The sequence below is a fragment of the Cutibacterium sp. KBN10P07758 genome, assembly GCF_050286205.1.
In the GTDB taxonomy this organism is placed as follows: Bacteria; Actinomycetota; Actinomycetes; order Propionibacteriales; family Propionibacteriaceae; genus Cutibacterium; species Cutibacterium acnes.
This window is the reverse complement of sequence record NZ_JBNNQV010000001.1, coordinates 2,065,697-2,120,306: the sequence shown is the minus strand read 5'-3', so window position 1 is coordinate 2,120,306 and position 54,610 is coordinate 2,065,697. Positions and strand designations below refer to the sequence as shown.

General features: G+C 60.3%; 59 protein-coding genes and 4 pseudogenes (2 of these 63 cut by a window edge). 36 read left to right on the top strand and 27 right to left on the bottom strand.

The genetic code is table 11. From position 1 onward, the window contains the following. Both ptsP and ACOYO3_RS10480 read right to left on the bottom strand, forming a co-directional pair. Positions 1-996 carry the 5' portion of a phosphoenolpyruvate--protein phosphotransferase gene (gene ptsP / locus ACOYO3_RS10485; RefSeq protein WP_002517095.1) on the bottom strand. The gene continues 678 nt to the left of window position 1, outside the view, so the window shows 996 of its 1,674 coding nt (coding positions 1-996); its start codon is at positions 994-996; the stop codon falls past the left edge of the window. Positions 997-1,000: 4 nt separating this feature from the next. Then, positions 1,001-1,267, bottom strand: a complete 267-nt coding sequence (locus ACOYO3_RS10480) for an HPr family phosphocarrier protein (RefSeq protein WP_002513080.1) — start codon at positions 1,265-1,267, stop codon at positions 1,001-1,003. A 95-nt stretch (positions 1,268-1,362) separates the two neighbouring features. On the opposite strand from ACOYO3_RS10480, the gene ispD reads away from it, so the two are divergent. Then, entirely contained in the window at positions 1,363-2,166 is an 804-nt protein-coding gene (gene ispD, locus ACOYO3_RS10475) for a 2-C-methyl-D-erythritol 4-phosphate cytidylyltransferase (RefSeq protein ID WP_002517178.1), read from the top strand. Further along, a complete protein-coding gene (ispF, locus tag ACOYO3_RS10470; RefSeq protein ID WP_002518734.1) occupies positions 2,166-2,669 on the top strand; it encodes a 2-C-methyl-D-erythritol 2,4-cyclodiphosphate synthase in 504 nt (167 codons plus the stop codon). Before ispD ends, ispF begins: the two co-directional genes overlap by 1 nt. Here ispF and ACOYO3_RS10465 read toward each other — a convergent pair. Then, the gene (locus ACOYO3_RS10465) at positions 2,616-3,020 is read right to left on the bottom strand and encodes a PTS glucitol/sorbitol transporter subunit IIA (protein ID WP_002522238.1); all 405 of its coding nucleotides are present in this window, start codon (positions 3,018-3,020) and stop codon (positions 2,616-2,618) included. The genes ispF and ACOYO3_RS10465 overlap by 54 nt on opposite strands. 185 nt (positions 3,021-3,205) lie before the next feature. Here ACOYO3_RS10465 and ACOYO3_RS10460 point away from each other — a divergent pair. Beyond that, positions 3,206-3,500: pseudogene (locus tag ACOYO3_RS10460) on the top strand (PTS sugar transporter subunit IIB). 83 nt (positions 3,501-3,583) lie between these two features. Here the strand turns inward: ACOYO3_RS10460 and ACOYO3_RS10455 are convergent. After that, entirely contained in the window at positions 3,584-4,069 is a 486-nt protein-coding gene (locus ACOYO3_RS10455; RefSeq protein ID WP_002517055.1) for a CarD family transcriptional regulator, read from the bottom strand. A gap of 139 nt (positions 4,070-4,208) precedes the next feature. On the opposite strand from ACOYO3_RS10455, the gene ACOYO3_RS10450 reads away from it, so the two are divergent. After that, the gene (locus tag ACOYO3_RS10450; RefSeq protein ID WP_002523052.1) at positions 4,209-4,814 is read left to right on the top strand and encodes a hypothetical protein; all 606 of its coding nucleotides are present in this window, start codon (positions 4,209-4,211) and stop codon (positions 4,812-4,814) included. Between the two features lie 52 nt (positions 4,815-4,866). Here ACOYO3_RS10450 and ACOYO3_RS10445 read toward each other — a convergent pair whose 3' ends face one another. Both ACOYO3_RS10445 and ACOYO3_RS10440 read right to left on the bottom strand, forming a co-directional pair. Beyond that, entirely contained in the window at positions 4,867-5,547 is a 681-nt protein-coding gene (locus ACOYO3_RS10445) for a response regulator transcription factor (protein ID WP_002517140.1), read from the bottom strand. Beyond that, positions 5,544-6,725: a sensor histidine kinase gene (locus tag ACOYO3_RS10440; protein WP_002517494.1), complete on the bottom strand. Its 1,182-nt coding sequence runs from the start codon at positions 6,723-6,725 to the stop codon at positions 5,544-5,546. Before ACOYO3_RS10440 ends, ACOYO3_RS10445 begins: the two co-directional genes overlap by 4 nt. A 160-nt stretch (positions 6,726-6,885) precedes the next feature. Here ACOYO3_RS10440 and phoU point away from each other — a divergent pair, with 160 nt between their 5' ends. Further along, positions 6,886-7,554 (top strand): phosphate signaling complex protein PhoU, encoded by a 669-nt coding sequence (phoU, locus tag ACOYO3_RS10435; protein ID WP_002513088.1) that lies wholly within the window; start codon positions 6,886-6,888, stop codon positions 7,552-7,554. A gap of 141 nt (positions 7,555-7,695) precedes the next feature. Here the strand turns inward: phoU and ACOYO3_RS10430 are convergent, their stop codons facing one another. Continuing rightward, entirely contained in the window at positions 7,696-7,890 is a 195-nt protein-coding gene (locus tag ACOYO3_RS10430) for a hypothetical protein (RefSeq protein ID WP_002517137.1), read from the bottom strand. 43 nt (positions 7,891-7,933) lie between these two features. Here ACOYO3_RS10430 and ACOYO3_RS10425 point away from each other — a divergent pair, with 43 nt between their 5' ends. Further along, complete coding sequence (locus ACOYO3_RS10425; RefSeq protein ID WP_002517112.1) at positions 7,934-8,770, top strand: polysaccharide deacetylase family protein; 837 nt, start codon at positions 7,934-7,936, stop codon at positions 8,768-8,770. Between the two features lie 91 nt (positions 8,771-8,861). Here the strand turns inward: ACOYO3_RS10425 and ACOYO3_RS10420 are convergent, their stop codons facing one another. The 8 genes from ACOYO3_RS10420 to eda all read right to left on the bottom strand — a co-directional run bounded on the left by ACOYO3_RS10420 (position 8,862) and on the right by eda (position 17,098). Continuing rightward, positions 8,862-9,611 carry a phosphoglyceromutase gene (locus tag ACOYO3_RS10420; protein ID WP_002517074.1) on the bottom strand — a complete coding sequence of 250 codons (750 nt, stop codon included), beginning with the start codon at positions 9,609-9,611 and terminating at the stop codon, positions 8,862-8,864. 124 nt (positions 9,612-9,735) lie between these two features. Next, positions 9,736-10,194 (bottom strand): PTS sugar transporter subunit IIA, encoded by a 459-nt coding sequence (locus ACOYO3_RS10415; RefSeq protein ID WP_427305881.1) that lies wholly within the window; start codon positions 10,192-10,194, stop codon positions 9,736-9,738. 244 nt (positions 10,195-10,438) lie between these two features. Continuing rightward, positions 10,439-10,732, bottom strand: a complete 294-nt coding sequence (locus tag ACOYO3_RS10410; RefSeq protein WP_002517063.1) for a PTS sugar transporter subunit IIB — start codon at positions 10,730-10,732, stop codon at positions 10,439-10,441. Positions 10,733-10,938: 206 nt separating this feature from the next. After that, positions 10,939-11,934 carry an asparaginase gene (locus ACOYO3_RS10405; RefSeq protein ID WP_002517044.1) on the bottom strand — a complete coding sequence of 332 codons (996 nt, stop codon included), beginning with the start codon at positions 11,932-11,934 and terminating at the stop codon, positions 10,939-10,941. Further along, positions 11,935-13,383 (bottom strand): amino acid permease, encoded by a 1,449-nt coding sequence (locus ACOYO3_RS10400; RefSeq protein WP_002517164.1) that lies wholly within the window; start codon positions 13,381-13,383, stop codon positions 11,935-11,937. A gap of 375 nt (positions 13,384-13,758) precedes the next feature. Beyond that, the gene (locus ACOYO3_RS10395) at positions 13,759-15,234 is read right to left on the bottom strand and encodes a glycine hydroxymethyltransferase (protein WP_002517066.1); all 1,476 of its coding nucleotides are present in this window, start codon (positions 15,232-15,234) and stop codon (positions 13,759-13,761) included. Between the two features lie 113 nt (positions 15,235-15,347). Next, complete coding sequence (locus ACOYO3_RS10390; protein WP_002524696.1) at positions 15,348-16,454, bottom strand: sugar kinase; 1,107 nt, start codon at positions 16,452-16,454, stop codon at positions 15,348-15,350. Next, on the bottom strand, positions 16,451-17,098 hold the full coding sequence (eda, locus tag ACOYO3_RS10385; protein ID WP_002517175.1) for a bifunctional 4-hydroxy-2-oxoglutarate aldolase/2-dehydro-3-deoxy-phosphogluconate aldolase: 648 nt from the start codon (positions 17,096-17,098) through the stop codon (positions 16,451-16,453). Before eda ends, ACOYO3_RS10390 begins: the two co-directional genes overlap by 4 nt. 412 nt (positions 17,099-17,510) lie before the next feature. On the opposite strand from eda, the gene ACOYO3_RS10380 reads away from it, so the two are divergent. Together ACOYO3_RS10380 and ACOYO3_RS10375 are read left to right on the top strand one after the other, a co-directional pair. Beyond that, positions 17,511-17,648: a hypothetical protein gene (locus tag ACOYO3_RS10380; protein ID WP_002518738.1), complete on the top strand. Its 138-nt coding sequence runs from the start codon at positions 17,511-17,513 to the stop codon at positions 17,646-17,648. Positions 17,649-18,126: 478 nt separating this feature from the next. After that, entirely contained in the window at positions 18,127-18,315 is a 189-nt protein-coding gene (locus tag ACOYO3_RS10375) for an NAD(P)-dependent oxidoreductase (protein WP_427305880.1), read from the top strand. A gap of 227 nt (positions 18,316-18,542) precedes the next feature. Here the strand turns inward: ACOYO3_RS10375 and ACOYO3_RS10370 are convergent, their stop codons facing one another. Further along, positions 18,543-21,023 carry a polysaccharide lyase 8 family protein gene (locus ACOYO3_RS10370; RefSeq protein ID WP_002517162.1) on the bottom strand — a complete coding sequence of 827 codons (2,481 nt, stop codon included), beginning with the start codon at positions 21,021-21,023 and terminating at the stop codon, positions 18,543-18,545. A 203-nt stretch (positions 21,024-21,226) separates the two neighbouring features. Between ACOYO3_RS10370 and ACOYO3_RS10365 the strand changes: the two are divergent. The 3 genes and pseudogenes from ACOYO3_RS10365 to ACOYO3_RS10355 form a co-directional block, all read left to right on the top strand. Then, positions 21,227-21,499 (top strand): annotated as a pseudogene (locus ACOYO3_RS10365) (DUF2264 domain-containing protein); the annotation flags it as partial. Continuing rightward, positions 21,402-22,005 (top strand): annotated as a pseudogene (locus ACOYO3_RS10360) (DUF2264 domain-containing protein). The pseudogenes ACOYO3_RS10365 and ACOYO3_RS10360, both read left to right, overlap by 98 nt. After that, a complete protein-coding gene (locus tag ACOYO3_RS10355; protein WP_002518743.1) occupies positions 22,002-22,955 on the top strand; it encodes a DUF2264 domain-containing protein in 954 nt (317 codons plus the stop codon). The pseudogene ACOYO3_RS10360 and the gene ACOYO3_RS10355 overlap by 4 nt, the downstream one beginning before the upstream one ends. 515 nt (positions 22,956-23,470) lie before the next feature. Here ACOYO3_RS10355 and rlmB read toward each other — a convergent pair. Beyond that, a complete protein-coding gene (rlmB, locus tag ACOYO3_RS10350) occupies positions 23,471-24,427 on the bottom strand; it encodes a 23S rRNA (guanosine(2251)-2'-O)-methyltransferase RlmB (protein ID WP_002517352.1) in 957 nt (318 codons plus the stop codon). Positions 24,428-24,440: 13 nt separating this feature from the next. Next, positions 24,441-25,871, bottom strand: coding sequence for a cysteine--tRNA ligase (cysS, locus tag ACOYO3_RS10345; RefSeq protein WP_002550607.1), 1,431 nt, complete (start codon positions 25,869-25,871; stop codon positions 24,441-24,443). 48 nt (positions 25,872-25,919) lie between these two features. On the opposite strand from cysS, the gene ACOYO3_RS10340 reads away from it, so the two are divergent. After that, entirely contained in the window at positions 25,920-26,138 is a 219-nt protein-coding gene (locus tag ACOYO3_RS10340) for a hypothetical protein (RefSeq protein ID WP_002517304.1), read from the top strand. Between the two features lie 10 nt (positions 26,139-26,148). Here ACOYO3_RS10340 and ACOYO3_RS10335 read toward each other — a convergent pair whose 3' ends face one another. Beyond that, positions 26,149-27,567 carry a DUF4032 domain-containing protein gene (locus ACOYO3_RS10335; protein ID WP_002517506.1) on the bottom strand — a complete coding sequence of 473 codons (1,419 nt, stop codon included), beginning with the start codon at positions 27,565-27,567 and terminating at the stop codon, positions 26,149-26,151. 251 nt (positions 27,568-27,818) lie between these two features. On the opposite strand from ACOYO3_RS10335, the gene ACOYO3_RS10330 reads away from it, so the two are divergent. Genes ACOYO3_RS10330 through ACOYO3_RS10295 form a run of 8 tightly spaced genes read left to right on the top strand, consistent with a single transcriptional unit; the run spans position 27,819 to position 31,709 of the window. Continuing rightward, positions 27,819-28,337, top strand: coding sequence for an Asp23/Gls24 family envelope stress response protein (locus ACOYO3_RS10330; RefSeq protein ID WP_002515072.1), 519 nt, complete (start codon positions 27,819-27,821; stop codon positions 28,335-28,337). A gap of 11 nt (positions 28,338-28,348) precedes the next feature. Continuing rightward, positions 28,349-28,534, top strand: a complete 186-nt coding sequence (locus tag ACOYO3_RS10325) for a DUF2273 domain-containing protein (RefSeq protein WP_002515062.1) — start codon at positions 28,349-28,351, stop codon at positions 28,532-28,534. After that, entirely contained in the window at positions 28,534-28,947 is a 414-nt protein-coding gene (locus tag ACOYO3_RS10320) for an Asp23/Gls24 family envelope stress response protein (RefSeq protein ID WP_002515081.1), read from the top strand. The genes ACOYO3_RS10325 and ACOYO3_RS10320 overlap by 1 nt, the downstream gene beginning before the upstream one ends. A gap of 1 nt (position 28,948) precedes the next feature. Then, complete coding sequence (locus tag ACOYO3_RS10315) at positions 28,949-29,503, top strand: DUF6286 domain-containing protein (protein WP_002515082.1); 555 nt, start codon at positions 28,949-28,951, stop codon at positions 29,501-29,503. Next, complete coding sequence (amaP, locus tag ACOYO3_RS10310; RefSeq protein WP_002515053.1) at positions 29,500-30,216, top strand: alkaline shock response membrane anchor protein AmaP; 717 nt, start codon at positions 29,500-29,502, stop codon at positions 30,214-30,216. Before ACOYO3_RS10315 ends, amaP begins: the two co-directional genes overlap by 4 nt. A 56-nt stretch (positions 30,217-30,272) precedes the next feature. Next, the gene (locus tag ACOYO3_RS10305) at positions 30,273-30,848 is read left to right on the top strand and encodes an RNA polymerase sigma factor (protein ID WP_002515077.1); all 576 of its coding nucleotides are present in this window, start codon (positions 30,273-30,275) and stop codon (positions 30,846-30,848) included. Next, on the top strand, positions 30,839-31,363 hold the full coding sequence (locus tag ACOYO3_RS10300) for a hypothetical protein (RefSeq protein ID WP_002515097.1): 525 nt from the start codon (positions 30,839-30,841) through the stop codon (positions 31,361-31,363). Before ACOYO3_RS10305 ends, ACOYO3_RS10300 begins: the two co-directional genes overlap by 10 nt. Further along, positions 31,356-31,709, top strand: coding sequence for a hypothetical protein (locus tag ACOYO3_RS10295; protein ID WP_002515092.1), 354 nt, complete (start codon positions 31,356-31,358; stop codon positions 31,707-31,709). Before ACOYO3_RS10300 ends, ACOYO3_RS10295 begins: the two co-directional genes overlap by 8 nt. Positions 31,710-31,774: 65 nt before the next feature. Here the strand turns inward: ACOYO3_RS10295 and ACOYO3_RS10290 are convergent, their stop codons facing one another. Together ACOYO3_RS10290 and ACOYO3_RS10285 are read right to left on the bottom strand one after the other, a co-directional pair. Further along, positions 31,775-32,875: an ABC transporter ATP-binding protein gene (locus tag ACOYO3_RS10290; protein WP_002515080.1), complete on the bottom strand. Its 1,101-nt coding sequence runs from the start codon at positions 32,873-32,875 to the stop codon at positions 31,775-31,777. Between the two features lie 721 nt (positions 32,876-33,596). Next, entirely contained in the window at positions 33,597-35,033 is a 1,437-nt protein-coding gene (locus ACOYO3_RS10285) for an L-serine ammonia-lyase (protein ID WP_002515101.1), read from the bottom strand. Positions 35,034-35,057: 24 nt separating this feature from the next. Between ACOYO3_RS10285 and ACOYO3_RS10280 the strand changes: the two genes are divergently transcribed. From ACOYO3_RS10280 to ACOYO3_RS10250, 7 genes are all read left to right on the top strand, one after another. Next, positions 35,058-35,288 (top strand): hypothetical protein, encoded by a 231-nt coding sequence (locus tag ACOYO3_RS10280; protein ID WP_002515089.1) that lies wholly within the window; start codon positions 35,058-35,060, stop codon positions 35,286-35,288. 35 nt (positions 35,289-35,323) lie between these two features. Next, positions 35,324-37,684, top strand: a complete 2,361-nt coding sequence (locus ACOYO3_RS10275; RefSeq protein ID WP_427305879.1) for an ROK family protein — start codon at positions 35,324-35,326, stop codon at positions 37,682-37,684. A gap of 22 nt (positions 37,685-37,706) precedes the next feature. Then, the gene (locus ACOYO3_RS10270) at positions 37,707-38,999 is read left to right on the top strand and encodes an ABC transporter substrate-binding protein (protein ID WP_002520024.1); all 1,293 of its coding nucleotides are present in this window, start codon (positions 37,707-37,709) and stop codon (positions 38,997-38,999) included. Further along, positions 38,996-39,952 (top strand): carbohydrate ABC transporter permease, encoded by a 957-nt coding sequence (locus ACOYO3_RS10265; protein WP_002515059.1) that lies wholly within the window; start codon positions 38,996-38,998, stop codon positions 39,950-39,952. Before ACOYO3_RS10270 ends, ACOYO3_RS10265 begins: the two co-directional genes overlap by 4 nt. Beyond that, positions 39,945-40,835 carry a carbohydrate ABC transporter permease gene (locus ACOYO3_RS10260; RefSeq protein WP_002524700.1) on the top strand — a complete coding sequence of 297 codons (891 nt, stop codon included), beginning with the start codon at positions 39,945-39,947 and terminating at the stop codon, positions 40,833-40,835. The genes ACOYO3_RS10265 and ACOYO3_RS10260 overlap by 8 nt, the downstream gene beginning before the upstream one ends. Before the next feature lie 353 nt (positions 40,836-41,188). Further along, complete coding sequence (gene tdh / locus ACOYO3_RS10255) at positions 41,189-42,226, top strand: L-threonine 3-dehydrogenase (RefSeq protein ID WP_002515111.1); 1,038 nt, start codon at positions 41,189-41,191, stop codon at positions 42,224-42,226. Positions 42,227-42,263: 37 nt separating this feature from the next. Further along, the gene (locus tag ACOYO3_RS10250; RefSeq protein WP_002524701.1) at positions 42,264-43,448 is read left to right on the top strand and encodes a glycine C-acetyltransferase; all 1,185 of its coding nucleotides are present in this window, start codon (positions 42,264-42,266) and stop codon (positions 43,446-43,448) included. Positions 43,449-43,464: 16 nt separating this feature from the next. Here the strand turns inward: ACOYO3_RS10250 and ACOYO3_RS10245 are convergent, their stop codons facing one another. Genes ACOYO3_RS10245 through ACOYO3_RS10230 form a run of 4 tightly spaced genes read right to left on the bottom strand, consistent with a single transcriptional unit; the run spans position 43,465 to position 46,582 of the window. Then, complete coding sequence (locus ACOYO3_RS10245; protein WP_002518750.1) at positions 43,465-44,400, bottom strand: ABC transporter substrate-binding protein; 936 nt, start codon at positions 44,398-44,400, stop codon at positions 43,465-43,467. 9 nt (positions 44,401-44,409) lie between these two features. Beyond that, complete coding sequence (locus ACOYO3_RS10240) at positions 44,410-45,105, bottom strand: ABC transporter permease (RefSeq protein WP_002515074.1); 696 nt, start codon at positions 45,103-45,105, stop codon at positions 44,410-44,412. Next, complete coding sequence (locus tag ACOYO3_RS10235) at positions 45,102-45,749, bottom strand: ABC transporter permease (RefSeq protein ID WP_002515068.1); 648 nt, start codon at positions 45,747-45,749, stop codon at positions 45,102-45,104. Before ACOYO3_RS10235 ends, ACOYO3_RS10240 begins: the two co-directional genes overlap by 4 nt. Continuing rightward, positions 45,746-46,582 (bottom strand): ABC transporter ATP-binding protein, encoded by an 837-nt coding sequence (locus ACOYO3_RS10230; RefSeq protein ID WP_002515103.1) that lies wholly within the window; start codon positions 46,580-46,582, stop codon positions 45,746-45,748. Before ACOYO3_RS10230 ends, ACOYO3_RS10235 begins: the two co-directional genes overlap by 4 nt. A gap of 119 nt (positions 46,583-46,701) precedes the next feature. Here ACOYO3_RS10230 and ACOYO3_RS10225 point away from each other — a divergent pair, with 119 nt between their 5' ends. Both ACOYO3_RS10225 and ACOYO3_RS10220 read left to right on the top strand, forming a co-directional pair. Beyond that, complete coding sequence (locus tag ACOYO3_RS10225; protein ID WP_002517377.1) at positions 46,702-47,532, top strand: DedA family protein; 831 nt, start codon at positions 46,702-46,704, stop codon at positions 47,530-47,532. 24 nt (positions 47,533-47,556) lie between these two features. Then, complete coding sequence (locus ACOYO3_RS10220; RefSeq protein ID WP_002517429.1) at positions 47,557-47,919, top strand: DUF488 domain-containing protein; 363 nt, start codon at positions 47,557-47,559, stop codon at positions 47,917-47,919. A 30-nt stretch (positions 47,920-47,949) separates the two neighbouring features. Here the strand turns inward: ACOYO3_RS10220 and ACOYO3_RS10215 are convergent, their stop codons facing one another. Beyond that, complete coding sequence (locus ACOYO3_RS10215) at positions 47,950-48,465, bottom strand: O-acetyl-ADP-ribose deacetylase (protein ID WP_002524702.1); 516 nt, start codon at positions 48,463-48,465, stop codon at positions 47,950-47,952. 117 nt (positions 48,466-48,582) lie between these two features. Between ACOYO3_RS10215 and ACOYO3_RS10210 the strand changes: the two genes are divergently transcribed. The 6 genes and pseudogenes from ACOYO3_RS10210 to ACOYO3_RS10185 all read left to right on the top strand — a co-directional run bounded on the left by ACOYO3_RS10210 (position 48,583) and on the right by ACOYO3_RS10185 (position 53,473). Beyond that, positions 48,583-49,599, top strand: coding sequence for an NADP-dependent oxidoreductase (locus ACOYO3_RS10210; protein WP_002515058.1), 1,017 nt, complete (start codon positions 48,583-48,585; stop codon positions 49,597-49,599). A 131-nt stretch (positions 49,600-49,730) separates the two neighbouring features. Further along, a complete protein-coding gene (locus tag ACOYO3_RS10205; protein WP_002524703.1) occupies positions 49,731-50,678 on the top strand; it encodes an ABC transporter ATP-binding protein in 948 nt (315 codons plus the stop codon). Then, a pseudogene (locus ACOYO3_RS10200) lies at positions 50,675-51,423 on the top strand (ABC transporter permease). Before ACOYO3_RS10205 ends, ACOYO3_RS10200 begins: the two are co-directional and overlap by 4 nt. Before the next feature lie 63 nt (positions 51,424-51,486). Continuing rightward, positions 51,487-52,653 (top strand): sensor histidine kinase, encoded by a 1,167-nt coding sequence (locus ACOYO3_RS10195; RefSeq protein WP_002524704.1) that lies wholly within the window; start codon positions 51,487-51,489, stop codon positions 52,651-52,653. Between the two features lie 4 nt (positions 52,654-52,657). After that, the gene (locus ACOYO3_RS10190; RefSeq protein WP_002515079.1) at positions 52,658-53,278 is read left to right on the top strand and encodes a response regulator; all 621 of its coding nucleotides are present in this window, start codon (positions 52,658-52,660) and stop codon (positions 53,276-53,278) included. 15 nt (positions 53,279-53,293) lie between these two features. Continuing rightward, entirely contained in the window at positions 53,294-53,473 is a 180-nt protein-coding gene (locus tag ACOYO3_RS10185) for a hypothetical protein (protein ID WP_002523078.1), read from the top strand. A gap of 77 nt (positions 53,474-53,550) precedes the next feature. On the opposite strand, the gene ACOYO3_RS10180 is transcribed toward ACOYO3_RS10185, so the two are convergent. Further along, positions 53,551-54,105: a histidine phosphatase family protein gene (locus tag ACOYO3_RS10180; RefSeq protein WP_306387886.1), complete on the bottom strand. Its 555-nt coding sequence runs from the start codon at positions 54,103-54,105 to the stop codon at positions 53,551-53,553. Positions 54,106-54,288: 183 nt separating this feature from the next. Between ACOYO3_RS10180 and cbiB the strand changes: the two genes are divergently transcribed. Next, on the top strand, positions 54,289-54,610 hold the start of the coding sequence (gene cbiB / locus ACOYO3_RS10175; RefSeq protein WP_002518755.1) for an adenosylcobinamide-phosphate synthase CbiB. Its footprint extends 593 nt past the window's final position; 322 of the gene's 915 nt are visible here — the first part of the coding sequence; it begins with the start codon at positions 54,289-54,291; its stop codon lies off the right edge, out of view.

Genomic DNA, 54,610 nt, shown 5'->3' with positions numbered 1-54,610 from the left:
CGGCTTGTCGGCTCCGGCGTCTAGAGTGCGAAAGACAACCTTGGCGCCCTCATCAAAGGTCTTAAGTACGGTGGCGTACGCCTCAGTTTGCTCGTCAATAGTGGGGGCGTCTTGCCGGTCCAAGAAGAGGAACTCGGTGCGGAACAGGCCGACTCCCTCGGCACCTTTCTTCTTCGCCGTGGGGGCGTCGGAAGGATTGCCGATGTTGGCGAGTACGAGGATGCGTTCACCGTCAGTCAGTGTGGCGTCGCCGTCAGGGGCTGATGCCAACACCTCGGCGCGGCGATTGGCACGCTCGGTGAGCTCGGAGACGGATGCCTCGTCGGGCTCGACAAGGACCGTGCCGGTGACACCGTCAAGGGCTAGCGGAGTGCCATCTTCAATGTCACGAGCCTCGCTACACCTCACCACAGCGGGAATACCGATCTGGGAGGCCAGGATCGCGGTATGGCTTGTCGGGCCGCCAGCCGCAGTGATGAGACCACGGACCAGCTCTGGGTTGAGGGTCGCAGTGTCAGCCGGGGCGAGATCTTCCGCGACGAGAATCACTGGTGAATCAAAGGAGGGAACACCAGGCTCAGGCAGTCCTTGCATGACGGCGACCGCGCGATCGCGGACGTTGCGCAAGTCAGTGACGCGTTCGGCGAGATAGCCGCCAGCTGCGCTGAGCTGAGCGCAGAAATCGTCGAAGGCTGCCCACAACGCGTGGGCCGGACCATGCCCGTCGGATAGGTGGGACTTGACGCTGGTAAGCAGCCCGGGATCGCGAGCCATCATGGCAGTGGCCTGCAGTACTGCAAGGGCCGACGGATCGGCGTGAAGGGAGCGCTCATCGAGACGATCAGCAACCTTGCCGAGGGCGGCCTCAACCTTGGCCAGGTCTGCCTCTGCGCCTCGGCTGGGATCTGAAGCGGGCAGTCCGGGGGCGGGGGAGACGACAAGCGCGTGGGCCTGTCCGACTCCTGCCGAGACCCCGAGCCCCGAGAGGGTCCGCATGGGATCAGGCCTCCGGGTCGGTTTGCAGGTTCGCAACGAGGGCATCAAGCACCTCGTCGGCGTTATCACCCTCCGCGGTCAATTCGACGGTCTCGCCGTGCTTGGCGCCAAGCCCCATCACCGACAAAATCGAGCGGGCATCCACCGGCTCTTCGCCAGGGCGTCCGATTTTGACGGCCAGGCCGGACTTCGACGCCGCCTGAACGAACATAGCTGCGGGACGGGCGTGCAGGCCGCTCTCGGCTGCAATAGTGGTGGTGCGGCTCGGCATGATTGCCTCCTTGGTGGGCTGAAAATGTCAGGGACGACGATAGCCGACTGCGCGATGATACGACGTGGTGGGTCGGGGCCGATAGAGTGCCAACCATGGTTGATGAGCACACCCCGCCGGTCGTCGCGGTTGTCGTCGCAGCCGGTATGGGGACACGGTTCGGCGGTTCCGTTCCCAAGCAAGTTACCTCGCTGACCGGAAAGGCCGTCGTCGCTGTTGCCGTGGAATCCCTAGCCGCAGGCGGTTGTGATGAGGCCGTCGTCGTCGTGAAGGAGGGTATGCACAACCACTTACAGCTAGCCCTAGCTGCATCTCCGATACCGGTTCACTTCGTTACTGGGGGCAATACGCGCCAGGAATCGGTACGCAACGGGCTGAGGTTTATCGCTCAACATCATCGGTTGAGCGACGCTACAACGGTGCTCATTCACGATGCAGTGCGTCCGCTGGTTCCGGCATACGTCGTCGAGAATGTTATCGCGGCCGTGGAGAATGGTGCTGTTGCCGTGACTCCGGTGGTCGATGTGGTCGACACCATACGTCAGGTTGACGGAGACACGTCATCGGTCGTTGACCGCTCGACCCTGCGTGCTGTTCAGACCCCCCAGGGATTTAAACGGGCCATCATCACTGAATGTCATGAGCAGCTATCTATCGAGGGCGGTTCGGTGACTGACGACATTTCGTGTTGTGAGCGATACGGCCACCATGCCACCCTCGTCGAAGGCTCCAGGATGTCCCTCAAGATCACTGAGCCGGTCGATCTCGACATCGCAGAGGTGTTTGCGAAAGCGGCTGCCGGTGCCGGGCATCATTCGGGACGTCGTATTGGCAGGATGCTGCGTGCTGCTAAGCCGTCTACCGTTGTTAGAAAATTGGGTCACGGGAGTCGGCGGTGATGGAAATTCGGACGGGGATCGGGACGGATGTCCACCAGTTAAGCGCGGGCGTGCCGATGCATGTTGCCGGGCTTTCTTTCCCTGACGAGAGGGTTGGGCTGGTCGGTCATTCTGACGGTGACGTTGCCTGCCACGCCATATGCGACGCGCTGTTATCGGCGACCGGACTGGGCGATATCGGCTCAGTATTTGGCACCGCAGATCCGCAGTGGGCTGGGGCGGCTGGTGCCGACTTAGTTGGTCATGTGGTAGCTCTCATCGCCGGGAAAGGATGGACAGTCCAGAACGTCGCGGTGCAGGTTATTGGTCAGAGACCGCGTATGGCCGCTCGCAGGGCCGAGGCGGAGACCGCCCTGGCACAAACCGTCGGGGCTCCGGTTTCCGTGTCGGCGACGACGACCGATCACTTGGGGTTTACCGGACGTGGTGAGGGAGTAGCAGCGGTTGCGTCAGCCCTTGTCACTCGAGGGCTCAAAAGTGAGGATAACTCCCTGATCCGGTAGCTGTGGTGGTGGCCCGGACACCTTGATAGCTCCAGCAAGTAGAGATTGGTCGGGGGAATTGAAATACAACGCGACGTGGCCGAGATCGCTGAGATTTGAGGTTGCGGCTTCTCCGACCTCATCGATGGTGTAGCGAGTGCCAGCGAAGTTGAGGACATCTCCGGGTAGTAGTTCGCGCTGAGGAGTCAGCGGGGAACGACCACCGCGATTGTGAACTACGCAAATATCAGACAAGGCATCGGGCACGGGCTCTCCGAACAGCACGATGACTCCGGTATCCAACATGTCCTGGGCGCCTTTGCCGATGCGGAGCACTACGGCGTTCCACAATGTGCTAGACGTAGTCGCCATGGCTGACCCCCTTGAGTATGGACTCTGTGCCCTTCACGGCACGGTATCATTACCATCAGTCTTCTAAGGTGTCATGATCGTAGCGGACTAACTCCCTAAAAGGGGCGCGTTTAACATCGTGAAAGAAGCCCTTGGTAGACCACATCCAAGGGACGATGAGGTTTCCCAGAGGAGGAGTGGTCACCATGATCGAGAAGAAGATTCTTTGTTTGCTGTGGCACTGGTACTGCGACGTCAGTGCAGGTTGCCAACAAACTTCAGCGGTTGCTGCGTGAGCGCGGGATCAACGCCCGGATGGAGCACTGCCATGTCGCGGAAGTTCCGCGGGTGGCTGAGAGGTTTAGCCCTGATGTGATTGTCTCAACGACCGCAGTGAAGCAGCCCACCGAGAACGTCAAAATGTTCCGCGGCGTTGCATTCCTTACCGGTGTTGATGAAGGGCAGTTGGCAGACGAGATTGCGAACGCATTGAAATCGTGACGATCCCGTGACAGGCGACAAGGCATGAGAAACGGGGATTCACCCGAAGTGTGGTGAATCCCCGTTTTCGCAATGAGAATGAATCAGGAGGCGAGAACCTCGTCGAGCATCTCCTCAGCCCGGTCATCAGCTACCTTTTTGGCGAGGGCTAACTCAGACACCAGGATTTGACGAGCTTTCGAGAGCATCCGCTTCTCGCCGGCGGACAGACCGCGGTCACGTTCGCGGCGCCACAGGTCACGGACGACCTCGGCAACTTTGAGAACGTTGCCAGAGTGGAGCTTTTCAAGGTTAGCCTTGTAACGGCGAGACCAGTTGGATGGCTCCTCAACATTGGTCTTACGAAGGACCTCGAAAACATTCTCGAGACCCTCGTCATCAACGACGTCACGAACGCCGACAAGGTCAAGATTGCTGGCTGGCACTCGCACAACCAAATCGTTTTGTCCGAGAATCCTCAGAACGAGGTAGAGCTTTTCCTCGCCTTTAATAGTGCGAGTCTCGATATCCTCGATCACGGCAGCGCCATGATTCGGGTAGACAACGGTTTCACCAACGTTGAAAGTCATTTGTGTGGCCCCTTTCGGGGGTTAAGTATATCACATAATAATAGTTGCGGTCAATATTAATTTTGTACGAATGTCCTCAATAGCGTCACGGCGCGCCGGCCTCATTGGTTGAAGGCCTTACACATGAACCCGGGGTTCCTTGGCGCTGCCGACGGGTCGCCTTGCTCTAGCGGATGAGGCCCTCATGGACGCCGACTCGGCTAAACTCAACGACGATATGCGCCCCGGAAGAGGAGATTCCACGATGATCGACCGTCGCCGGACGACTGCTGTCCTTGCTGCCGTCGGGGTTCTTGGTGTGGTGGCTTGTGGCGCCGATCCTAAGGTCCTTACCAGTTACACCCCGGCGGCTGGTGTCAATGGCAAGTCCGACACCGTCAAAGTGCAGAACCTGGTGCTCATCAATGGCGGCGGTCAGGCCCGTGTATCCGCCGCAGTTGTTTCTCGCAAGGATGACAAAATTGTCGGGATTACGGGGGAGCCGCTCACGTCGAACAACTCTCTATCCGGGCGGTCCTTCACCATGAGGACGGTGAACGTCAAACTTCCGGCCCAAACGTCGGTGAACCTTACTCAGTCCAAACTTCAGGTCCCCGTTGAGGGGCTGTCGAACGGGCTATTGGCCAAGGTGACGATCAAGTTCGCGAACTCAGCGCCAGTTACTCTGGATGCTCCAGTTGTGTCGTCCACCCATCCGGACTTCGCGGAGTACGCTCCTTCAGGAATTCCGTCAGCTCGGTCCTGATCAGCCGAATACACCATTCCTGCGTGGTGCTGCTTTCCTGCGTGGTGTTGCTTTAGGCCTGAAACTTGTAGCCCAGTCCGCGTACGGTGATGATGCGCACCGGACGGGATGGGTCATCTTCAATCTTTGCGCGCAGCCTTTTGATGTGCACGTCAAGAGTTTTAGTGTCGCCAACATAGTCGGCTCCCCACACTCGGTCGATGAGGGAGGCTCGGGTCATGACACGTCCTGCATTGCGCAGCAGCACCTCAAGTAGGTCGAACTCTTTGAGGGCAAGTCGCACTGCCGTCCCGCCGACGCTGACCTCATGCCGCTCAACGTCCATCCTTACCCCGCTCTCCTCGAGCACATCGGGGGAAACCTCTATCTCAGGGCCGCCGCGACGAGTCACAGCGCGGATGCGCGCGACCAATTCTCGGTGGCTAAACGGTTTGGTGACGTAGTCGTCGGCTCCGAGCTCCAGCCCGACAACCTTGTCGATCTCCGAATCCCTAGCCGTCACCATGATGATCCCGACATTGCCGCGCTGGCGTAGCTGACGGCAGACTTCGGTCCCTGGAAGCCCTGGCATCATGAGGTCGAGCAGTACGATGTCGGCACCGTTGTGCGAGTAGATTTCGAGACCATCAGCGCCATTGGCGGCAGTATTGACCTCAAATCCCTCTTTGCGCAGCATGAAGGCGGTGGCCTCGCGATAGGACTCTTCGTCCTCGATGATGAGTACACGGGTCATGACTCCTCCTGATTGGATTCGTTGTGGTGATCAACGTCGAGGGTTGGAAGTCGAAGGGTGAACGTGGACCCCTGGCCCAATTTGCTCCACACATCGACAGATCCCCCGTGTGCCTGGCAGGTGTGCTTAACCAGCGACAATCCCAGGCCGGTTCCACCGTTTTCCCTGGAACGGGAGTAGTCCACCCGATAGAACCGTTCGAAAATACGCTTTTGGTCAGCCTCGCTAATACCGATTCCGTTGTCGGCGACGGCGATTGCGATGACGTCGGTGTCGACGTCACGGACTCGCCGGGCGGAGACCACTACCCGGGCCTTTGGTTCGGAATAGACAATGGCGTTGTGAACAAGATTGGCGACTGCTTCGGTGAGCTGGCTTTGATCCCCGAGGACCCACAGGTCGTCGTCGCAGCGCACTACCAAGGACACCTCTCGATTGGCAGCTTGTTCGCGGTGGCGTGAGACGGCCTCGTCAATGGCGTCTGCGACAGCCACTGGTTCAGCGCGCAGTAGTGGTTCGTCGGCTTGTAGCCGGGACAAGTCGATGATCTGGGTGACGAGGGCAGACAGTCGTGAGGACTCTGCTGTTAGCCGCTGGGAGAAATGTCGGACGGCCTCTGGGTCGTCAGCTGCACCTTCGATGGCTTCGGCGAGGATGGAGACAGCACCGATGGGGGTCTTCAACTCGTGAGAGACATTGGCGACGAAGTCTCGGCGGGTCTCGGCCAGCCTGACATGTCGCGAGCTGTCACTGGCAGAGATAACGGCGTTGCCGTGATCATCGAGAGGACCGACTCGCACGGTGAGAATGAGGTCGGCCCCCGTGGAGGCCCGTTTCATCTCCATGGTGTCGACGATGTCGCGCCCCTCGCGCCGGGCAGTACGCACCAGTTTGAGCAGAGCCTCGTCAGCGATACGTGAGCCGCGTACGAGTTCCATCGATCGCGCACCCAGTGTGGTGTGGAGGACCTCGTCATGCGGTCCGACGATGACGGCTGCCTCGGTGGTTAAGTCGAGAGCTCGGGCGAGGGCCGAATCGACTTCGATAGCCTCGATGTCGGTGGCGAGGGTGTCCACGGGATGACGAGACGACTCCACCACGCGGCTCACGAGGACCGTCAATCCAGCGCCGACGACGGCACCAATGATCGCTGACAGAATCATGCCCACAGTTCGCATAATAGGGGGATGGTCGTCATGCTTGTCACCCGCGTGTCACGGAGGGCTGACGAGGTTACTGGTCGTTCACTTAAGGTTCATGGTGGCGCTACACGGGAGAAATGTCTGAGTCGACAAGGCCGATAGGCTTGGCTGCACCCCACTATGGAAGGACACCGGCATGCGTGAGAGCTATCACGACGAGCTCAATGCCACCAGCGGCAGAATTCTGACGATGGCGGAGCTGGTTCGGGTCGCCGTCAAAGATGCCACGGCGGCTCTCATCGGTGCGGACCTGACTACCGCTGAGCGTGTCATCTCTGACGACTCGAAGGTCGACTCGTTGAACGAGGAGATCGAACGTCGTTGTTTTGATCTGCTGGCCCGTCAAGCCCCAGTGGCCGGCGAGTTGCGCACCATTGTCGCGATGCTACGGATGTGTTACGAGCTTGCACGTATGGGCGATCTTGCTGCCCACGTCGCTAAGATTGCCCGCCTTCGTTTCCCTGAGGTTGCGGTGCCTCCGCAGGTCGCTGACCAGTTCGTCGAGATGTCGAAGATTGCCGACTCCATGATTGGCAAGGCTGAGAAGACTCTTGCCGATCGCGACGCGGAGGCCGCCGAATCTCTGGCGTCTGAGGACTCCAAGATGGATGATCTGCGACGCGATCAGTTCCGTCTGTTACTGGGCGACGACTGGACTTACGGGGTGGAGAGCGCCGTCGACACCGCTTTGTTGGGCCGCTACTACGAGCGTATCGCCGATCACGCCGTGGCCGTCGGTTCCCGTGTCATCTACATCGTCACTGGTGAGGGCCCCGCTGGTGAAGACTGGCCGAGCGCGTACTGATCAATCTGCCCCTCACGTCGGCGTTTCCCGTCGGTGTGAGGGGTTTGCTGTGTCGCAGTGACAATGCCTTGTACTGAGTACGTACAATTGAGGTGATTAATGTGTCGTGGTACACGGCTGATAATTCTCAGTGAGGTCTTGTCATATGGCTTTTGCCTTCCGTAGCAAAACGATAGCTGGCGCTGTCGTTGTCGTCACTACCGTTTCGATGGCCATCGCCGGGTGCGCGAGTAGTGACCCAGAGTCTGCTAGCTCCTCGTCGAAATCGGGTGTGAGCTCTGCCCAGTCATCTTCGCAGCCGTCGCCATCGAAGAGTCCCATCGCGAAGCCCAGCATTTCCAGCGGCGCTAGTGCCCCGGCGGGGTTGCCGAGCGGTCCGGTGCCCGCCGGCGTATTCGGTGTTGGCGCGGCCGTCACCAAGCCCGCCTGCGCTGAGCCGCCGTCGAATTACTCCCCGCTTAAGGTTCCGGGCACTGTCGTCAAGGACATCGACGGTCTGGAAGCGGGGACGAACCACGGCAGGGCTGCCGACAAGTATGTCTACTCGGCTTCGGTGGTGAATCAATGGTTGGAGAAGCCTTCCACCCAGCCCAAGAACAAGAAGATCGTTTTCGTCACTTTTGACGACGGTCCAACGACCAAATTCACCGGCGAGCAGCTGGATAATCTGGAGAAGGCAGGTGCTCGTGCCACCTTCTTCATGATCCCCCCGCAGATGCGTGACGTGGGCAAGAACATGCTCAGCCGCTCGCTCAAGATGGGCAATGCGCTGGCCATCCACTCGTACTCCCACGACTACAAATACCTGTACCACGGCAGCGCTGCGAACAAGGCCAAGCACATCAGTTGTGACTGGGACTGGGCAATGGCTCAGAGTCGTGCCATCCTCGGGTCGAATTACTTCTCTTCGGCCTTCCGCTACCCGGGCGGCCACATGTCCTGGACTAATCTGTCTCAGGCTGACGCTACGCTGGCTAAGCGCGGGGTCGGCTGGATCGATTGGAACGCGATGAGTGGAGATGCTGACGCCCAGCGTCCCACGACTGTTCCTGGATATCTCCAGATGGTTAAGAAGAGCATTAAGGAGTCCAATAACCCGAACGTCGTGGTCATCCTCAATCACGACACCTACGGCAAACAGATGACGGCTAAAGCCATGCCTTCCATCCTCGCGTGGCTCAAGAGCCAGGGCTACGAGTTCGGCGTTATTGCCTAAAGCTCTAGCTTCATGCAACTCGACGGTGCCCCGATATTTCTGGCGGCACCGTCGAGTTGCATCAAGCAGCTTCAGCAGCCTGCGGGCAGGCTTACTTGTTTCCCTGGTTAGCGACTGCCTTGGCGCCGGCGGCAGCGGCCTCAGGGTCGAGGTAGCGGCCCCCCCTAGTCACGGGCTTGAGGTTGTCGTCAAGCTCGTAGAACAGCGGGATACCGGTCGGGATGTTGAGGCCGGCGATGTCCTCGTCACTGATCTCGTCGAGGTGCTTGACGAGGGCGCGCAGGGAGTTACCGTGAGCAGCCACGAGCACCGTCTTGCCGTCCTTAAGGTCGGCAGCAATATCAGAGGTGAAGTACGGCACCATGCGGGCCACGACGTCTTTGAGACACTCGGCGACCGGACGCTCGGACGCCGGGATGTCGGCGTACCGCGGGTCATGGAACTGGCTGAATTCGCTGTCGCGGTCAAGGTCCGGTGGACGAACATCGTAGGAGCGACGCCAAGCCATGAACTGGTCGTTGCCGTACTTCTCCTTGGTCTCAGCCTTGTTGAGACCCTGCAGCGCACCGTAGTGACGCTCGTTGAGGCGCCAGGAGCGATGCACCGGGATCCAATGGCGGTCGCAGCCGTCAAGGGCTAGGTAGGCGGTATGGATAGCACGACGTAGCAGCGAGGTGTGGACGATATCGGGCAGGAGGTTTTCCTGCTTGAGCAGGTCGGCGGCGTGACGAGCCTCGCCCTCGCCCTTCTCGTTGAGATCGACGTCCACCCAGCCGGTGAAGAGGTTCTTGGAGTTCCATTCGCTCTCGCCATGGCGGAGCAGGATGAGCTTTGCAGTCATGGTTCCACCATAGTGTGTCTGGGGAATAGCATTCGCGTCCCCTACCCCATCTGCGGGATTGCAGTCGTTATGTCCCTCGGTAGTTAGATCCGGTGATCTCGGTGTTCGCCCTGACACAACACCGTCAGTCTTCTACCGTTGCGAGGATGTCCGGGAGTGTATTCGCGACCTCCGCGTGGCTGCCGTGCAGCAGAATGCGGTACGACGACTCGTCTTGGATGAGTGTGATGACAGCTTCGAGCATGTCGATTTGATTGCCGGGGTCAGTGACTAGGGGCCAGATGCTGAGCTGGACGTCGAGGTTGCGCTCGGGATCGTCCATGGCGTGGAAGGTTGTCGATGCACTATTGCGGCATACCAGTAGCCCCGGGGAGATGACGTGTTCGGGATCGATGTGCGGAATAGCGATGGACACGTAGCCGAAGTCAAGCCCGGTGGGGAATTTCTTCTCTCGTGCACTCACCGCGTTAAGGAATGTGGATTTCACCATGTTGTCAGCGGTGAGACGATCATTGACCTGGGCGTAAAGGTCATTCTGGCTGGTGGCCGTCACGTCGGCCACGATAAGACGGGGCGTCGGCATTGTTTTACTTTCCTATGGGGGCTTCGACCGGTGACTTGTGTCCTTCGACACGGCCAGCGGACCCGGACACCTTTGCGCGTCTGATCGGGGTGAGGTGGTCGGCTCATACGTTCGGTTCTGCCCGACAGTTCGGGGGACTAACCAAGTTAGTTACGCACTTATGTGTATTTACGCCCATGAGGTAGGCGACGGGCAATGAGACGTTTTGCCTATTCCACCTGCAGCAATGACAGCTAGTGACCTGTCAGGCTTTGAGGTCGCTAGCGATCTGGTCTGCGAGTTCCTCGGCGTCAACACCGGTGAGCAGCGGCGTGCCTCGGTAGACCTTGATCTCCTCATCTGGAGGGGTGATAGCGGTGGTGACGACGATGGCGTCAGGCTGGAATGTCGTCATTTGGGCGGGGACGTTGGCCGTTTTGCATTCCTTCATCGTCGCGGTGATGCCCCGATCACGCAGCATCCGCTGCAACTTGTTCGCCACTTGGACGGAGGTTGCGATGCCAGTGCCGCAGCAGACCAGAACCTTTTTGTTGACCATCAATGCCTCTCCTCACGTGGATGTCGAACCCACCTCGTCGGCCACTTCGGGGTGCGGCACGAAGGGGGCGGCGATGCCCTCATATTTACCCACCATGCCTCCATGATTGTCCACGGACAGGCCGTTAGCTAGTGCTAGCGGAAAATCTCACACTTTTTGCGACGAACGTGCATCAAAACTGGGCCCTTGGTGGGAAAGTGTGATAATTAGACGCTGATCTCACCAGCGATGTCGGTCTCGATCCATCGCTTGAGCTCTTTGCCGTGCAGCCCTTGAGAGAGCAGAAAGACTAGCTTGGCATAGAGAGCCTCGAGAGTCATGTCATGGGCGCTGACAGCTCCGCCCTCCGTGAGGGCATGACTTGACTGGTATTGACCCAGTTGGACATCAGCTTGCATGCATTGGGAAGCGACGACGACGGGGGTGCCGGCGGAGATGACATCGAGGATGGCGTCGACGACGCCGGGTTCATCACTGGGGATATTTCCGACCCCGAATGCGCGCAAAATGACGGCTTCGGGCAAAGGGTCGAGGACGGCGCGGAGGCGTCGAGCGCTGATGCCCGGAGATAGATCAACGACGAGGACGTCGTGACGCTGGTATGGGCCGGGGTTGAGCCAACCGCAACCCGTCGATTCATTCTCGACCCATTGCCACGGTGCTCCGGTGCGCGCTAATTGTGGGACGGCGGGCGAATCGAACCCGTTATAGGCCCACGAGGAGAGTTTCGTGACGCGATTGCCACGCAGCAGTTTGTGGCCAAAGAAGACCGCGACCCCGTTGAGGCGCCCGCTCGTGGCGGCTCGCAGCGCTCCCGTGACGTTTGGCGCAGCATCTGTTCCGACGACTCCCAATGAGTACTGTGCTCCGGTGACGACGACCGGCTTACCGAACTCGGTAAGGGCGTAGGACAGCGCGGCTGAGGTGTAGGCCAAGGTGTCGGTTCCATGAAGAACAACGAATGAGTCGGCATCGTCGCGATGCTCCCACAGATCGTCGACAATTCGGCGCCAGTCATCGGGAGTGGCGTTGGCCGAGTCAATGAGATGCTCGAAACTCAGGGTCTCAAAGGTTCCGGCGAGTTCGGTGCCAGATAGTAATTGGTTAAGCCAACCCGTCAGATCAGCACCTGGAGCTAAGCCGTTAGGAGTGGACACCATTCCTAACGTTCCGCCGGTGTAGAGAACGTGGGTTTGCATCATTCACATCCCCTCATCGCTTGGAACCACGTTGTCGAGCAGGTCGGGTTTGATGCTGTTACGGACTGCGTACCACCCGGCGACCATGGCAATTGCGACCAGGGCGAAGAGGGCTAGTGTCCAGCGCCCCGATTCCGAAGTGACGTTCGACAGTACGACGATCAGCAGGAAGGCCAATGAGATGTAGTTCGTGACCGGGGCACCAGGCATGCGGTATTCCGGTCGGTTGTCCTTGCCCCGCCTCACTGCGCTCACGAAACGGGTGTGGGCGAGCAGGACCATCGCCCACGTGCCGGCGATACCGATGCCGGCGAGGTTCATGACGATCTCGAAGGCGCTATCCGGGAGGAAGGCGTTGAGGGCAACGCCCAGCAGACCGAGGGCGGCGGTCATGGCGATGCCGCCAGAAGGCACGTGGTGACGGTTGAGTTTAGCAGCGGCTTTTGGTGCTTCGCCGGCAACCGCCAATGACCTCAGGGTGCGTCCGGTCGAGTACAGGCCAGCATTGAGCGAGCTGAGGGCAGCCGTCAGGACGATTACCTGGATGATGTCACCAGCGTAGGGAATTCCGATTCCGGTGAAGAAGGTGACGAACGGGGATTCATTGCTTGAATAGGCAGTGTACGGCAGTACCAGCGCCATCAAGATGATCGAACCGACGTAGAAGACGAAGATACGCAGGATCATCGAGTTGATGGCCTTGGGCAAGATCTTGCTCGCATCCTTGGTCTCGCCTGCTGCTACGCCGACCATCTCGGTGCCGCCGAAGGCGAAGATCACTCCCAGAGTGAGTGCAAAGACCGGCGCCAGCCCAGCGGGGAAGAATCCGCCATGCTGGGCGATGTTGTGAAGGCCTGCGGTGTAGTTGCCAACCCGCGCACCCGTGACGATGGCCCAGATGGCCGCGATCATGAACAGGATGATCGCGGCTACCTTGATAGCAGCGAACCAAAATTCGGCCTCGCCGAACATCTTCACGCTCAACATGTTGAGGGTAAACACCACGCCGAGGGCGATGAGCGCTAACACCCATTGTGGGATGGCACGCAAGGGCGTCCAATAATGCAGGTACAGCGCCACTGCGGTGATGTCAGCCATCACCGTGACCGACCAGTCAAGGAAGAAGAACCATCCGGTGGCGTAGGCGCCCTTCTCACCCATGAATTCACGCGCGTAGGACACGAAGGCGCCTGAGGACGGACGACGAATAGCCATCTCACCGAGGGCCCTCACCATGAGGAAGGCGAAGATGCCACAGACGGCGTAGCTTATCGCCAATCCGGGGCCACCTTGGGCAAGGCGTCCGCCAGTACCCAGAAACAAGCCGGTGCCGATTGAGCCGCCGATGGCGATCATCTGCAGGTGCCTGTTCTTTAAGGCCTTGTCGTAGCCGGCATCCCCCTTATCAACGGTGGTGCTGGTGTGCGGGGTGACAGAATCACCTTCCTGCATGGGAACCTCCTCGTGACGGAACCACCCGGTCTAGCACGGGAATGCTAGCCCCGAAGGGGCCACTCTGCACCGAAAATAAGTATCTTTACAAACGGATCAGAAACGAGTGGGCCGGTTGAATTATCGGCGTGGGCGTGTGATAAGGCTCCGTCTGATGAGATGGACGATTGGGGCGTCTCGTCCCCAGGCTGTCGAGGTCGCAGGATCAGGGTCAGGGAGCCACAGGAGCGAAGAAAAAGGGCAGCGACGAGAAATCGACGGCCCATGTTCTGTTCTTTGCAGAACGTGGACCGCCGATCGAAACGGTGCGGAAATTTCGTGAGTAGATACTTGGTGAGAATCCCCGAACTAGGAATCAAGGGGGATTGAGCCCCGTCAGGCCAAATCCAGCCCTGGGTAGAGGGGGAAGTTGCCCAGCAGCTCGTCGGCGGCGTCATGGACCTTCTGCGCCACACCGTCGGCAATTTGGTATTTGGCCTTGCCGGGCTTGCCGGTGGAGGCCGTCATCGGGGTGGTGGCCTCCAAGGTAGTGACGATGAGCTCGGCGACCTGATCGAATTCGTCGGGTCCGAATCCGCGGGAGGTCAGTGCCGGGGTGCCGATGCGTATGCCAGAGGTGTACCAGGCGCCGTTCGGGTCAGTCGGAATGGAGTTGCGGTTGGTGACCACACCGGCGTCCAGCAGCGCGGCCTCGGCCTGACGACCGGTCAGCCCGAAGCTCGTCGTGACGTCGAGCAGGTTGATGTGGTTGTCAGTCCCATCGGTGACGAGCTTGACGCCACGTTTCATGAGTCCTTCGGCTAGGGCCTTCGCGTTATTGGCGACGCGCTGAGCGTAGTCGCGGAAGGTCTGGGTGCGCGCTTCTGCCAGAGCGACGGCCTTGGCAGCCATGACGTGGGACAGCGGGCCGCCGAGCACCATTGGGCAGCCGCGGTCGACGTCGTCGGCGTAGTCCTTAGTCGTCAGCACCATGCCGCCGCGCGGTCCGCGTAGCGACTTGTGGGTCGTCGTCGTCACGACCTGGGCGTGGGGGATGGGGTTCTCGTCACCAGTGAAGACTTTGCCAGCTACCAGGCCAGCGAAGTGGGCCATATCGACCATGAGCACAGCACCGACTTCGTCGGCAATCTCGCGCATCTTTGCGAAATTAACGCGGCGCGGGTAGGCGGAGTATCCGGCGACGATGACAAGCGGCTTAAACTCGCGGGCCAGCTCAGCGACCTTGTCGTAGTCGAGCAGGCCCGTTTGCGGATCGGTGCCGTAGGAGCGCTGGTCGAACATCTTTCCGGAGATATTGGGGCGGAAACCGTGGGTAAGGTGGCCACCAGCATCGAGGCTCATGCCGATCGCCCGCTGGTCATTGAAACGATGACGCAGGGTGTCCCAGTCAACTTGAGTGAGGTCATTGACAGTGCGGGCGCCAAATTCTGACAGGGCTGGGGTCTCGATATGGTGGGCCAGAATCGTCCAGTAGGCGGTGAGGTTGGCGTCAATGCCGGAGTGGGGCTGTACGTAAGCGTGCTCAGCGCCGAACAGAGCGCAGGCATGCTCGGCGGCGATCGTCTCGACGGTGTCAACGTTTTGGCAACCGGCGTAGAAGCGGTGGCCGGCAGTACCTTCGGCGTACTTATCAGAGAACCAGGTACCCATGGTCGCCAGAACTGGCAAGGATGCGTAGTTTTCGGAAGCAATAAGTTTGAGGGAATGACGCTGGTCGGTGAGTTCAGCACGGGTTGCCTCCGCGATCCGCGGCTCGACCTGTGCGATCGCGTCGAGCATGGTGCGGTAGGCCGGGGCTAGCTTCTCGGCAATGTCACGGGCAGTGGGATCGACGGCACGGGGATCACTCACGGATGGCTCCTGTCATGACGGGACGGTAAGCACAAATCTACTCGTCCCGGGAGCCACTTGGGGCTATAGCCTGAAAGGACGGCGAACGGCTCGCCGTCCTGCCACGGATCGGATCAGCGTTTCACTCGTGCAGATCCGCCTGCTGCCAACGATTCCACCTCGCAGCGGGTGACCATCGAGGTATCGCCGGGCGTCGTCATGGCCAGAGCGCCGTGGGCGGCTCCCAACTCGACGGCTTTCTGCAGGTCTCCAGTCTCCATAAGACCAGCCACGAGACCAGCTGCGAAGGAGTCACCACCGCCAACGCGGTCGAGGATTTCCAGGTTGGGGCGTTCGACCGAGCGGACCAAACCAGTGTCCTTCGACCACGCAATAGCTGACCAGTCGTTACGGCTAGCAGTACGCACCTGACGCAGGGTCGTGGCGACGACGGAGATATTCGGGAATTTCTCGATGACCTTGTCAATCATGGTGGCATACGAGTTGACGTCGAGATGGGAGAGGTTCTCGTCGTTGCCCTCCACCTCGAATCCCAGACACGCCGTGAAGTCCTCCTCGTTACCGATCATGACGTCGACCAACCTCGCCAATTCGCGGTTGACACGGTGTGCCTCCTCTTGACCGCCGATCGACTTCCACAAGCTCGGGCGGTAGTTGAGGTCGTAGGAGATAACGGTGCCGTTAGCGTGGGCAGCTGCCATGACAGCCTTCGCGGTCTGAGCGCTGCTCTGTGACAAGGCGGCGTAGATGCCTCCGGTGTGTAGCCATCGCACTCCCAGTTGTCCAAAGAGACGGTCGACGTCGATGTCTTCGGCACGCAGCTGGCTGGCAGCACTATGGCCACGGTCGGAGACCCCGACGGCGCCGCGGACACCGAAGCCACGCTCGGTGAAGTTGAGTCCAGTGCGCACTGTGCGGCCGACTCCGTCAGAGGGCACCCAGGTGATGAACTGGTCGTCGACTCCACCAGCAGTGATGAGGTCACCGACAAGATGTCCAACCGGATCGTCGACGAGGCTGGTAATGACGGCGGCGTGTTTGCCGAAGACGCGGGACAAGCCGCGGCTGACGTTGTACTCGCCGCCGCCCTCCCAGGCGTCGAAGGACCTAGCGGTACGGATGCGACGCTCACCTGGGTCGAGTCGCAGCATTACTTCGCCGAGGGAGACGATGTCGTAACAGCACTGATCTGCGGGGCGAAGGGTGACGGGGTTAGTCATGACTGCTCCTTGACGATGTGGTGGGCGCTATCGACGGCTTCGCGGACTAGGTTGGCGATGGTGTGGCAGTCCCGGGCGGCGACGGCATCAGCCGGGGTGAGCCAGGTACCTCCGACGGCAGGAATATTGGCGCGGGAGAGGAAATCTGCGAGGTTGTGCGGCTTGACCCCACCGGTGGGGACGAAACGTAGGTGCGGGAAAGGGCCTTCCAGCGACGCGATGGTGGCTGCACCGCCGAAGGTGCCGGCTGGGAAGAACTTGAAGGTGTCGAGTCCCATGTCGATGCCAGCCATAATTTCGGTCGGGGTGATGGCCCCCGGCAGAACCGGGATGGCATGGTGCCGACATCGATCGACGACCTCGCGGGAGAGGCCGGGGGAGACGACGAAGCTCGCCCCGGCGCTCACCGCCTCATCGACTTGGCGGGCATTGATGACGGTTCCGGCGCCGACGGTGATCCGGCCGTCACCGGCCATGGACTCGATGGCGGCTGGGGCGGCATCGGTACGGAAGGTCACCTCGGCGACCGGAAGGCCACCGACGACCAGCCCGTCGGTGACGGCTGGGGTAGTGGCGGCGTCATGGATGACGACTACTGGGATGACCAGATGTGACAACACAGTGTTGAGTGCTTCATTGCTCATGTTCGATCTCCGACATTGGGTATTGTCCAAGGTTGTCTAGCGGTCGGCGGCCACGGCGACGAGTTGCCACGATTTCCCGTAGCTGCGGGCGGACCACCCGATGCGCCGATCCGTGAGGACTCGAGACGCTGTGGCCAAGGACACTCCTGTTCGATGACGGGGGGAGACTCTATCGGTTCTAACAGGCTACGGGCGGCATATCGACGAGGGGACCGTCGTCCTAACGAGTCGGATCGAGCCTAGCAATGTTCCCCTGATGATGGTGTCAATTTTGGTGTTCGAAGCGGTCCTCTAGTGGGGCGGTGAAAGCGATTTCTCACGTTCGTTTAAGACGGGTCCGGGTTCCTTGTAAAGAGTAAGATGGCGAATGATCCGAAGTTGACGATGGTGGACCGAAAGGATGAAACCAGCAATGACAAGACCCTGTGTGGTGCTGTCCGTTCTGGACCGGTACAAGCCGATGTCTTTCACTGTTGAGGCCATGGAGCGTCTTGGTGAGTTGGCGGAATTGCAGATAGACCCCGACCCGCAGTTCCATGCATCTGCGTAGAGCCGCCAAATGCTCAAGGATGCAGAGGTTGTTGTCACCGCATGGGAGACTGGCGAGCTCACTGATCTGCTGGATTACACGCCACGGTTGCAGATGGTGATTCACTCGGGGGCTCGGTCAAGGATGTTATTGGAATGCAGAACTACGAGCGAGGGGTGAGAGTCTCTTCCCAGAGATCCAGCTCAATGCCGAACCCGTTGCTGAATGCTCTTTAGCTATGATCATCCTGGCTGCCAGAAGGGGTCTTCCCATCACGGCGTCGGTACATAGAGAACCGAGCCAAGGAGGAGACGTTTTGGGGAACTTCACGGAAGTCGGGCTGTATGGTGCGCAGATCGACTCATTGGGTGTCGCGAATTTCGCGTTGGGTCATTGACATGCTGGCCCCCTTGCACGATGACATTAAGGTGTCCTCCCACCATCTCAACAAGGCACAGGCCCGTAACTCGGCGTCACTGCCGCAAACATCGAGGACATCATGCGTACCTGCGACGTAGTCTCTTTGCACTCGGCGTCGACCACGCGGACCTACCACATGCTGGGAGCCGAAGACTTTGCTACCATGGAAGATGGGGCCGCCTTCATTAATACCGCGCGGGGCGCCATCTGTGGCCAAGATGCTCTCATCGCCGAGCTCCAGCGTGACAGAATCAATGCCATCATGTGATGTCACAGATCCTGAGGCCAACGTTCCCGATTCGCCGTTGTGGACGTTACCCAACATTATGCTCACTCCATACGCGGCCGGTTCTGTCGGCAAGGAGCTTCGTCGTCTTGGTGACGGGGCCGTAACGACTTGGCCCGCTACATCGTAGGTAGCAAGGTGGTCGGGGAAATCCTGGTCGATCAGTACCGCAGGGCGAGCTTGACCGACCAGGGGCCTACTTTTATTGCTCAGGAGCTAGTGTGCGGCAGCCCGAGGGGGTAGGACGAGGCACGGAGGCTTGGCTTTGTCGGTTTGGGCAGCGCAGGGGACAGTGTGACTCTGATGGACTGGCCGCCTAGGTCTGCGGTGTTGATGCGTAACGTCGTGGTCTTGTCACTTCGGCTGACGCTGATGCGGTCGCTGGAGTTCTCAACTGTCCAAACGCCCTCGATGGCGACGGTGAGTGAGGGCCTCTTCTGGGTGGGTTCGGACATGATGACCTCGACCCGGCTTCCCTGGGCCTGCGTCTGTATTATGGCGGGTGCGTCCGCCGTCATCCCGGCACATGTGGCGGGCTTCCAGAAGGCATAGGTGGTAACCACAGTGGGGTCTTTTGTGAGCAAGCAGCCGGTTGAGCGTACAGCCTGCACCATACGGTCGTTCGATAGCACGATGAACAGATTGTCGACAGGTCGCTGAGCCAGCGCCATCGTTTGGGATCGGCTGGCGGTGGGCAACACGGCCCAGGCCACCGGACGATTGTGGTGGGTGACGTGGAGAGAGGCGTAGTTGCGCTCAATGGCTTCGTTGAAGCCCTTGACCGTGCGTGCCGGGTTGACGTCGATCCATGAGCCTTTCCTTTTCTCCAACTGAGCGGTGAGATCGACGTCAGTGGCGAAGACGTATCCACCGACTCCGCGCAGGTGTGCCCAGTGGGGGTTGTCGAAAGACGTCTTCGATGTGATGGTAATGCCGTCGACTAGCAGTTCCGGCGGTGTCTTACCGACCTTGCGGTGTTCGACCACTGTGGTGGCCTTGGAAGCGTCGGTGGAGACATCGGTCGTCAGCTCCAACAAGGCATCTTTGAGCCCCACCCACAGCCGCCGGGCTTTCAAGGTGGAGTCCTGAGAGGTGATTTGTGAGGCGGCGGCAGACCACTCTCCTGACGCCAGCCCACCGGACCATTCATTGTCGGGGGTTCTCTCTGCCCACGCGGTACCGACGGCGCGTTTCAACGGAGTGGAGTCCACGGTCGTGCCCGTCGGTGCGGAGTAGTCGACGGTAGCCCAGAACCCGTCCTCGTACTGGCCCATGTCCTCAGGCAACATAAGATAGCGCATTCCTTGGCTGGTCCTTGACGCCCACTCATTTTCCGAGTTGCCATACTCGTACCACGAGATGCGGTTCGAGCAGTTAGAGACGGCGATGAGCCAATTTGGTGTTCGGTGCACCAGCCGGTCGATAGAGGCAAAATAGGTTGGAGTGGACGATTCTGGTATCGGTCGGACATTGGCGGCGGTGTCGAAGAGATCGATATCCCTCAGCGAGGCAGGTTCACTCAGGTGGTCGAAGGTGTTGCGGGTCATCCATCCGTGTACGGTTCCCCGCCACAGTTCGGCACGGTGAGCGGGGATGGCATTGGCCATGAGCAACATGGATCGTGCGATGGACATGCCGTGCATGGCTGCGGGTTCATCGATGCGCGAGATGGAGCGGCCGCGCACACAGTCGAGGATCTGGCCGCCATACATCACGGGCACGATGCCGCGCTCCACTTGTGAGAGGAGATTTGCTTGTGCCGAGTCGGTGATGTCGAAGCGTGTCCCCGCCACCAATGGGAGCAGCATTGCCAAGCCGCTCAGCAATACGTCGCCGTAGGAGCCGGTGTAAGGGACGTGAGAGTGCTGGATGAAGCCGCCGTCGGCACGAAAGCCGTCGCCTTCGGCGACCGTGCGCCAAGAATCGGGGAGCCCCTGGACCGCATGGCGGAGCTTGGACTCGTCGCCAGTGGCAATTGAGCGACATATCACAGCCCGGGTGAGGTCCATTCGGTTCGCTCCGGTCGAGATGACCGGTTGTGTGGGATGGGCGGTCGGTTTCACCGATTCTGGTTGCTGATACCAAGGATCGGGGACGAAGTGGTCGATGCCGGCTGCTGCTGCAGCCATGACGTCTGTGGGCAGGGCGTCGTGCAGGATACACATGACATCGCCGATGGCACGGGATGCGCCATCCTCCCAGTCCCACCAGTTGCCGTACTCGTCCTGTGAGGGGTGGTAGCGAAGACGACAGAAGTCCTTCAGAGCGTCGATGCAGGCAGAGAGGACATGAGGTTCGGCATGGTAAGCGGAACCAGGAGTGGCCCAGGCGCACGCGATGGAACTAATGGCACGGGCGGTTGTGGTAATGAAGGAGGATTCTTCCTTCTGCAGGTTTGCGGAGAGTAGGACAGTGGTCCTACTGCTGCTAGATGCGAGGTCGGTGAGGATTGTGGCCACCCTTTTGTCGGTCTTAGCGATGATCGCACGAGCTCGTGGATCAGCGGTTTTGGCCGCGTTGCGTCCAGTGATGATGTCGGTCCATTTTTCGCACAGTGCCGACCAAATATCGGGATCTGGTGAGGCGAAGGCATCGGGCATCTCAGGGGAAGCGGCAATCGCGATGGCTGATAGTGCGGACAAGGATAGGAAGGTCCGTCGCGAAGGGACTTGATACGGGATGTCGAACATTAATCGCGCTCCTAGAGCAAGTGTGACAACGGTGCCACGCGGATGGGTATGGGTTCCTAGCAGATTACGGGAAAGCGGTTACCGATAGTGTCGATTTGACGATACAGGCATTTTGCAACTTTATCTAACAGTGGTTCGAAGATGACCGTTGGGGAGCGCTCGCATGATCGAAACGAGTTTAGGAACGCGAGTACTGGTGCAAACTGGCTGATCGACTCCTGGATGCCGCGATCGCGCAGGCGACCCTGGGACATGCACGGATTGTTATGCCGGGTGCACCTGGGGGGTTGGGAACCGACGTCGACGGACTGGAGGGATTCGCCCGGGTCGGACCGTTGGCGGGGGCACGATTCGTGGGGGAGCAGGGGAAAGCCCTTCATGAGCTGGCGTCGTGGTGGGCCAACGGCGTCGATCCCAAATCCAGCGAGCGTTGGTTACGCCGGTCTGAGCATCGGCAGGCAGTGGTCGAGGCATGTTCACTTGCTTTGTTGCTTCACTTCGCCAAACCTTGGATTTGGGAACACTTGTCCCCCGCAGACGCTGGAACAGCCGGTCGAATGGTTTCAGGACGTACGAAGTCCTCAGATTCCCGACAACAATTGGATCTGGTTCCAGATTATCGTCGAGACTTTCCTGCGCGGAGTGGGATGAGGATCTAGTTCGACGGCACCGCGCCCGTCATGAACAGTGGTATCGCCGCGACGGATGGATAAGCGACGGACCGAGACGATGCTTCGATCGCTATGTCGGATGGGCGATGGAGACGTTGCCCGCACTGTGGACCCTCCTGGCCCCGGACTGGGACGTGGCCAGGAAATTTGCGGACATCCATGGGCCCCGGCTGGCACGCTATCTCGAGGGCGCCCCTTACCTCGTCGGGGCCGACGTGGGAGGCAGTCGGGGAGTTGCCCCGCTTATCCAAGGCGTAGTCTCATATATCGGTGGTGCACGTGCGCGCCCCTATGGGCAGGGGTATTCATGAAGGTTTCGCCCCTATCGCCGGGATTGACCAGGCGAATCTGCTCGGGGACAGTGCGCCATTTCCTCGATCACGGGGTCACCAGCGCTGACATCCTCACAATGGTATGGTTTCACGAGTTCCGACCGATGGCCCAATCTTATTCCGGAGTGGGATCCCCCTACTGGGCGGCAAAGGGAATGTTGGGACTGGCGTTACCGCCAGATCACCCGGTGTGGACCGAGCCCGAGGAGCCCATTCCGGTCGAGGCGAGTGATATTTATCGCATCATCGCTGTTCCCGGATGGATGGTCAGCGAAACTTGTCAGGACGGGATCGTGAGGGTTCTCAACATCGGTACCGATGGGCAGGACGAGGGAGAACTCGTTGGTGAGGCCCCGCTATACACGTCCCTAGGATTCTCGACCGCCACGGCACCTCCTCAGGCGGGGGAGTGGAAGCTCCGGTCGGTAGCCAATGTAGTAGGGCTCAGGGACGGACAAGGGCAGGTTTCTGCCCGTTCTGACCAGAGGGTTGAGCGGTGCGAATATATTGGTGAGGTGGTCGTCGGTCAGTCGTCGTGGCTGGCTCACTGGGTTCACGATGACGTTGATGAAGGGGCCGGTTATGGTGCTCGCGGCATTGTGGAGATCGGACCGAAGATTGTGTGCGCCCATGCTTGTCACCGTGGTGTCGAGGTGCGTTGCGTATGGGTGGAGGGAGCATTGTGTTCGGGGGTGGTCTTGATGGCGGGATGGCCGACTGATCCTTGCGATGGACCGGAGTCCTACCTTGAGCCGGTCACGTCCTGGAGCCATCGTGAGCGTTTGGCGGGTCATCGGGTTACTGGTCTGTCGAAGCTAACGACCGTTGAGACCTTGAAGACTTCGCTTGCGGGGGGAGGGGCCTTATATCGCATTGGTCGGGTTAGACCAATGCGAGCCTCGCCCACAGGTGAATGTAAACGGCGGTGACGTAGTGGTGTCTTTCCGCGGGCAACCTACAGTCGTGCTGAAATCCGAGTACTTTCACCGTTGAGAATCGCGATGCGTAGTTGGTTGGTTAGATGGTCTTAAGGCTGGATACAGAGTATAGTCCACGCCGTGCAGCTGGCCAGAGAAACGGAGCTGACCATGACGAGTTTCGTGCGACACGTAAACGTGGGATTTGGAGTTGTACCTGACGATCTTGGATCGTGCTCACCGCGGCGGCATTTCCGGATGCGGCGATGCTCCATGCGCTCCGTTTCACTGTCTGGCGTGTCGTGCAAGGTAACGCGGTGACGATGGCCGTTGGTCCCGGCCAAGGCTGGAGCTCTAGTCGAAATCGGTGTCATTGAATAGCCCGGCGCGATTACTATTGCCTACGCCATGGCCGGCCTAAGTATCTGAGGATCATTCCCCCTTTGGAACTCTCATGGCTCGCGCAGACGAATTCGCGAATGCGAACCTACCCCATAGTCCACAGAGCTGCGGCTCTCACTCGGATGTCACAATTTCGCTCCCCGCATCCTTGCCGCCTCATACAGCGCAATGGACGCTGCGACTGAAGCATTGAGGGATTCAACGTCGCTGCTGATGGGGATCGACGCCAGCACGTCGCACGACTGACGGGTAAGTCGGGCCAGACCGTCTCCCTCTGAACCGACAACAATCACCAGGGGGCCGTCGAATCCAGGAGCTGAAGCGAAGTCCGAGTCGGCCTCGCCAGCTAGCCCGACGATCATCCAGCCAGCCGCAGCGAACTTGCCGAGAGCCTGGTTGAGGTTCGTTGCCATCGCCACCGGGATGCGCGCCGCGGCCCCGGCTGAAGTCTTCCACGCCGCAGCCGTCATCGATGCTGACCGCCTCGACGGGATGAGCACACCCTGGGCGCCAAAGGCCGCAGCAGAGCGGATAATCGCTCCCAGATTACGCGGATCGGTGACCTTATCGAGGGCCACCACGAGCCCACCGCGGTAGGTCTGGGTACCGGCTGCGATGAGGTCACCGACGGTGGCGTACTCGTATTCAGGCAGGCGCAAGGCCACTCCCTGATGGTTAGACCCACCTGTCATGCGGTCGAGTTCGCCGCGAGTGGCCTGCATCAACGCGATGCCATGATCAGCGCAGAAGGTGAGAATCGCCCTCAGCCGAGAGTCATGCTCAGCTCCCTCGGCAACGTAAGCAGTGCGTACTGGAAGACCAGCATGTAGGGCCTCGAGCACAGGATTACGACCGATAACCCACTCCGGGCCCGCCCCCGTCGACTGTCTATTCGCCGGTTTGCGGGCTGCAGCGCGGGCTAATTTCTCCTGCTTGGCCTTGTACGCCTTGTGGTAAACGCGGTCTTCTGCCTTGGGAGTGGGGCCTCGGCCTTTGAGTGCTTTGCGGCCTCGCCCACCGGAGCCGACAGCGGAACTCTTGCTCTTGTGCCCCCCGCCGCGGCGCTGGGAATTTCCTGCCATGTCAGTCTCCTTGTCAGCTCAGCGACCAATGGGCGCCGGTGGGGGTGTCTTCGATCGTCAATCCAAGGTTTGTCAGGGTGTCGCGGATGGCGTCAGCCGTGGTCCAGTCTTTGCGGGCGCGAGCCTCGGCACGCTGGTCCAGCATGGCCTGCACCAAGCCGTCAACGACCGGTTCTAGACGGGCGTCGCCTGTTGCGGTGTCGGCCCACTCGGGGGCCTGAGGATCGAGTCCGAATACCGCGAGCATGGCTTTAACCTGGGACAGGTGATGACGGGTGGCCTCAGCATCGCCGATCGACACGGACTTATTACCTTCGGTGATTTGGCTGAACAGGGCCGCCACCGCCTGGGGAGTACCAAGGTCATCGTCCATCGCAATGACGAACGCCTCCGACAATTCATGCGAAGCCGTCACCTGCTCGCCAACGAGGTTGCTGGCGCGGTCCAGGAAGGAATCGATGCGCTCGATGGCTTTGGTGGCCTCATCCAGGGAGCCCTTGGTGCCCTCGTCGGAGGGGCTGAACTCGATCATGGAGCGATAATGCGGGGCCAGCAGGAAGTACCTGACGGCTCGCGGGCTGTAGGTCTTGGTGACCTCAGACACTTGGGCGGTATTACCCAGGGACTTGCTCATCTTCTCCCCAGACATCGTCACCCAAGCGTTGTGCATCCAATAGTGGGCGAAAGGACGCCCAGCTGCTGCTGACTGAGCCAACTCGTTTTCATGGTGAGGGAACCGCAAGTCGATACCGCCACCGTGAATATCGAAGGCCTCGCCCAAATACTTCCCGGACATCGCCGAGCACTCCAGGTGCCACCCAGGTCGACCGCGTCCCCACGGAGACACCCACGACGCTGTTTCGGGCTCGTCCTCTTTATGGCCCTTCCACAGTGCAAAGTCACGTGGGTCGCGTTTACCACGCGGGTCTGAATCCTCGGCCGGGCTCATTTCGTCGACACGCATCCCGGACAATTCCCCGTAGCGCGGCCAGGATCGAACATCGAAGTAGACGTCACCGGAGCCATCGGGGGCAGGATAAGCGTGACCTTTTTCGATGAGGGTCTTCACCAACTCGATCATCTCCGGGATGTGACCGGTGGCTCGAGGCTCATAGGTCGGCGGACGGCATCCCAATGCTTTATACGCCGCATGAAGCTCATTTTCGTAGTGGTACGCATGGGCCCACCACGGGGTGCCGGCAGCAGCGGACTTAGCGAGGATCTTGTCGTCGATATCGGTGACGTTGGCGACAACGGTCACCCGGTAGCCAGAACACTCCAACCAGCGCCGCAGGACGTCGAAGACGACCTCCTTGCGGATATGGCCCAGATGTGGACTGGACTGCACCGTCATTCCACAGTGGTAAATCGACACCTGGCCCTCACGAAGGGGCTTAAAGGTCTCGATGCCATGGGTAGCGGTGTTGTAGAGCTTAAACGTCACATGACTTAGGTTACCGGTGTACCCTGACACATCACTTACCATGAGGGTATGGCCGAGATTCGCAAGCACAAGCCGTCGTCCAGCCCCATAGCCCGGGCCTTGGAGGCCGCAATGGGTGAATCCATCAAGCCGGTTGTCCCCGGATCGCGCCCCGACAAGGGCGTTGAGGAGCCGGAGACGAAGCTCGAGTCCTCCCCATCGGTCGCCGCAAGTCCCGCCCAGTGGGGGTCCTTCACTGTGGCGATGCCGCCGAAGTCCTCAGATTGATCAGGCTGTCCTAGCGTTTCATTCGGGCTCGTAAGGCGTCGATGTCGAGACGTGACGCAGACTCCACGTCGATAGCTTCGGCATGGGCCTCCCACGGGTCGTAGGGAGCGTCCTCCTCTTCGTCCTCAACGTATCCGAGCGACGGGTCGTAGACGTTGACCAGTTCATGTCCGCTGTGCGCCGGTGAACCGTCCACCGGTACTACGGATTCTGTGCTTATGGCCTCGTCGGGCAACTTGGCGAGAATGTCACGGACGTAGCCCTGGGCTGCTTCAACGTGGGGGACTTCCCGTTGCTGACGCTGAGACTCGTACCACCGATAGTCGAGGACCTCGTGGTAAAACTGCGCGAGCTCGCGTTTCCGGGACAGTTCCGGCGGAATTTGCTGGACGACTGGCTCGAAACACTCGGTGAGCCAGCGGTGAGCCGCGACTGCCTCGTCAACCCCCTGAAGCCCATTGCGCGCCCGGAAAGTGTCGAGATCGTTGAGCAGACGCCGTGCCTGGAATTCTTCGGTGTCTAAGCCAGTTAGGCGCAGCAAGCGACGCTGGTGGTGCCCGGCGTCAACGACCTTGGGCTGGATGCGTAGTCGCTGGCCGTCCGGCGAGGTTTGGATGTCCAATTCGGCGACGTCGAAGCCAAGAGCATTGAGGCGACGTACCCGCGACTCGACCTGGGAGTAATCGCCTCCGTCGAATTCCTCGGCCGCAGTGAGTTCATTCCACAGGTCGTGATAGCGGTCCTCGATAGTCGTGACCAAGCCCAGGGGGTCCAGGGCATCGTCGAGCATGTCGCCCTCTTCAAGGTCGAGGAACTCGCCATAGAGATTCGTCCGGGCGATTTGTAGGTCGTGTTCCCGCTGGCCGGTGGTCAGGTGATCGTGCAGCTCACCGGTCTCGGCATCGACTAGATAGGCCGCGAAGGCCTCGGCATCTCGTCGGAACAGTACGTTCGACAGCGAGATGTCACCCCATAAGAAGCCCACCAGATGAAGTCGCACAAGAAGAACGACGAGGGCGTCAAGGAGCCGCATGACGGTTCCTTGACGCACACCAGAATGGAAAAGGGACCTGTAGGGCAAAGAGAACCGTAGGTGGCGGGTGAGGATGATCGGCTCCAGCGGTTCACCGTTGGACGCAACGCGGTCAGTAATGACGCCGATGGGCTCGACCGACGGGGTATCGAGCCTCATGAGGTCGTGCAGCAAGCGGTATTCGTGAATTGCGAGGTGCTCGACGACCTCCTTGGCGGCGTAGACATCGTCGTCGACAGTGATGAACCGCACCACGTGACGAGAGATGCCCCGAGGCAGCGCGACGAGCCGCTCCTGCGGCCACTGTGCCAACGGTGTGCTCCACGGCAACGGAAGCAGGCGGGAGTCGGGCTTCGCGCTGAGGAATCGGGTCACGAGGAACAGTTTGCCACCCACACTCGGGTTAGGTGGTGTGCCACCTAGTCAGAGGGGGAATTCAGACAGTCGCGGCGCCACCTTCGAGGACCGTCAGTCCCTGCATGGTGGTGGACATCGTCATGGTCCCTCCTGTCATCGGGTGTTTCTGGAGGTAGCTAAGCCAGGGCGTCGGAAATTTTCGACCAATTTTCGGATCCGCCGTGACGAATGTTCCCCCTAGACATCTACACATATGAAAGTCCCCACACATCGAATGGAGATGAGCCGATATGACTGACAACAAGACCGCTTCCGCTAAATCCGATGCCACGAAAACCGAGAACCTGCCAGAGACAACGACCAAAGAGACCCTGCCTCCCTCGCCGCTGCACACCGATCACGGCTCCACCCTCATCGCTGAGCAGGTAGTCCAGAAGATTGCCGGTATTGCCTGCCGTGAAGTCCCCGGTGTGCACGCCATGGGATCCACTGGTCGCCGGATGCTCAGCTCTATCACCGATCGCATCCCCGGATCGACTACCAACGTGTCGAACGGCGTCCAGGTTGAAAAGGGCGAGCGTCAGTGCGCTATCGATCTGTCCGTGGTTATTGAGTACGGCTACTCAGTTGTTGAGGTCGCCAATAAGCTCCGCGAAACCATTATTGACGCCGTTGAGTACGGCACCGGCCTTGAGGTCGTTGAAGTGAATGTCCAGGTCACCGATGTCTACATTCAGGGTGAGGACGATCACGACGACGACCAGTCTGATCAGGTTGCCGGCCAGCGCAAGAACACCGAACTTTCCTGAAAGGCCACACTATGAATGCATCGCGCATCGGAGCACTCGTTGGACTGCTGTTGGGTGTGATTGCAGTCTGTGTTGGTGTGTGGCAGGCGATTGTCGTGCTGGTGCTGGGGCTGCTCGGTCTCATCATTGGCCGGATCATTGACGGTCAGCTCGACGTGCACGACATTTTCGGCAAACCAAGTCAACGGAACCGTTGATGTCCGCCGGCACCACACGCGTACGTTCGGTGCCCTCGCTGGCGGTCCACAATCGTGAGAAGGCTAGTCGTGGAACCCTAACGGTCACAACAGCGGTCGTCGAGAAAGTCGCTGCTCGCGTGGCGGCTCAAAGCGAGGGTTTCGGGGCTCCCACCTCGTCCTTCTTCGGATCAGGCTCGCGCGCCGACTTCGACCGAGGCCCGAAGGTTAGTGCGGTCCTTACCGGCCGTACGGCTGATCTTGAGGTGGAGGTTGCCATTGGCTACCCCGCCCCCGTTCAAGCTCAGTGTGATGATCTGCGAGCCCGATTGACCGAGCAGGTACCGAAGATGTCCGGAGTGGATATTCGCACGATTGACATCCTGGTGAGCCGGGTCGTCAGCAAAGCCCCGACGATGAAGGAGTTGACCTGAGATGAGCAAGCAGTACGTGTCTCCTCCTCTCATTCGTCGACCCTCCCGGACGCTTCCGGTGACGATCCTGGCTGTCGTGCTCCTGGCAGCCGGGGTGGTGGCCATCATCGCTGCTATCCAACGACTCCAGCACGGATCCTTGCCGCAGTGGGTGGCCTGGGGGCGTGGTCACATGACCACCGCGTCATGGCTCAACGACACTGCCCTGACAGTGGCCATTGTTATCGGTGTCGTCGCGCTGCTGTTTCTGATATGGGCCTTCAAGCCGGGACGGACATCTGGGGTGTTTCTTCAACCGAGCGAGGGTGCTCCTGACAATCGGGAGATCGTCATGGACAACTCGGACCTGACAGGGTGGCTGTCTCGCTGGCTTGACGAGGAGGACGGCGTCGCATCATCAGTAGTAAAACGTCGTGGCAAAACTCTCAAGGTCCACGCCGAGACTGACGTCAAGGACCCAGAGGTGATGCGGGAGCAGCTCACGACGAGAATCGCTGCCCGCGTTGATTCGCTGGGGTTGGAACAACCCCTGAAGGTGGAAGTGAGGTTGCGATGAAGGGCCGCGCAAATAGAACACGACTCGCCGTCGTCGGGATCATCGGTCTGGTAGTGGTTGCGTGGTTCATGCTGGTGCGGTTCAACGTCGTCTCGTCGTGGGGATGGCGGCAGCCCAAACCCGACGCCCCTATCGTCGACGTGCCGAAGGCATGGCGAACTGACTACGCATCATGGGCTCTGCTCATTGTCGGGATCTTAGTCGCGGTGATTGGGTTGGTCTGGCTGCTTCGTCAGTTCTCGTCGAGCAATCGGGCCCACACCTACGGCATGAGCCACGAGGCGGACCACGGCTCAACAGTGCTGTCCACAGACGCTCTGGGAAGGGCCGTTGAGGAGCAGATCGAGGAGTTCCCCGGAGTCAGTAGCGCTAGCGTGAGATTCTTTGGAGCCCGTGTGGCTCCCGAGATGATGGTTCAGATCGACATCGATGACCGCGCCGACGTGCGAAAGCTCGTCGACCGGTTGGAGTCCGAAGTGGCTCGCGACGTCGAGGCGACCCTGGACGCGAAGCTGGTGCGGTTTGGGACGAAACTGCGGACCGGAGCACACGTCACTGGAATGGGCGTGAGCCACGTCGGTGTGACCGAAGTGCCCAACATTGACGATTCGGGAGACAGTCTTCCTGCCAATCCGATGCCGAAATCGACATTTCTTCAAGAAAAGTCCGACCGGGCCAAGCCGAGGACTCGCGAGGGGAAGGTGCTCGCCTAAGGTGCGCTGGCGGTCGAGGACACAGAAGTGCCCTCGACCGCTGCTAGCGTCTAATCATGGTCAGCAGAGTCGATGGTCACGGTGGCGACGAGGTCATCCTGGCAGACATTCGCGCTGCTCAGGACGGAGATGCCGGCGCTTATGCTCGCATCGTCAAATCGTGGGGCGGGCGGCTTTTGAGATTCTGCCGTAACAACCTTCCGGCTACGATAGACGCCGAAGATGTCGTTCAGGACGTTTTGCTCACTGCCTGGCAGAAATTGCCTGGCCTCGACGACCGGTCCAGATTCAGGGCGTGGATGTACACCATCGCTCGTAACCGGTGCCGGGAGGTTATTCGGACCGCAGGGAGGCGCGCTACCGATCCGGTGTCTCCGGAGGAGGTTGCGGTAAAGATCGATTCCAGGCAGGACCCAGCGAGGGCTCATGCCAGAGACGCAGCAATGATGGCGCTGCGAAAGAGTGTTGCTGGGTTACCGGATACCCAGAGAAGTATTTGGGTAATGGCCCAGATAGACGGTCTCGGATATGCCGAGATCGCCGATATTGAGGGATTACCATTGTCCACCGTCCGGGGTCGTTTAGCTCGGGCGAGGGCCACCATTGCGAAGGAGATGGAGTCATGGAGGTGAAGCTCGCTTGTGGCGCGGATATGAACCGCGTTTGGGAGGGAGCGACACAGCCTCTCACAGAACATGAGGCCGAGTGCCCAGCTTGCCAAGCTGTGCGCATTGAGGCTCTTCGTGCTGATCAGCTGCGTGACGACACGGTTGCTGAGGATGCGCAGACCAAGGTAGTCGTCGATCCACTGAAGCTAAGCTCAGTGTGGAGGTCATACGCTGCTGACCTCTCGCCGCGCCACTGTGTTTTCGATGATGACGGCGGTCAAGTGGAAGTCCGAGAAACCGTGCTTGCCGCGATTGTGCGTAACAGCCTTGCCGACTGCGAGGACGGGAGACTTAATCGGATTCGGTTCTCGGTGCCCCACACCCCATTGAGACTTCGCATTGATTTATCTGTCGCGCGAGGGGTGCGGATACCTGATTGTGCCGAGCGGGTGCGTCACCGCATTTCGACGGCGATGACCCGTGAGCTTGGTGGCCGTCCGGAAGCGATCGACATCATCGTGGAGGATATCCATGTCTGAGCTTAAGAACGACGACGTCGTCTCTGGAACGCTGCTGACGGGCGAACACATCATCGATGACCTAGCGGGGATCATTGTCACTACCGTCCGTAACACCCCGGGAGTGACGCGACTCGTGAAGCCGTGGTGGCGTCGAATTGGTAATGATGACCGCTCAGCGATACGGATCAGCGAGGAGGATGGGCTTAGCGAGGTCAAGGTGGAGGTTACTGTCGACCTGACGGTGCCTATCGTGCAGTTGACACAGGACCTTCGTCACCGGGTTTCTACCGCCATTACCCAGTCGGGACGCACTCCAGGCAAGGTAGACATTGTCGTATCCAAAGTTGAGCCCAATAACGAGTGATCTGAACCCATGAAACACGACGAGGCCCCCAGTCATACCGGGGGCCTCGTGGCGTTCATCGAGGGTCAGGAGATGCGCTCGGTGGTCTCCTGGCTGAAGACGTGGACAGAGGCAGGGTCTACGCCCAGACGTACCTGCTCGCCACGCTGCGGAGGACGACGCGAAGAAATACGGGCGACAACCTGGTGAGCCTCGCCATCCTCGATGGAGGCCTGCTTGCCGGATCCGACGAGGGAGCCGTACAGGTAGGCGTCAGCTCCGAGCTCCTCGACAACAGCAACGTCGAGTCCGATGCCCTCGCTGGCGAGGGTGAATGCCTCCGGGCGGATACCGAGGGTGAGCTTGGTCTCGTTCGGGACCTTAGCTAGGACGTCGCGAGAAACCGGGACAACGTAGTCACCGAGCTCGACGCCGCCGTCAACGACATCACCTTCCATGAGGTTCATAGCGGGGGAGCCGATGAAGCCAGCGACGAAGAGGTTCTTCGGAGTGTCGTAAAGAGCGAGAGGAGAATCGACCTGTTGTAGAACGCCGTCCCTCATAACAGCAACGCGGTCGCCCATCGTCATGGCCTCAACCTGATCGTGGGTCACGTAGACGGTGGTCACGCCAAGGCGTTGCTGCAGGGCGGCGATCTGGGTACGGGTCTGGACGCGCAGCTTGGCATCGAGGTTCGACAATGGCTCGTCCATGAGGAAGACCTGTGGGTTACGAACAATCGCACGACCCATGGCGACGCGCTGACGCTGACCACCGGAGAGTGCCTTCGGCTTACGGTTAAGGAAGTCCTCCAGGCCGAGAAGCTTGGCGGCTTCCAGGACGCGCTGCTGGCGTTCAGCCTTCGGCACGTTCTGCATCTTGAGGGCAAAGCCCATGTTGTCGGCCACGGTCATGTGGGGGTACAGGGCGTAGTTCTGGAAGACCATGGCGATGTCACGGTCCTTCGGGGGAAGATCAGTGACATCGCGGTCCCCGATCCAGATGGAGCCGGCATTGACCTCTTCGAGGCCGGCTAGCATTCGCAGAGAGGTCGACTTACCGCAGCCAGACGGTCCCACGAGGACCATGAACTCCCCGTCGCCAATGTCGAGGTCGAGCTTGCTGACGGCTGCGCGATCGGTGCCCGGATAAACCCGAGTCGCCTCCTTATATTGCACGGTTGCCATGACCGTTGTTCCTTTCCACGGGCAGGTACGTGCCCGACGATCCGTTGTGGAAAATCGGTGACGGATGTCACCGGGTCCCTCCGAGGTTTCGAGGAGCCAAAATTGATCATAATGGACACAACCCACAAAGGTGGGCCGGGGGGTGAAGATGCAGCGATTCTCCTTGTCAAGTGGCGAATTTTCCGCGTGAGGGGAACTATGAATGAGGTCTTGCCGCAATCTGGCACAGGATGGTCGTCCCGGGACGTGCGCAGAGGACCACCCCTCATGTTCTTCTACATCGCGGCCCACTGGACTGTGGATTCACGGTTGTTCCCATGCGAGGCTGGTTCAGCTTAATCGCCGTCAAGGTCGAGAAAAAGTTTGTCGGTTGTTCCCATGCGAGGCTGGTTCAGCTTGGTTCGCTTTTCCGTTTCTTTAACCACCGGTCGCTCCCTTGCGGCAGTGACGGTATGTGGGGTGATTAACCACGGATTTGTGTAATAGATTCCCTAGGATTTTTGCTTGATCCTCCCGCGGTTTATCCCGCCTTTTATGGTGGAAAGTGTGGGCGGCGTTCGGGGCCAGAGGGTGTGGGCTCGTCCGTGCCAGGGTTGTCAGAGGATTCCACTGTGGTGCCCGTTCCTGCCAAAAATGCAATGGACAATTGTCAGATCAGCGGTGAAAAAACAGGGGACAACGTGTTGAACCGCCAATCCCGGCCCCTCGATGCGCCGAGCTGCTAGCACTCGACGATATTCACGGCCAACCCACCGCGCGCCGTCTCCTTGTATTTGACCTTCATGTCGCGTCCGGTCTCCATCATCGTCTTCATGACCTGATCCAGACTGACGATCTGGGAGCCGTCCCCAGCCATGGCTAGGCGGGCAGCTGTGACGGCCTTGATAGCACCAAGGGCGTTGCGTTCAATGCACGGGATCTGTACTAGGCCCCCGACGGGGTCGCAGGTGAGCCCGAGGTGGTGCTCTAGGCCAATCTCGGCGGCGTTGCAGACCTGGGTCGGCGTCCCGCCCATGACCTGAGCTAGACCAGCCGCAGCCATTGAGCAGGCCACGCCGACCTCGCCCTGGCAGCCGACCTCGGCCCCAGAGATCGATGCGGACTGTTGGTAGATCTCCCCGACGGCGCCGGCCGCTAGCAGATAATTGACGATGAGGTCGTCATCACCGGTGTCGACGCCAGGAGTGCCCGAATCGATGTCCGAACCGGGGGAGAGGAACTTCACCGCAAAGTGCAGGCAGGACGGGATGATGCCGGCCGCGCCGTTGGTAGGGGCGGTAACAATACGTCCACCCGCGGCGTTCTCCTCATTGACTGCCAACGCCCACACTGTTAGCCAGTCAACCGAGCCGAATGGTTCCGGCTTGCCCGGGGTGATCCGCTCCCGGGTGACAAGATCGTGGTGCATCTTCATGGCGCGGCGGCGCACATGCAGACCGCCCGGAAGAACGCCGGCGCGCGAGCAGCCGCGCTCGACGCAGGCGTGCATGACTGCCCAGATGTCGAGGAGCTGGCCGCGTATTTCCTCCTCTGCACGGAGGGTCATCTCATTGGCCATTGCGACTTCGGGGATGCTCATCCGATAGTCCGAGCACTGCTCGAGAAGTTCCTTGCCGGTCTTGAAAGGGTAAGGGACCGGTGCCGAGTCGCGCACGATGGCGGGGTGCTCGTCCTCTCCGTGCTCAACGACAAAACCGCCGCCGATGGAGTAGAAAGTGCGCTCGACCACGACTTCCTGGCCAGACCAGGCGGTGAACGTCATGCCGTTGGGATGAAAAGGGAGGGACCGGTTGCGGTGAAGGACAAGGTCGGTCGTGACGTCAAAGGAAATCTCCCGACCGCCATGGACAGCATCCAGAGTGATACGGCCATCATTGGCGATAGACGCGGCTCGAGCCGGAGTCTGATCCGTGTCGACGGTGGCCGGATCTTCGCCTTCCAGACCCAGCAAGACGGCGGCCTCAGACCCGTGTCCGTGCCCGGTCGCTCCCAACGAGCCGAAGAGCTCCGCACGCACGCGGGTGACCTCAGGCCATACCGGTGACTGAGCCAGATCAGTCACGAAAATCCGGGCGGCTCGCATGGGGCCGACGGTATGAGAACTAGACGGACCGATGCCGACCTTGAAGATATCGAAAACGCTGACTGCCACAGACATGATTCTGCCAAACCCGGGGCTGGAATGTTGTCCAAAGAGGTTGTGTCGGTTCACGGTGAAGCATGGTTCGCGAACCGAATAGACCAAGGCTCTCGAACCTGTCCCTGGGCCCTATGCACCATCGATGATCTTCTGGGGCGGCTAACCGGCCGGGGGCGGCCCTGCTCGACCTATAACCACTCGTCCCGGATGCGCGATGCCAACCAGATTTGCTCGAAGACCTTGACGAGCGTGCTTGCCGGGTTCAATATGTAACCACCTTTTGAAATACGCTTTCGAAACGGTTTTCCATGAGTCTCCGAGAGCGGGCACGAGATAAGCCCGGACAGGAGTGGCTGACGATGACCTCACAGGAGAGGCCGGCCGGTCGGGGCCAGCGCAAGGACGATGTGCTGCGCGAACTGCGTGCTGACGGTGCTCTGACTGCCGCTGAGCTGGTCGAACGCACCAGTCTGTCGCGGCCTACCATCATTTCGCTGCTGCGTGAGCTGGAGGAGGATGGATGGGTTTCCAGTGAAGTAGGTGGTCACGGTGCTCCTGGACGGCCTGCGACCGCGTGGGCTCCGGCTAGCCGTGCGGGGATCGTCATCGGCGCTGACGTGCTGGTCGACTCGATGCTGACTGTGGTGTCCACGTTTCACGGGAGAGTTCTCGAGGTCAGGACCGACCAACTCGTCGACCGGTGTCGTGAAGCGCGGCTCGATGTTGTTGCCGGTGTGATCGGGGAGGCGCGGGATCGTTGGTCGGAAGGGTTCGGCCTGCTCCGACAGGTCGCGGTGTCCACCACCGGAGTCGTCGACGGTCACGGCACCGTGCTGCGCAGCGATCTCGTCCCCCAGTGGGAGGGCCTTGATCTGGCTGCAGCGTTGGTGCAACGGCTCGGTGTGTCTGTTAGCGTCGAGAACGACATCAACATGGCAGCCTGGGGCGAATTTTGCTGCCGGCGTGGCCAGAGCCTCAGTTCCGACGGCGACATGCTGTTGGTGCAGATGACCAAAGGGCTGCACACCGGTCTGGTCCTAAGCGGGCGAATCCACCGTGGTCGGCAGTGGAATGCTGGCGAGATTAGCGACGTCCTCGACCTGCGTCTGGAGGACGGGCAGCACCCCGACGACGAGTGGATCGATCGGGCCGCCTTGACCATCGGGTCGGTGGCCGGGGTGGTGAATCCCGATCTCATTGTCGTAGCGGGGCCGACCAGCCGATCTTTGGACGTCATTCGACAGGTCATTGCGCGTCTGCATCAACGTCGGGTACCCGGTTCCGTCCCGGTACCGGCCGAGGTCGCTGCCCTGGGCCGTGCTGCCTCCGTCGTCGGAGCCGTCGACGTCGCACTAGGTCATGCGTCCGCGGCGTTCCTTGGTGTCGAGCGACCGCACCCGGTGGCTTTACAGGGTGTCGAGCGAATCCACCAAGAGGTCGAGAAAGGTCATCACAGCGTTATGGAGACAACAAGAGACAAGCGAACTATAGAGGTCCTGAGAGTAGGCGTGGTGGGAGTAGGGGCGCGTTCTCGACTCGCCCTGAATGCCGAGCTGGAGGGTAATGGCGGTGCCATCGTGGCCGTCTGCGAGCCTCACCACCTGGCCCGCCGACGGGTGGCGGATCGTCTCGGCAAGGACCCCGACTCCATCGTCATCACCAGCGACGTCGCGGGGCTCATCAGGGCAGGGATTGACGTCGCCTTCGTCACCTTCCCTGACGACACCCACGTCGAGGTGACTTGCGCCTTATTGGAGGCCGGTGTCCCCGTCTACTTGGAGAAACCATTGGCGATCACCCTGGAGTCGGCAACCAAGGTGCTGGTGACAGCCCATCGGACCGGGACGAAGCTGTACGTCGGCCACAACATGCGCCACATGAACGTCGTGAGGTCGATGCGTGACCTCATCCGTACTGGACGGATCGGTGAGGTCAAGGCGATTTGGTGCCGTCACTTCGTTGGCGCCGGAGGTGACTTCTACTTCAAGGATTGGCATGCTACGCGCGAGCATGGCACCGGGCTGCTGTTGCAGAAAGCAGCCCACGACATCGATGTCATGCACTGGTTCGCCGGCTCCCACACTACTGACGTCGTGGGTATGGAGGGACTGACTCTCTACGATCAGATTACCGATCGTTGTGACCACTCCGATGAACTCATGGGGGACTGGTACTCGTTGGACAACTGGCCGCCGTTGTCCCAGAAGGGGCTCAACCCGGTCATCGACGTCGAGGACCTGTCGATGGTGCTCATGCGCATGGAATCGGGGGTGTACGCCTCTTACCAGCAGTGCCACTATACGCCGGACTACTGGCGCAACTACACCGTCATCGGGACCGAGGGGCGCATCGAGAACTTCGGTGACGGTGAAGGCGGCGTCATTCGGCTGTGGAACACGCGCACCCACTACAACGCCGAGGGGGACGAGACCTTCCCGATCATTGGGGACGCCAATGGCCACGGAGACGCGGACGTGCTCACCGTCACTGAGTTCCTCAACTTCGTGCGCAACGGAACCCGTACCGACACGTCCCCATTGGGAGCCTGGTATGCGGTCGCGGCAGGAATCGAAGCCACCGAGTCCCTGCGGAGCGGGTCGACGCCGAGGATGGTGCCGTCCCTGGATGCGGAACTCGTGGAGTACTTCAACAACAACCAGGTCAAGTAAGGACCACGACCGAAGGACGATCATGGATCGAAGAGGATTCATCGCAGGTGCGGCGCTCGCCACTCTGGCTGTCGCAGGTTGCTCGTCGAGCAAGAAGGAGGCTGGCAGTGGGACCGCCAGCATCGCCCCTGACACCTCGGCGGAACTTGTTCTCGCCTACTGGGACAAGAACCAGACCAGGACCATTAAGGAGAATATCAAGTCGTTCAACAAGAAATATCCGAATGTCAAGGTCACCACGAATCTGGCTGGATATGAGGACTACTGGAAGAAATTGCGCACCCAGGCGCAGGGAAATGAATTGCCCGATGTTTTCTGGATGAACGGTCCCAATATTCAGCTCTATGCCGGCAACGGGATGCTGGCGCCGATCGACAAGGTCACCGATGCCGGTGTCAAGTGGTCGGACTACCCCGAAGCCCTCGTCAAGCTGTACACCTACGACGGCAAGCACTACGGCGTCCCCAAGGACTTCGACACCATTGGTGTCTTTTACAACAAGAAAATCTTCAAGGATGCTGGTGTTGAACTGCCGACCGCTGACTGGACATGGGATGACTTCCATGACAAGGCGAAGAAGATCTCCGACTGGGGCAAGTCGAAGGGGATATACGGCTGTGCGACGACCATCAACGGTGATGGCCAAGGAACGTACTACAACACCATCTTCCAAGCTGGTGGATTCGTCATCAAGGATGACAAGTCAGGATTTGACGATCCGAAGAGCATCGAGGGATTGCAGTGTTGGGCGGATTGGGTCAAGGACGGTTCGGTGGCGTCCCCGAAGGTCATCACCGACACCAAACCCTCTCAGATGTTCAAGAGCGGGAAATCGGCGATGTACTGGTCCGGTGACTGGACCGCCTCGGAACTTGCTGAGGAGTTTAAGGGACACGAGAACGACTATGACGTTATTGTCCTGCCCAAAAAAGACAGGAAGGCCACTGTCATTCACGGCCTGGGATGGGTGGTTTCAGCCAGGTCGGCCAACCAAGCCGCCGCACTGGCCCTCGTCGCCCACATGGGCTCCAAGCAGGCACAGGAGACGGAAGCTCGGAACGGTACCGCCATCCCGGCTTTCCACGGGACCCAGGATCCCTGGGTCAAGGCGTTCCCGCAGTGGAACTGCAAGATGTTCGTTGACGCTGCCACGACGTACGCAGTCACGTACCCGGTTAGCAGAAATACCAGCGTGTGGGCTGATAAAGAGGCTGACTACGTCAACCCGGCATTCTCCGGTGAGATGCCTGTCCCGGAGACGGCGAGGAAGCTCGCGACGTTCATGAATGATGCGCTGGCGAAGGAGAAGGGATGATTCACCCCGGCACGCGGGGCGACACCGCCGTCGCCCCACTCTCGAGCCGGTCAGGACACCGCAAGAAGAAGGACCCGACCAGCGTCGGAGCGTGGCCGGCCCTGTTCATCGGCCCGCTCATGCTCGGCATCGCAGTGTTCTACTACTGGCCGATTTTCGAGAACGTTGTTGCGTCGCTGAAGCAGACGAACGCTTTCGGTGGGAACCCACAGTTCGTCGGATTCGAGAACTATCGGGAACTGTTTGCTAGTCCGGACCTCAGGTCAGCGATCGGCAACACCTTGCTCTACACGGTCATCGTCCTGCTCGGCATTCCACTGTCGGTGGCTGTAGCGGCCATGATCGAGCTGCCCGGCCTGAGGTTCAAGGGGCTGTACCGGATCCTCTACTTCATGCCGTACCTTGCCATGCCGATGGCCGTCGCTCAGGTGCGGAAGATCGTCTACAACGGTCAGTTTGGTCTGCTTAACCAGATTCTTCGGAGCGTGGGGGTCTCCGATCCGCCCTACTGGCTGGTGTCACCTGGATGGGCGTTGTTCGCTGTTGCCCTGTTTGGGTTGTGGGCGTCGATCGGGTTCAACGTGATCATCCTGTCTGCGGGGCTGAAGTCGATCCCGCGGGAGCTGTACGAGGCCGCGTCCATTGACGGTGCCTCTGCCTGGCGACAGTTCCGGATGGTCACGGTGCCGTTGCTGTCCCCGTCGATCTTCTTCCTGACGATCATGACGACGATCGGTGGGTTCCAGTTGTTCGACGCGCTGTACGCGATGATCGGAACGGGGAACCCGGCTGAGCCGAGGACTCGCTCGTTGGTGTCGCTGTTTTACCGACAAGCCTTCGTCAACCATGACCAGGGGCTCGGTGCCGCCGTGGCGATCGTTATCTTTGCTCTCGTCGCCATCGTGACTCTCGCCCAGTTCCTGGGGCAGAAGAGATGGGTGAACTATGTCTGAGGTGAGTACGGGGTCCGAACTCTCCGCTGTAGAGGTGGCGGCCCTTGCCAAGCGGGGCGACACCGTCTCGCAGCGGCGCTTCGTCGGGGTGCACATCCTTCTGCTGCTCGGCGGAGTGCTCATGGTGTTCCCATTCGTGTACCAGATCCTCATGTCCTTGTCGACGAACATGGAGATCCAGTCCGTCCCGCCGAAGCTCATTCCCGACCGCTGGCAGTTCCACAATTACACCGAGGTGTTTACCCGTCTTCCTTTCCTCAAACAGTTTGGGGTGTCGGTGACGATCACGGTGTTGAGAACCGTCGTCCAACTGATTCTGTGCTCGATGGGGGGATATGCCTTCGCGCGAATGAAGTTCGGTGGCAAGTCGGTTCTCTTCGGGTTCGTCCTTGCAATCCTCATGGTGCCCGGGCAGTCGTATCTCATCGGCCAGTACGAGATCATTCGCGAACTGGGATTGTTGGAGACGCCATGGGGCATCGTCCTTCCTGGCTTCTTCTCGGCTTTCGGAGTGTTTCTCATGCGGCAGTCCTTCATGAGCCTGCCGGCCGAGCTGGAGGAGGCCGCAAGGCTCGATGGCTGCAATCCGTGGCAGACGTTTTGGCGAGTCATGGTGCCCGTCGTCAAACCAGGCTTGTTCGCGGTCATGATCACGACCGTGTTGTGGTCCTGGAATGACTTGCTGTGGCCATTGATTGTCACGGCGCGGGAGGAGCCGATGCCGTTGAGCGTTGGCATCGCGACCCTTGCAGGGCAGCACTCGAGCGAGTTCGCGCTCATGATGGCGGCCTCCGTGATGGCCATGGCGCCGATCTTCCTCCTCTTCTTCTCGATGCAACGCAAGGTCATCGAGGGGCTCGCCAGTTCGGGGCTCAAGGGTTGAGCGCGGGTCGCTGGTTGTCGGGGGCTTCTGCCGGCATTGCCAAGACGTTTCCGGGGAAGTGGTTCGAGCGAGCCGATGTGGCTCATGTGGCGACGGATGGCCATGTCCTGACGGTGCCCAGGCGAGGCCTCTTTTTCGTAACGTTCTGCACGTGAGATATGGAGGAGTTGCAGACTAATTGGCGTGAGGACGTACCCGTCCGTCGAATGTCTGGCACATCTCAACGATGCCCCGTTTGCGGCTACGGGAAACGCTCACGGGAGATATCATAACCGCTGTGCTGCTGTGACGATGGTGGCACAGTGGTGTCAACACGAGGAAGTGTGGGGCGCTGCCCCGGAAAGTGAGGCTCGATGAAGGCCTTGGTCAAGACCCGCCCGGAGCCGGGTCTGGAGCTGGTGGAGGTCCCCGACCCGGTCGCTGGCCCCAACGACGTCATCGTCAAGGTGATGCGGACAGGAATCTGTGGCACCGACGTTCACATCGATAAATGGGACGGGTGGGCCGCCAAGACGGTGCACACCCCGCTGGTCCTCGGCCACGAGTTCTGCGGTGAGATTGTTGAACTCGGTTCGGAGGTCAATGATCTGGAGGTCGGACAGTTCGTCTCCGGCGAGGGGCACTATGTCTGCGGACGCTGCCGGGCCTGCCTAGCGGGCAAACGTCACCTGTGCCGCAACACCCAAGGTATTGGATATGCGGTCAACGGTGCCTACTGCCAGTACTTCGTCATGCCGGCTGGCAACGTCTGGGTACATCACATCCCGGACCTTGACCCCGACGTCGCGGCGATCTTTGACCCGTTCGGCAATGCCGTACACACCGCCTTGCAGTTCCCCTGCCTGGCCGAGGATGTCCTCGTTTCAGGTGCTGGGCCGATCGGCATCATGGCGGCCCTGGTCGCTCAGTTCCAAGGGGCGCGCAATGTCGTCGTTACCGACCTGTCCGACGAGAGGCTGGAGCTGGCTCAGCAACTGGGCCTGAAGAACGCCGTCAATGTTTCCCGCGAAGGTTTGGAGACGGTCTGGGACCGATTCGACATGAAGGAGGGGTTTGACATCGGCCTGGAGATGTCCGGGTCGGGGACAGCTTTAACATCCATGATTGACAATATGACTCATGGTGGACGGATTGCGTTGCTGGGAACCCCGAGCACTGACATCACCCTCGACTTTTCCAAGATCATCTTTAACATGATCACAATTCAGGGAGTGACCGGGCGTCAGATCTTCGAAACGTGGTACACCATGGCCTCCCTCATCCGTTCCGGTCTGGACATCTCCGGAATCATCACCGACCGATACCCCATCACGGAATTCCGGGAAGCCTTTGACGTCGCAGGCTCGGGCCACGGCGGCAAGGTTGTCATGAACTGGGAATGCCTCGACTGATAAGCGACTTAGAGGAAGGACAACTATGTACGGACCTATGAAAGACGAACTCAGCGCCAAGATCGCAGCCCTTAAGGAGGAGGGGCTGTATAAAGCTGAAGCCCCGTTGACCAGCCCCCAGTCGGGCAAGATCACCGTCGATGATGGGCGCGAGGTCATTAACCTGTGCGCGAATAATTACCTCGGTTTGGCTGATTCCCCGGTGCTCATTGAGGCTGCCAAGAAGGCTCTCGATGAATGGGGATTTGGGATGGCCTCGGTGCGGTTTATTTGTGGCACCCAGACCCTCCACCAGAAGCTCGAGCGAGCCATCACCGAATTCCTTCACCCCGATGACCCCGACAACTGGGACACCATTCTTTACTCATCCTGCTTTGACGCCAACGGCGGTCTTTTCGAGGTCCTTCTCGGCCCTGACGACGCGATCATTTCCGACGAGCTTAACCATGCCTCGATCATCGATGGGGTCCGGTTGTGCAAGGCCCAGCGCTTCCGTTACCGTAACCTGGACATGGCCGATCTTGAGGCCCAGCTGCAGGCTGCGAAGGACTGCAGGCACATCATGATCGCCACCGACGGCGTTTTCTCGATGGACGGGTTTGTTGCCCCGCTGCCGCAGATCTGTGACCTCGCCGAAAAGTATGGTGCCATGGTTATGGTCGACGACTCCCACGCTGTCGGGTTCGTCGGTGAACACGGCGCCGGGACCCCCGAGCAGTGGGGCGTTCGCGACCGCGTTGACGTCCTTACAGGCACCCTTGGCAAGGCATTGGGCGGTGCCTCAGGCGGCTACACCTGCTCCCATCGGGAAGTCGTCGAGATGCTGCGACAGAATTCGCGGCCCTATCTGTTTTCTAACTCGCTTGCCCCATCGATCGCCGGAGCATCGCTTGCTACCCTTGACTTGCTCAAATCCTCCGGCGACCTGCTCACCAAACTGCGCGAGAATACCGAGTACTTCCGCTCCGAGATGACTCGTCGCGGTTTCGAGATCCCCGAGTCAGATCACCCGATCGTGCCCGTCATGGTGGGTGACGCGGTCAAGGCCGCGAAGATGGCCGACGCCATGCTCGCCAAGGGCATTTATGTTCGCGCCTTCAGCTACCCGGTGGTTCCTAAGGGGAAGGCTCGCATCCGTACCCAGATGTCTGCCGGGCTCACCCGGGAACAGCTCGACAAGGCTATTAAGGCCTTCGAGGAGGCACGCGCGGAAATAGGCTAAACCATTGGCTGGCCGATTATGAGGCCAGCCCCCTTTGTGCTAACCAATCCTTGGCGATGGTGGCTGCGGATGCTTTTTCGTCTCCCTGAAAGCGCTGGTTCATCCCGATGAGATCGTCGGTGGTCAGCGCTTTCGACACCCTGGCCAGTTGGGCACGTGCCTTGTCATCAACCTTCTTACTTAAAAGTGGGACGACGTTTTGCGGCACGATGAGATGCCTGGGGTCGGAGAGGACGACGAGGTGCTGTTCCTTAATCGCTGGGGTCGTTGTGTAGAGGTCAACGAGATCAACCGTCCCCGAGGTCAGTGCCTTAACGGTGAGCGGGCCCGAGGAATCTGATAGGGCGGTGAACTTGACTATGGAGGATGGTACGCCGTACGCCTTCGTCAACCCCTTCGGGCCGTAGGGTCGTTCTTTGAGTTCGGGGTTGCCGCCCACTTTGAGGGAATCTAACGTGGCTAGATCGGTGAGGGAAGTCACCTTGTGGGTGTGTGAGAATTCGGTGGTGACGCACCAGGAATCGGCATCCTGAGCTGCCGAGGGTTCTCCCACCGACATACCGGCGGGCACGGCTTTGCGCAGGGAGGCCATGACGGACTTCTCGTCGGAGGCGGACGATGCCCCCTGGAAGAACTGCAGCAGATTTCCTGAGTACTCCGGGACGAGGTTGACCGAACCGTCTTGAAGGGCCTTGACGTAGACGTCTCGGGCACCGATCTGCATGCGACGTTTGATCGTGATCCCGACCGTCTCGAGACTCTGAGCGTAGACCTCGGCGATGATCTCAGATTCGGTAAAATTCGCCGAACCGACGATCAGGTCTGCGCTACCGGATCCCGAGCCATCCGAATTGAGGGGGTCGTTTGAGGAACATGCTGCCAGACCGGTCAGCAACGCTGTTCCGAGCAGGGTTCGGCGGGTCATGGGCGTTGTGATCATCGGGTGCTCCATTCGATGGGATCACTGCGGGGTGAGGGCCAAGGCGTGTCTGACACCCGGGCCAGTGAGTAAGCGGGTAACGAGGCAGAGCAGCCCGTCAACAACCAGAGCCAGCACGATGATGACGATGGATCCGGCGAGCATCTGTGGGTAGTCGGAGACCGCCAGCCCGTCAAGGATGAAACGGCCAAGACCCCCCATGCCCAAATATGAACATATTGTCGTCGTCGCGATCACCTGCAAGGCCGCCGACCTCAACCCGCCCAAGAGGAGGGGAGTGGCTAGCGGCAACTCGACGCGGCCCAGTACCTGCATCTCTGTCATGCCGCAGGCTCGAGCGCCGTCAGCTACCTCGTCGTCAATGGCGTCTACGCCGGAATAGCTACCGGCCAGCAGGGGTGGAATCGCCAGGATAGCTAGCACGATGGTGGAAGGTACGACGGGATTCTCGATTCCGATCGTTGTCGAGATCGCTAGCAGAGTGAGCAAGCCGAGAGAGGGGAGAGCACGCAAAGCTCCAGAACAAGCCACTGCGATAGTCTTTCCACGACCGGTATGACCGATAGCTAGCCCAGCAGGAATGGCGGTGATGGCGGCGATGGTGAGTGCCAGCAAGGTGTACCAAAGGTGCTCGCCGATGCGGACCCCGATAGATCCGGAACCGGCCCAGTGGGAGGAAGTCGTCAACCAAGTGAGAGCTGCTGCGATGTGGTTCATATCGTCGCTGCCCTCCGCCACGGAGTCAGGAGGCGACCGACGCAGACGATGACGAGATCGAAGATGATCGCCAGTACCAGGGTCCCGATAATTCCTACCCAGATCTCGGTGGGGAAGGAGCGCTGGTAGCCATCGGTGAAGAAGTAACCCAAAGAGGGCACACCGACTAGGGCTCCAACGCTGACTAAGGACAGGGTGGACGCCGAGACCACCCGCATTCCGGCAACGAGCGCGGGAACGGCGAGCGGCAAGGCGACCCGCCAGAACACCTGGGAATCCGAGTGGCCTATGGCGACGGCATCACGGCGTACCGATCGTCCCACCGAATCGAAGGCATCAGTGGCGGTGCGCACCAGCAGGGCAATGCCGTACAGGGTCAGCGCGACGACGACGTTGATCGGATCAAGGATCTTCGTTCCGAGGATGAGCGGCAAAAGGACGAACAGTGGCAGAGAAGGGAGGGCGTAGAGGACTGACGCGCCCGGCACAAGAATGCGCCTGGCGGTTCGCGCGCGGTGCGCCCACCATCCCAACGGGACCGACAGTAATAGGCTCAGTAGCACGGGAGTGACGCCTAGCACCGCGTGGTGGCTTGTGAGCTGCCAAATCTGATCCCAGTTCTCGCTAATCCATCGGGTGTTCACGAATTCTCCCGGACGGTTGTCGATGGCTGGTTGGCGAAACGCCCCACGAGTCGACCACCGGCATCAACGATGGTGGGGTGGTCATCATGTCGCTCCATGTGAAGGTTCCGGCGATCGCCACCAATGAAGGAGGAGACGAAGTCGTCAATCGGATGGAGGAGGACGTCGTCGGGTCGCCCTCGTTGCGCGACCTGGGCTTCCCGCCGCAAGACAAGCACCTCGTCGCCGAGCAGGAATGCCTCGTCAACGTCATGGGTGACGAAGACGATCGTCTTTGCTAGATCCGCCTGGATTTGCAGCAGACCCTGCTGTAACTCGGTCCGCACCACCGGGTCGACAGCACCGAAAGGCTCGTCCATGAGGAGGATGTCGGGGTTGGCGGCCAGGGCGCGTGCCACCCCGACTCGTTGTCGCTGCCCGCCTGATAGTTGGGTGGGGTATCGACGCGCCAAGGAAGAATCGAGGCCGACTCTTTCGAGTAAGTCCATCGCTCGGGTACGGGCAGCAGTCCGCGAAACCCCCGAGAGAAGGGGCACAGCGGCGATGTTGTCAACAACAGTGCGGTGGGGGAGCAATCCGCCCGATTGCATGACGTATCCGATCTGGCGGCGCAGCTTGACCGGATTGACGGTGGCGACATCAGTGTCGTCGATGAGTATTCGTCCTTCAGATGGATCAACCATCCGATTGACCATCCGCAGCAGGGTCGTCTTGCCACACCCCGAAGACCCCAGGAGGACCACCAGGTGGTGTGATTCCACTGTCAGTTCGAAGTTGTCGACGGCGACTGTTCCGTCATCGAAACGTTTGCTGACGTGGTCGAAACGGATCATGTGGTCCTTCCTCGCCCGGCGGGGTTAGGGTGTGCTCGGTGAAGCGAGATACCACGCTACCGCTGAGATAGGGCTGTGAGTAGGGCGTTCCCCTCTCGGCAGATATTGCCGATGCAGGGTTGTCACCGGTTCTGGGTATCCTCAACGGCGTGCAGAATGAGATGAGCACTGCGGCGGCAGGTGAGAAGGATTCCTTTGCCGTTGCCGCCACCTCCCTGGCTGTGGCTGAAGACGAACTGGCGCGATCCTCCACCGGAACCGAGTCCTCAGCAGAGGAGGAGTGGTGGAAGGCCGAGGGCATGCCGTGGAACCACAAGCCGGGTCGCTCCGACTACTGGTGCATGGGGTGGATCGGTTTCCTTGGCATCTTCTCCTTGGCGATGCTCCCATTGCGCGGTTGGCTGCTCGGTCTTGATCCGCCCATCCTCATGGGGTTGACCGGGTCTCGTACCGGTGCGGCTGCGACCGGGGCGCTGGCATCAGTGGGGCAGGCTCCGTACTGGCTTTGGTGGCTGTTGTTGGGCTCGATTATGTCGATCAAACTCGACTGGGTCTACTGGTGGGCCGGCAAGCTGTGGGGCCGGGGCATGATCGAGGTCTGGGCTGGACGATCCGAGCGGGCGCATCGCAGGTATGACCAGGCGGAGAAATGGGCTCGCAAGCTTGGCTGGCTGGGAGTGCTTGTCGCCTATGTGCCGATCCCGCTTCCGATCATGCCGGTTGTGTTCGTCTTAACGGGGGCATCTGGGATGAAGGTGAGGTGGTTTATTGCTCTGGACTTCGTCGCCGCGACCATCTGGAATCTAGGATATCTGGGACTGGGCTGGGGAGTGGGCGATCCCATCGTTGACGCCCTCAAGTACTACGCCAAGATTGCTAATTGGGTGGCTATCGCTCTCATCATCGTCATCTTGGCACCCATCTTCGTCAAAAAGAAGCAGAAGGCTTAACCCTCGCGTGACACAGTGGAAGACATGACGATTTTCCGCGCAGTGAACATTCGTGATGACCTCAAGAAGGGCCCTGCCGAGGGGTACCGGGTATTGGTTGATCGGATGTGGCCGCGAGGGGTCAAGAAGGATGACGCTCGACTCGACGAGCGGCGCACCGATCTTGCCCCGTCCTCCCAGCTGCGTACGTGGTGGAACCACGATCCTGAGCGTTTCGACGAGTTCGCAGGCCGCTATGAAGTCGAGCTTGACGAGTCCGGTGCCGCGAAGACATTCCTGGAGGAATGTGCCGGGCGCGATGAGGTGATTTTGCTCTATGGTGCTGGTGATCGCGAGGTCAATCACGCTGTTGTGCTGGAACGCATCCTTACCGAGCTAGCTAACTAAATTGTCGGCGTCCTCGCCCGAATACCCGGATCACTCCTCTCCGAGGGCAGCTCGATAACCGGCCTCGGCCTCGGCATTGAACGCAACGAGGTAAATCGTGTCTACCTTGGTGACGGTCTGTCGGCAGGTCTCGACGGCGATCCGAGTCGCCTCGTCCATCGGGTAGCCGTAGACCCCGGCAGAGATGGTCGGAAAAGCAATGGTTCGCGCGTCGATCTCGTCGGCCACGTGCAGAGAGGTGCGATAGCAGGAGGCGAGCTGGTCAGACTTGTCGATGGTCTTAGCCCATACCGGGCCGACGGTGTGGATGACCCACTTCGCGGGCATCTTTCCGGCAGTGGTGGCTACCGACTGACCGGTGGGCAGACCATCGGTCAGGGTGGTTTCGCGTAGCTTCCGGCATGCCTGTGACAGTTCTGGTCCAGCGGCCCGGTGGATGGCTCCATCAACCCCGCCGCCGCCAGCCAACTGACGGTTTGCCGCGTTGACGACAGCATCGACGTCGAGGGTGGTGATGTCTGCTCGAAGGATCGTGATGTCAGCCATGGCCCCTATTGTGCATGACCCGCGATCACCCTCCGCGGAATCGTCTGGTGTGACCGCGATGCTCGCGCGAGAGTTGGCAAGTAATGCTGTAGCGGTGTCGAGAAGAGGAGTACCCCCATGAGCACCACACGTCCCACGACCACCCGTGCCGTCCACCTGGCCTCGCGCCCGCACGGCGCACCGACCGAGGACAACTTTCGCATTGAGGAGATCAGCCTCCCCGAGCTATCCGACGGTCAAATCCTGGTTGCCAATGACGTCATGTCGGTCGATCCGTACATGCGTGGTCGGATGAACGACGTCAAGTCCTATGTGCCGCCTTTCCACATTGACCGGCCCCTTGACGGGGGTGCCGTCGGTACCGTCATCGAGTCGCGCAGCGAGGATATTCCGGAAGGTAGCCACGTCAGTCACCAGCTCGGGTGGAGAGAGCATGCCGTCCTTAACGCCGGTGATGCACACATCATTGACACCGACATCGCCCCTGCGTCGGCATATCTGAGTGTGCTGGGAATGACTGGGCTCACCGCCTACGCTGGCCTGACTCGTGCCGCCGAGATGAAGGCTGGTGACGCCGTCTTCGTTTCTGGAGCTGCCGGAGCCGTCGGATCGATGGTTGGTCAGCTAGCACGGCTGCTCGGTGCCTCTCGGGTCATTGGTTCGGCTGGCACTGACGCTAAGGTTGCCCGGTTGCGTGAGCTCGGCTTCGACGCCGCTTTCAACTATCACGACGGTCCGAGTACCGAGTTGCTTGGGCAGGCAGCCCCCGATGGCATTGACGTCTACTACGACAACGTTGGTGGCGATCATCTGGAGGCCGCCATTGATCATCTCAACATCGACGGTCGGGTAGCGATGTGTGGGGCGATATCCCAGTACAACTCCGTCGAACCGCCTTGTGCCCCCCGAAATCTCGCATTGGCCATCGGGAAACGCCTCACCCTACGTGGCTTCGTCATCGCTAAGTATGCCGAGGAGGTCCGTCCGGAGTTCCAACAGCGGATGGCCGAGTGGCTGCCGGCCGACGAAATCCACTGGGACGAGACTTTTCGTGACGGCCTCGACGCGGCTCCACAAGCGTTCATCGACATGCTCGACGGCGCCAACACCGGGAAGATGCTAGTCCGGTTGTGAGTTGCGGGGGCCAGCCAACTCGTTAGCACGTTCTGATTGTCAGCCCACGCTGATGGCCGTGACGAATGTCATGGCCAAGTTGTGACATTGAAGGATGGTGGCTCCAGTCTTGTCGATTCGAGACTGGAGCCATGGACAAACCAGCGATAGAGATACGCGATCTCGTCAAGTCGTTCCCCCAAACCGGCAGCCGCGAACGCCTCATTGCCGTCGACCACTTGTCAATGACGATCAACCGCGGAGAGGTCATGGCCTTCCTCGGGCCTAACGGAGCCGGCAAATCCACGACCGTCGACATGCTTCTTGGCATGACCAGACCCGACAGTGGGAAGGTCAGTGTCCTGGGCTCCGATCCGAGAACAGCCGCACGTACTGGTTGCATCAGCGCCGTCTTTCAAACCGGCGGGCTGCTACCCGACTTCACCGTCGCAGAGACCATGAAGGCCATCGCTGCCGCACACGGGCAGCGTTCGAGGGTCAAGCCCCTCATCGAAAGGTGGGAGTTGGCCCCATTCGCCGGAACCAAGGTCGGCAAATGCTCGGGGGGTCAGCGGCAGCGACTTCGTTTCGCCCTCGCGATGCTGCCTAAACCCGATGTGCTTATCCTCGACGAGCCGACAACCGGCCTGGACGTTGAGGCTCGTCGCCATTTCTGGCAGGTCATGGGTGAGGAGGCCGACGCCGGGCGTACGGTCATTTTCGCCACCCACTACATCGAGGAGGCCGATTCCTTCGCCCGTCGCGTCGTCCTCGTCAGTGGTGGACAGCTCGTCGCGGACGGTCCCATCAATGAGGTTCGCGCCTCGGTGTCCGGATCCATTGTCAGGGCGACCCTCACCGATCCCTCCGGACTGGCCGAGGGTCTGCACACCTTCCCTGGGATTAACGACGTCACCGTCCGGGGCCAGCAACTCATCGTGCACACTAGTCAGCCTGACGACCTGGCTCGTTACCTTCTGGCCCACACCGACGCTCACGGACTGCTCATCTCGACGACGACCCTTGAGGACGCCTTCGTCCGGCTCACAGGCTCCAATGATTCCCGTGACGATGCTGACGACTGGGAGGCAGCAGCATGATCACCTACGCGCTTCTCGACATCCGCAGGTTGCTTCGCAACACCGGCGGCACCATCTTCACCGTACTCATGCCTGCCGGTTTCTACCTCATCTTCGGAGCCACCCAGTCGTACACCGACGCCGCCGTTGCCCACGGAAACGTCAAGGCAACGATCATGGTCTCCATGGCCGTTTACGGGGCCGTCCTGGCCGTCACCACATGGGGATCCCACGCCGCTCTCGAACAGCAGCGCGGATGGGGTCGTCAGCTGGCGCTCACCCCGATGACACCGTTGAAATACGTCTTTTCAAAGGTGCTGGCGATCGAAACTGTGGCTTTGGTTCCGCTGGCGGTCGTGTTCGCCACGGGTGCCATCACCAATGCCCGCGTCGATGGGTTGCGCTGGTTGTGGTCCTTCCTGCTGTGCTGGGTGTGCTCGATGCCCTTCACTTTGTTCGGTCTGGCCGTCGCCTTGCTGGTGCGTGGCGAGGCTGCGACTGGGATCACCTCCTTCTGTACCGTTGCCGTGGCCTTTCTAGGCAATATGTTCATCCCGCTGAATGGATTCATGCTCAAGCTGTCACGATTCACCCCAATGTATGGGCCCGGCCAGCTGACGCGGATGCCGCTCATCGGGCAGCAGATGGTGACGATGCGTGGCGTGATCGACGAGCCGGTGTGCGTCCTGTCGTCAGTATCATCGCTTGGACGATAATCATGGGGATCGTGGCAGTGCTGGCGGGTAGACGTCGTCAGAACCGCTGAGAGGATCGGAGCAGACGAGAAATCCACATCGGGGACGAAATCGATCAGGACAACACCCCTGGAATGCACGAGGCTAGCAGGAAGGACTCCGCCATGGTAGTAATCGTAGGGGCATCGCATCCGATTCCCTTGCGGCGTCGCAACCGCAACGCCCTCGCTGCTGGTATCTGGCTCGTCTTCCTCGCCTATACCGTAGTGTCCCTTCAGAGCTCGCATTTACCGCCATGGCGCATCGCTTTGGGCTGGGTGGGGCTGACCATCTTCGCGCTGTTCTATCTGACGCTGTTCTGGTGGCATGTTGACGGGCTGGAACTGTGGTACACGAAACGTCAGGTTCGTAGAAGCGCCATCGTGGGTCAGGTTGTGCTCGTGGTCTTGTGCGCCCTGTTGGCCCTTGTCAGCCCCAAGATGGTGGCAAGTGCGCTGGTATACCCGATAGCCTTCGCTGTCTTCCAGATGCCTGAGGTAGCCCTAGAGATCACGCTCGCCATCGAGGTCGTCGGGATAGCTGTGCTGGTGTGGACCGTGCCGGACCTGATGCCGTGGGCGATCAGTTGGGCCATCTCGGTTGCTCTAGTGACGGTGGTGGGGGTCTTGGAGCGGACGGCCTGCCGGGGGCAGTTGGCTTGTCAAGCAGAGCAGGACGTCCTGGCACGTCTGGAGGAACGCGAGCAGGTCGCCTCTGATGTCCACGACCTGCTCGGCCAGACGCTCACGGTTATGGCCATGAAGGCTCAGTTGGCGGAACGCCTCATTGGCACCGACCCGGACGCTGCGCGTGCCCAGGCGGTCGAACTGCACGGATTGACGCGCCGTGCTCTGGCGCAGGTGCGAGAACTGGTCAGTGACATGGCCCACATGGGAGTCGATGCTCAACTTGCCGCAGCTCGTACCGCACTCGAGGCTGCCGGTGTTGAGTGTGTGGTCTCCGACACGCGTACCGATGTCCAAGGCGGGTGCCATGGCGAGGGCTCGGAGTTCGACACGGTGCGCGGATGGGTGCTGCGCGAGGCGGTAACGAATGTGGTGCGTCACGCGCAGGCCCATACCTGCTGCGTCGAGATCGATGACGAGATTCTGGTCATCAGCGATAATGGTCGCGGTCGAGGAGGCGCTCCCGAGGGCAACGGTTTAACGGGTATGCGTCGACGGGTTGAGGCAGCCGGGGGAGAGTTGTGGATCGGGCCGGGGGAGCGTGGCCACGGTACCCGGATTGTCGTGACAGGCTGAGGCCATGATCGACAAGACCCCGATCAGACTCGTGCTAGCCGACGACCAGACCCTTGTACGCGGAGCTCTGGCAGCCCTGCTCGGCATGGAGGACGACCTGGAGATCGTCGGCACGTGCGGGCGAGGTGACGAGGTGGTTGGCCTGGTGCAGGATACTTACGCTGACGTGTGTTTGCTCGACATCGAGATGCCTGGTCTTGACGGGATCACGGTCGCCGCCGAGCTGAGGGACCAGGCGCCGTGGTGTCGAATTCTCATCGTGACGACCTTCGGGCGACCGGGATATCTGCGGCGAGCCATGGACGCCGGTGTGGCTGGATTCCTTGTTAAAGACACCCCTGCCGAGGATCTGGCCCAGGTGGTGCGCAAGGTCCACGCCGGAGGTAGGGCCATCGACCCGGCCTTGGCCGCTGAATCCCTCATCGAGGGTCACAATCCCTTGTCAGGCCGGGAACGGGAGATCCTGCGGCTGGCCGAGTCGGGAGCATCGATCTCCCTCATCGCTTCCGAGCTGTGCCTGTCAGTGGGTACGGTGCGTAACCACGTGTCCTCGGCTATTGGCAAGACGGGCGCGGCGAATCGCACTGAGGCGGCTGTCACGGCTCGACGTCGGGGGTGGCTGTGAGGGTCGTCGTTCGTGATGTGGCCCAGATCATTGCTCGTCGGCAGGGATGCAGCCAGCCAACAGTCTGACATCGCCAAGGCTGAGAGTATGACGCAGATTGCCCGCAGCGTTCGAGTCGGTCGCGAATCCCGCTACACGTCTCCCAGTGCTACGGGAAACATCTTTTCGGACGATCGTCGAGTACGCGCTCGATGACGTGGAAAGTACGGTCTTGCGGGCTTCGGGGGTGGGGGATGGAGCGTCCGGTTGACTGGTTACGACCGCAAAGGCCGTCAATGTAATTCGCCCAGGTCCACATTTCGTACCATGACGCTTCCGTTCGTCAACGAGAGATCCCAGTCGAGGTCCCGGTGACTACGACCATCGAGAATCCCCAGTAGGATCCGCATAGTGTCACCGTGCGTGACGAGCACGATTGCCGACAGATGACGAGCTGCTAAGTCGTCCAGCAGGCTGTGACACCGCTCAGCCACATCTGCGAGCGACTCCCCGCCGGCCCATCGCACGTCGGCCGGATGTACCCCCGTTGGCTGGGGGAGAGGTTCGAGCTCATCGGCGGTGTGCCCCTCCATGGCCCCCAGCCCCTGCTCTCGCAGCCGCGGATCCGTCATCACCTGCACTCCCAAAACTCGTGCGATGGGACGGGCCGTTTGCACTGCTCGCTTCTGGTCCGAGGCGATGGTCGGGGTGCCGTGGGGCACCAGATCTGCCACCGTGCGAGCGGCCTGGCGAGCCTGACTTCGTCCGCGCATCGTTAGCCGAACACCCATGGTCTGTCCTTGGATGCGTCCTTGACGATTCCATGTTGACTGTCCGTGCCTGACGATGACGATGCGGCTCACCTTAGGAAGGCTACCGGGGCCGCTCGATAACTCGATCTCGATAAGGTGTGAGGCATGTCGATCACGCCACGCCGCCACGTTGCCGTCGGTCTGCTCTGCCGGGCTGCTGGTCTGGGGCTGGGCATTATCGCCGACCACATCGTGCCTGACCCGCAAACCCACCATCCGGTGGCCGTCTTCGGTGCGGCGGTCGCCCGGCTAGAAAAGACCATGTACGCGGATTCGACGCGACGCGGGACCCTCTTTACTGTCACCTGCTTGACGCCGCTTGCGGTGATCGGAGGCGCCGTTGATCGCCTCACCCGAAACCGACCGGCGCTCCGTATCGCCACCACCGCCTTGGCCACGTGGGCCGTCGTCGGGTCCGCATCTCTGGCTCGCGAAGGCCGGGCGATGGCCGGCCATTTGGCCAATGGCGACCTGGTTGCCGCGCGGAAGCGTCTACCGCACCTGTGTGGGCGTGACCCTGACGCCCTCGACGCCGCCGAGA

Coding starts and splice junctions, on each gene's coding strand:
- ACOYO3_RS10480 (WP_002513080.1), bottom strand. CDS start 1,267: ATGCCGAGCCGCACCACCACTATTGCAGCCGAGAGCGGCCTGCACGCC.
- ispD (WP_002517178.1), top strand. CDS start 1,363: ATGGTTGATGAGCACACCCCGCCGGTCGTCGCGGTTGTCGTCGCAGCC.
- ispF (WP_002518734.1), top strand. CDS start 2,166: ATGGAAATTCGGACGGGGATCGGGACGGATGTCCACCAGTTAAGCGCG.
- ACOYO3_RS10465 (WP_002522238.1), bottom strand. CDS start 3,020: ATGGCGACTACGTCTAGCACATTGTGGAACGCCGTAGTGCTCCGCATC.
- ACOYO3_RS10455 (WP_002517055.1), bottom strand. CDS start 4,069: ATGACTTTCAACGTTGGTGAAACCGTTGTCTACCCGAATCATGGCGCT.
- ACOYO3_RS10445 (WP_002517140.1), bottom strand. CDS start 5,547: ATGACCCGTGTACTCATCATCGAGGACGAAGAGTCCTATCGCGAGGCC.
- ACOYO3_RS10440 (WP_002517494.1), bottom strand. CDS start 6,725: ATGCGAACTGTGGGCATGATTCTGTCAGCGATCATTGGTGCCGTCGTC.
- phoU (WP_002513088.1), top strand. CDS start 6,886: ATGCGTGAGAGCTATCACGACGAGCTCAATGCCACCAGCGGCAGAATT.
- ACOYO3_RS10430 (WP_002517137.1), bottom strand. CDS start 7,890: ATGCTGGGCTTCGCGATGGGACTCTTCGATGGCGACGGCTGCGAAGAT.
- ACOYO3_RS10420 (WP_002517074.1), bottom strand. CDS start 9,611: ATGACTGCAAAGCTCATCCTGCTCCGCCATGGCGAGAGCGAATGGAAC.
- ACOYO3_RS10415 (WP_427305881.1), bottom strand. CDS start 10,194: ATGCCGACGCCCCGTCTTATCGTGGCCGACGTGACGGCCACCAGCCAG.
- ACOYO3_RS10410 (WP_002517063.1), bottom strand. CDS start 10,732: ATGGTCAACAAAAAGGTTCTGGTCTGCTGCGGCACTGGCATCGCAACC.
- ACOYO3_RS10405 (WP_002517044.1), bottom strand. CDS start 11,934: ATGATGCAAACCCACGTTCTCTACACCGGCGGAACGTTAGGAATGGTG.
- ACOYO3_RS10400 (WP_002517164.1), bottom strand. CDS start 13,383: ATGCAGGAAGGTGATTCTGTCACCCCGCACACCAGCACCACCGTTGAT.
- ACOYO3_RS10390 (WP_002524696.1), bottom strand. CDS start 16,454: ATGACTAACCCCGTCACCCTTCGCCCCGCAGATCAGTGCTGTTACGAC.
- eda (WP_002517175.1), bottom strand. CDS start 17,098: ATGAGCAATGAAGCACTCAACACTGTGTTGTCACATCTGGTCATCCCA.
- ACOYO3_RS10380 (WP_002518738.1), top strand. CDS start 17,511: ATGACAAGACCCTGTGTGGTGCTGTCCGTTCTGGACCGGTACAAGCCG.
- ACOYO3_RS10375 (WP_427305880.1), top strand. CDS start 18,127: ATGCGTACCTGCGACGTAGTCTCTTTGCACTCGGCGTCGACCACGCGG.
- ACOYO3_RS10370 (WP_002517162.1), bottom strand. CDS start 21,023: ATGTTCGACATCCCGTATCAAGTCCCTTCGCGACGGACCTTCCTATCC.
- ACOYO3_RS10355 (WP_002518743.1), top strand. CDS start 22,002: ATGAAGGTTTCGCCCCTATCGCCGGGATTGACCAGGCGAATCTGCTCG.
- rlmB (WP_002517352.1), bottom strand. CDS start 24,427: ATGGCAGGAAATTCCCAGCGCCGCGGCGGGGGGCACAAGAGCAAGAGT.
- ACOYO3_RS10340 (WP_002517304.1), top strand. CDS start 25,920: ATGGCCGAGATTCGCAAGCACAAGCCGTCGTCCAGCCCCATAGCCCGG.
- ACOYO3_RS10330 (WP_002515072.1), top strand. CDS start 27,819: ATGACTGACAACAAGACCGCTTCCGCTAAATCCGATGCCACGAAAACC.
- ACOYO3_RS10325 (WP_002515062.1), top strand. CDS start 28,349: ATGAATGCATCGCGCATCGGAGCACTCGTTGGACTGCTGTTGGGTGTG.
- ACOYO3_RS10320 (WP_002515081.1), top strand. CDS start 28,534: ATGTCCGCCGGCACCACACGCGTACGTTCGGTGCCCTCGCTGGCGGTC.
- ACOYO3_RS10315 (WP_002515082.1), top strand. CDS start 28,949: ATGAGCAAGCAGTACGTGTCTCCTCCTCTCATTCGTCGACCCTCCCGG.
- amaP (WP_002515053.1), top strand. CDS start 29,500: ATGAAGGGCCGCGCAAATAGAACACGACTCGCCGTCGTCGGGATCATC.
- ACOYO3_RS10305 (WP_002515077.1), top strand. CDS start 30,273: ATGGTCAGCAGAGTCGATGGTCACGGTGGCGACGAGGTCATCCTGGCA.
- ACOYO3_RS10300 (WP_002515097.1), top strand. CDS start 30,839: ATGGAGGTGAAGCTCGCTTGTGGCGCGGATATGAACCGCGTTTGGGAG.
- ACOYO3_RS10295 (WP_002515092.1), top strand. CDS start 31,356: ATGTCTGAGCTTAAGAACGACGACGTCGTCTCTGGAACGCTGCTGACG.
- ACOYO3_RS10290 (WP_002515080.1), bottom strand. CDS start 32,875: ATGGCAACCGTGCAATATAAGGAGGCGACTCGGGTTTATCCGGGCACC.
- ACOYO3_RS10285 (WP_002515101.1), bottom strand. CDS start 35,033: ATGTCTGTGGCAGTCAGCGTTTTCGATATCTTCAAGGTCGGCATCGGT.
- ACOYO3_RS10280 (WP_002515089.1), top strand. CDS start 35,058: ATGTTGTCCAAAGAGGTTGTGTCGGTTCACGGTGAAGCATGGTTCGCG.
- ACOYO3_RS10275 (WP_427305879.1), top strand. CDS start 35,324: ATGAGTCTCCGAGAGCGGGCACGAGATAAGCCCGGACAGGAGTGGCTG.
- ACOYO3_RS10270 (WP_002520024.1), top strand. CDS start 37,707: ATGGATCGAAGAGGATTCATCGCAGGTGCGGCGCTCGCCACTCTGGCT.
- ACOYO3_RS10265 (WP_002515059.1), top strand. CDS start 38,996: ATGATTCACCCCGGCACGCGGGGCGACACCGCCGTCGCCCCACTCTCG.
- ACOYO3_RS10260 (WP_002524700.1), top strand. CDS start 39,945: ATGTCTGAGGTGAGTACGGGGTCCGAACTCTCCGCTGTAGAGGTGGCG.
- tdh (WP_002515111.1), top strand. CDS start 41,189: ATGAAGGCCTTGGTCAAGACCCGCCCGGAGCCGGGTCTGGAGCTGGTG.
- ACOYO3_RS10250 (WP_002524701.1), top strand. CDS start 42,264: ATGAAAGACGAACTCAGCGCCAAGATCGCAGCCCTTAAGGAGGAGGGG.
- ACOYO3_RS10245 (WP_002518750.1), bottom strand. CDS start 44,400: ATGGAGCACCCGATGATCACAACGCCCATGACCCGCCGAACCCTGCTC.
- ACOYO3_RS10240 (WP_002515074.1), bottom strand. CDS start 45,105: ATGAACCACATCGCAGCAGCTCTCACTTGGTTGACGACTTCCTCCCAC.
- ACOYO3_RS10230 (WP_002515103.1), bottom strand. CDS start 46,582: ATGATCCGTTTCGACCACGTCAGCAAACGTTTCGATGACGGAACAGTC.
- ACOYO3_RS10220 (WP_002517429.1), top strand. CDS start 47,557: ATGACGATTTTCCGCGCAGTGAACATTCGTGATGACCTCAAGAAGGGC.
- ACOYO3_RS10215 (WP_002524702.1), bottom strand. CDS start 48,465: ATGGCTGACATCACGATCCTTCGAGCAGACATCACCACCCTCGACGTC.
- ACOYO3_RS10210 (WP_002515058.1), top strand. CDS start 48,583: ATGAGCACCACACGTCCCACGACCACCCGTGCCGTCCACCTGGCCTCG.
- ACOYO3_RS10205 (WP_002524703.1), top strand. CDS start 49,731: ATGGACAAACCAGCGATAGAGATACGCGATCTCGTCAAGTCGTTCCCC.
- ACOYO3_RS10195 (WP_002524704.1), top strand. CDS start 51,487: ATGCACGAGGCTAGCAGGAAGGACTCCGCCATGGTAGTAATCGTAGGG.
- ACOYO3_RS10190 (WP_002515079.1), top strand. CDS start 52,658: ATGATCGACAAGACCCCGATCAGACTCGTGCTAGCCGACGACCAGACC.
- ACOYO3_RS10185 (WP_002523078.1), top strand. CDS start 53,294: ATGTGGCCCAGATCATTGCTCGTCGGCAGGGATGCAGCCAGCCAACAG.